The organism is Rhodococcus sp. NPDC076796 (genome assembly GCF_040702765.1).
Lineage (GTDB): Bacteria > Actinomycetota > Actinomycetes > Mycobacteriales > Mycobacteriaceae > Rhodococcoides.
In genome coordinates, this window is sequence record NZ_JBFBMS010000012.1 from 57,672 (window position 1) to 115,167 (window position 57,496).

The 57,496-nt window shown below is 63.9% G+C and carries 52 protein-coding genes and 1 pseudogene (1 of these 53 running past the window's edge); 22 read left to right on the plus strand and 31 right to left on the minus strand.

Translation table 11 applies throughout. The features are described from left to right. The 3 genes from AB0366_RS24120 to AB0366_RS24130 form a co-directional block, all read left to right on the plus strand. Positions 1–473, plus strand: the 3' portion of a protein-coding gene (locus tag AB0366_RS24120) for an ABC transporter permease (protein WP_366246236.1). It extends 625 nt beyond the left edge of the window; only the last 473 of its 1,098 coding nucleotides appear in the window; the start codon falls outside the window, past its left edge; the stop codon is at positions 471–473. A gap of 52 nt (positions 474–525) precedes the next feature. Continuing rightward, a complete protein-coding gene (locus tag AB0366_RS24125; RefSeq protein ID WP_366246237.1) occupies positions 526–1,497 on the plus strand; it encodes an ABC transporter substrate-binding protein in 972 nt (323 codons plus the stop codon). 104 nt (positions 1,498–1,601) lie between these two features. After that, positions 1,602–3,083: a mannitol dehydrogenase family protein gene (locus AB0366_RS24130; RefSeq protein ID WP_366246239.1), complete on the plus strand. Its 1,482-nt coding sequence runs from the start codon at positions 1,602–1,604 to the stop codon at positions 3,081–3,083. Here the strand turns inward: AB0366_RS24130 and AB0366_RS24135 are convergent. Both AB0366_RS24135 and AB0366_RS24140 read right to left on the minus strand, forming a co-directional pair. Beyond that, positions 3,071–3,862 (minus strand): thioesterase family protein, encoded by a 792-nt coding sequence (locus AB0366_RS24135; protein WP_366246240.1) that lies wholly within the window; start codon positions 3,860–3,862, stop codon positions 3,071–3,073. The two genes, AB0366_RS24130 and AB0366_RS24135, sit on opposite strands and share 13 nt — an antisense overlap. 81 nt (positions 3,863–3,943) lie before the next feature. After that, on the minus strand, positions 3,944–4,993 hold the full coding sequence (locus AB0366_RS24140; protein WP_366246241.1) for an SDR family oxidoreductase: 1,050 nt from the start codon (positions 4,991–4,993) through the stop codon (positions 3,944–3,946). A gap of 88 nt (positions 4,994–5,081) precedes the next feature. Between AB0366_RS24140 and AB0366_RS24145 the strand changes: the two genes are divergently transcribed. Then, entirely contained in the window at positions 5,082–5,399 is a 318-nt protein-coding gene (locus AB0366_RS24145) for a helix-turn-helix transcriptional regulator (RefSeq protein ID WP_121873034.1), read from the plus strand. On the opposite strand, the gene AB0366_RS24150 is transcribed toward AB0366_RS24145, so the two are convergent. Together AB0366_RS24150 and AB0366_RS24155 are read right to left on the minus strand one after the other, a co-directional pair. Beyond that, positions 5,383–5,784: a hypothetical protein gene (locus AB0366_RS24150; RefSeq protein ID WP_366246243.1), complete on the minus strand. Its 402-nt coding sequence runs from the start codon at positions 5,782–5,784 to the stop codon at positions 5,383–5,385. The genes AB0366_RS24145 and AB0366_RS24150 overlap by 17 nt on opposite strands. Further along, positions 5,781–7,283: an SAM-dependent methyltransferase gene (locus tag AB0366_RS24155; protein ID WP_366246244.1), complete on the minus strand. Its 1,503-nt coding sequence runs from the start codon at positions 7,281–7,283 to the stop codon at positions 5,781–5,783. The genes AB0366_RS24150 and AB0366_RS24155 overlap by 4 nt, the downstream gene beginning before the upstream one ends. Positions 7,284–7,312: 29 nt before the next feature. Between AB0366_RS24155 and AB0366_RS24160 the strand changes: the two genes are divergently transcribed. Continuing rightward, positions 7,313–7,816, plus strand: coding sequence for a DUF1648 domain-containing protein (locus AB0366_RS24160; protein WP_366246246.1), 504 nt, complete (start codon positions 7,313–7,315; stop codon positions 7,814–7,816). Between the two features lie 61 nt (positions 7,817–7,877). Here AB0366_RS24160 and AB0366_RS24165 read toward each other — a convergent pair whose 3' ends face one another. After that, complete coding sequence (locus AB0366_RS24165; RefSeq protein ID WP_366246248.1) at positions 7,878–9,125, minus strand: TetR family transcriptional regulator C-terminal domain-containing protein; 1,248 nt, start codon at positions 9,123–9,125, stop codon at positions 7,878–7,880. A 173-nt stretch (positions 9,126–9,298) separates the two neighbouring features. Here AB0366_RS24165 and AB0366_RS24170 point away from each other — a divergent pair, with 173 nt between their 5' ends. After that, positions 9,299–9,559, plus strand: a complete 261-nt coding sequence (locus AB0366_RS24170) for a LuxR C-terminal-related transcriptional regulator (protein WP_366246250.1) — start codon at positions 9,299–9,301, stop codon at positions 9,557–9,559. A gap of 48 nt (positions 9,560–9,607) precedes the next feature. On the opposite strand, the pseudogene AB0366_RS24175 reads toward AB0366_RS24170, so the two are convergent. Then, positions 9,608–9,739: pseudogene (locus AB0366_RS24175) on the minus strand (DedA family protein); the annotation flags it as partial. Positions 9,740–9,768: 29 nt separating this feature from the next. Here AB0366_RS24175 and AB0366_RS24180 point away from each other — a divergent pair. Beyond that, complete coding sequence (locus AB0366_RS24180) at positions 9,769–10,791, plus strand: superoxide dismutase (protein WP_366246251.1); 1,023 nt, start codon at positions 9,769–9,771, stop codon at positions 10,789–10,791. On the opposite strand, the gene AB0366_RS24185 is transcribed toward AB0366_RS24180, so the two are convergent. Both AB0366_RS24185 and AB0366_RS24190 read right to left on the minus strand, forming a co-directional pair. Beyond that, positions 10,772–11,338, minus strand: a complete 567-nt coding sequence (locus AB0366_RS24185; protein ID WP_366246252.1) for an SRPBCC domain-containing protein — start codon at positions 11,336–11,338, stop codon at positions 10,772–10,774. The genes AB0366_RS24180 and AB0366_RS24185 overlap by 20 nt on opposite strands. Beyond that, a complete protein-coding gene (locus AB0366_RS24190; protein ID WP_237668955.1) occupies positions 11,338–11,670 on the minus strand; it encodes a metalloregulator ArsR/SmtB family transcription factor in 333 nt (110 codons plus the stop codon). The genes AB0366_RS24185 and AB0366_RS24190 overlap by 1 nt, the downstream gene beginning before the upstream one ends. Before the next feature lie 122 nt (positions 11,671–11,792). Between AB0366_RS24190 and AB0366_RS24195 the strand changes: the two genes are divergently transcribed. The 3 genes from AB0366_RS24195 to AB0366_RS24205 all read left to right on the plus strand — a co-directional run bounded on the left by AB0366_RS24195 (position 11,793) and on the right by AB0366_RS24205 (position 13,525). Further along, complete coding sequence (locus tag AB0366_RS24195; protein ID WP_366246254.1) at positions 11,793–12,482, plus strand: DUF998 domain-containing protein; 690 nt, start codon at positions 11,793–11,795, stop codon at positions 12,480–12,482. Positions 12,483–12,546: 64 nt separating this feature from the next. Beyond that, positions 12,547–13,116: a DUF3558 domain-containing protein gene (locus tag AB0366_RS24200; RefSeq protein ID WP_366246255.1), complete on the plus strand. Its 570-nt coding sequence runs from the start codon at positions 12,547–12,549 to the stop codon at positions 13,114–13,116. A 64-nt stretch (positions 13,117–13,180) separates the two neighbouring features. Next, positions 13,181–13,525: a hypothetical protein gene (locus tag AB0366_RS24205; RefSeq protein ID WP_366246256.1), complete on the plus strand. Its 345-nt coding sequence runs from the start codon at positions 13,181–13,183 to the stop codon at positions 13,523–13,525. A gap of 60 nt (positions 13,526–13,585) precedes the next feature. Here AB0366_RS24205 and AB0366_RS24210 read toward each other — a convergent pair whose 3' ends face one another. Then, entirely contained in the window at positions 13,586–14,959 is a 1,374-nt protein-coding gene (locus AB0366_RS24210) for a dicarboxylate/amino acid:cation symporter (protein WP_366246257.1), read from the minus strand. A gap of 316 nt (positions 14,960–15,275) precedes the next feature. Between AB0366_RS24210 and AB0366_RS24215 the strand changes: the two genes are divergently transcribed. Together AB0366_RS24215 and AB0366_RS24220 are read left to right on the plus strand one after the other, a co-directional pair. Then, positions 15,276–15,953 carry an ElyC/SanA/YdcF family protein gene (locus AB0366_RS24215; RefSeq protein ID WP_366246258.1) on the plus strand — a complete coding sequence of 226 codons (678 nt, stop codon included), beginning with the start codon at positions 15,276–15,278 and terminating at the stop codon, positions 15,951–15,953. Beyond that, positions 15,950–16,651, plus strand: a complete 702-nt coding sequence (locus AB0366_RS24220) for an aminoglycoside 3'-phosphotransferase (RefSeq protein ID WP_366246259.1) — start codon at positions 15,950–15,952, stop codon at positions 16,649–16,651. The genes AB0366_RS24215 and AB0366_RS24220 overlap by 4 nt, the downstream gene beginning before the upstream one ends. Before the next feature lie 14 nt (positions 16,652–16,665). On the opposite strand, the gene ehuA is transcribed toward AB0366_RS24220, so the two are convergent. The 4 genes from ehuA to ehuB are packed head-to-tail and all read right to left on the minus strand — an operon-like array spanning position 16,666 to position 19,733. Beyond that, complete coding sequence (gene ehuA / locus AB0366_RS24225; protein WP_366246297.1) at positions 16,666–17,427, minus strand: ectoine/hydroxyectoine ABC transporter ATP-binding protein EhuA; 762 nt, start codon at positions 17,425–17,427, stop codon at positions 16,666–16,668. A 19-nt stretch (positions 17,428–17,446) separates the two neighbouring features. Next, on the minus strand, positions 17,447–18,091 hold the full coding sequence (ehuD, locus tag AB0366_RS24230; protein WP_366246261.1) for an ectoine/hydroxyectoine ABC transporter permease subunit EhuD: 645 nt from the start codon (positions 18,089–18,091) through the stop codon (positions 17,447–17,449). Further along, a complete protein-coding gene (gene ehuC, locus AB0366_RS24235; protein ID WP_314144293.1) occupies positions 18,088–18,819 on the minus strand; it encodes an ectoine/hydroxyectoine ABC transporter permease subunit EhuC in 732 nt (243 codons plus the stop codon). The genes ehuD and ehuC overlap by 4 nt, the downstream gene beginning before the upstream one ends. Before the next feature lie 23 nt (positions 18,820–18,842). Further along, complete coding sequence (gene ehuB / locus AB0366_RS24240; protein ID WP_366246264.1) at positions 18,843–19,733, minus strand: ectoine/hydroxyectoine ABC transporter substrate-binding protein EhuB; 891 nt, start codon at positions 19,731–19,733, stop codon at positions 18,843–18,845. Between the two features lie 363 nt (positions 19,734–20,096). Here ehuB and AB0366_RS24245 point away from each other — a divergent pair, with 363 nt between their 5' ends. Further along, positions 20,097–21,692 carry an ABC-F family ATP-binding cassette domain-containing protein gene (locus AB0366_RS24245; protein ID WP_366246265.1) on the plus strand — a complete coding sequence of 532 codons (1,596 nt, stop codon included), beginning with the start codon at positions 20,097–20,099 and terminating at the stop codon, positions 21,690–21,692. Between the two features lie 9 nt (positions 21,693–21,701). Here the strand turns inward: AB0366_RS24245 and AB0366_RS24250 are convergent, their stop codons facing one another. The 8 genes from AB0366_RS24250 to AB0366_RS24285 form a co-directional block, all read right to left on the minus strand. After that, positions 21,702–23,318, minus strand: coding sequence for an AMP-binding protein (locus AB0366_RS24250; RefSeq protein WP_366246266.1), 1,617 nt, complete (start codon positions 23,316–23,318; stop codon positions 21,702–21,704). Between the two features lie 21 nt (positions 23,319–23,339). Further along, positions 23,340–24,641, minus strand: a complete 1,302-nt coding sequence (locus AB0366_RS24255) for a DUF2786 domain-containing protein (RefSeq protein ID WP_366246267.1) — start codon at positions 24,639–24,641, stop codon at positions 23,340–23,342. Between the two features lie 89 nt (positions 24,642–24,730). Further along, complete coding sequence (locus tag AB0366_RS24260; protein ID WP_366246268.1) at positions 24,731–25,540, minus strand: hypothetical protein; 810 nt, start codon at positions 25,538–25,540, stop codon at positions 24,731–24,733. Between the two features lie 188 nt (positions 25,541–25,728). After that, positions 25,729–27,327, minus strand: coding sequence for an FAD-dependent oxidoreductase (locus tag AB0366_RS24265; protein WP_366246269.1), 1,599 nt, complete (start codon positions 27,325–27,327; stop codon positions 25,729–25,731). 45 nt (positions 27,328–27,372) lie between these two features. After that, positions 27,373–28,392 (minus strand): diiron oxygenase, encoded by a 1,020-nt coding sequence (locus AB0366_RS24270; RefSeq protein ID WP_121872998.1) that lies wholly within the window; start codon positions 28,390–28,392, stop codon positions 27,373–27,375. A 92-nt stretch (positions 28,393–28,484) separates the two neighbouring features. Beyond that, a complete protein-coding gene (locus AB0366_RS24275; RefSeq protein ID WP_366246272.1) occupies positions 28,485–29,789 on the minus strand; it encodes a hypothetical protein in 1,305 nt (434 codons plus the stop codon). A 91-nt stretch (positions 29,790–29,880) separates the two neighbouring features. After that, the gene (locus AB0366_RS24280) at positions 29,881–31,047 is read right to left on the minus strand and encodes a hypothetical protein (RefSeq protein WP_366246274.1); all 1,167 of its coding nucleotides are present in this window, start codon (positions 31,045–31,047) and stop codon (positions 29,881–29,883) included. 207 nt (positions 31,048–31,254) lie between these two features. After that, positions 31,255–31,941 (minus strand): excalibur calcium-binding domain-containing protein, encoded by a 687-nt coding sequence (locus tag AB0366_RS24285; RefSeq protein WP_366246275.1) that lies wholly within the window; start codon positions 31,939–31,941, stop codon positions 31,255–31,257. Positions 31,942–32,202: 261 nt separating this feature from the next. Between AB0366_RS24285 and recC the strand changes: the two genes are divergently transcribed. Genes recC through recD form a run of 3 tightly spaced genes read left to right on the plus strand, consistent with a single transcriptional unit; the run spans position 32,203 to position 40,675 of the window. Continuing rightward, complete coding sequence (gene recC, locus AB0366_RS24290) at positions 32,203–35,478, plus strand: exodeoxyribonuclease V subunit gamma (protein ID WP_366246277.1); 3,276 nt, start codon at positions 32,203–32,205, stop codon at positions 35,476–35,478. Next, a complete protein-coding gene (locus tag AB0366_RS24295) occupies positions 35,475–38,816 on the plus strand; it encodes a UvrD-helicase domain-containing protein (protein WP_366246279.1) in 3,342 nt (1,113 codons plus the stop codon). Before recC ends, AB0366_RS24295 begins: the two co-directional genes overlap by 4 nt. Continuing rightward, the gene (gene recD / locus AB0366_RS24300; protein WP_366246281.1) at positions 38,813–40,675 is read left to right on the plus strand and encodes an exodeoxyribonuclease V subunit alpha; all 1,863 of its coding nucleotides are present in this window, start codon (positions 38,813–38,815) and stop codon (positions 40,673–40,675) included. Before AB0366_RS24295 ends, recD begins: the two co-directional genes overlap by 4 nt. An 18-nt stretch (positions 40,676–40,693) precedes the next feature. Here recD and AB0366_RS24305 read toward each other — a convergent pair whose 3' ends face one another. The 4 genes from AB0366_RS24305 to AB0366_RS24320 form a co-directional block, all read right to left on the minus strand. Next, positions 40,694–41,512 (minus strand): hypothetical protein, encoded by an 819-nt coding sequence (locus AB0366_RS24305; RefSeq protein ID WP_147458369.1) that lies wholly within the window; start codon positions 41,510–41,512, stop codon positions 40,694–40,696. A 77-nt stretch (positions 41,513–41,589) separates the two neighbouring features. Further along, the gene (locus tag AB0366_RS24310; RefSeq protein WP_366246282.1) at positions 41,590–42,840 is read right to left on the minus strand and encodes a sulfite reductase subunit alpha; all 1,251 of its coding nucleotides are present in this window, start codon (positions 42,838–42,840) and stop codon (positions 41,590–41,592) included. Further along, positions 42,841–44,310: a DUF2079 domain-containing protein gene (locus AB0366_RS24315; protein WP_366246283.1), complete on the minus strand. Its 1,470-nt coding sequence runs from the start codon at positions 44,308–44,310 to the stop codon at positions 42,841–42,843. Between the two features lie 50 nt (positions 44,311–44,360). Continuing rightward, on the minus strand, positions 44,361–45,341 hold the full coding sequence (locus AB0366_RS24320; protein ID WP_094613371.1) for a GTP pyrophosphokinase family protein: 981 nt from the start codon (positions 45,339–45,341) through the stop codon (positions 44,361–44,363). A 91-nt stretch (positions 45,342–45,432) separates the two neighbouring features. Here AB0366_RS24320 and AB0366_RS24325 point away from each other — a divergent pair, with 91 nt between their 5' ends. Continuing rightward, positions 45,433–46,407 carry a sigma-70 family RNA polymerase sigma factor gene (locus tag AB0366_RS24325; protein ID WP_366246284.1) on the plus strand — a complete coding sequence of 325 codons (975 nt, stop codon included), beginning with the start codon at positions 45,433–45,435 and terminating at the stop codon, positions 46,405–46,407. 12 nt (positions 46,408–46,419) lie between these two features. On the opposite strand, the gene AB0366_RS24330 is transcribed toward AB0366_RS24325, so the two are convergent. Together AB0366_RS24330 and AB0366_RS24335 are read right to left on the minus strand one after the other, a co-directional pair. Continuing rightward, entirely contained in the window at positions 46,420–46,827 is a 408-nt protein-coding gene (locus AB0366_RS24330) for a VOC family protein (RefSeq protein ID WP_121872986.1), read from the minus strand. 176 nt (positions 46,828–47,003) lie between these two features. Next, positions 47,004–47,273 carry a hypothetical protein gene (locus AB0366_RS24335; protein ID WP_121872985.1) on the minus strand — a complete coding sequence of 90 codons (270 nt, stop codon included), beginning with the start codon at positions 47,271–47,273 and terminating at the stop codon, positions 47,004–47,006. Positions 47,274–47,542: 269 nt separating this feature from the next. On the opposite strand from AB0366_RS24335, the gene AB0366_RS24340 reads away from it, so the two are divergent. Both AB0366_RS24340 and AB0366_RS24345 read left to right on the plus strand, forming a co-directional pair. Beyond that, entirely contained in the window at positions 47,543–48,724 is a 1,182-nt protein-coding gene (locus AB0366_RS24340; RefSeq protein ID WP_366246286.1) for an FAD/NAD(P)-binding oxidoreductase, read from the plus strand. Positions 48,725–48,794: 70 nt separating this feature from the next. Further along, positions 48,795–49,904, plus strand: coding sequence for a hypothetical protein (locus tag AB0366_RS24345; protein WP_366246287.1), 1,110 nt, complete (start codon positions 48,795–48,797; stop codon positions 49,902–49,904). Between the two features lie 34 nt (positions 49,905–49,938). Here the strand turns inward: AB0366_RS24345 and AB0366_RS24350 are convergent, their stop codons facing one another. Genes AB0366_RS24350 through AB0366_RS24365 form a run of 4 tightly spaced genes read right to left on the minus strand, consistent with a single transcriptional unit; the run spans position 49,939 to position 54,924 of the window. Then, positions 49,939–51,381 carry a gluconate:H+ symporter gene (locus tag AB0366_RS24350; RefSeq protein ID WP_366246289.1) on the minus strand — a complete coding sequence of 481 codons (1,443 nt, stop codon included), beginning with the start codon at positions 51,379–51,381 and terminating at the stop codon, positions 49,939–49,941. Continuing rightward, the gene (locus AB0366_RS24355; protein ID WP_121872981.1) at positions 51,378–52,016 is read right to left on the minus strand and encodes a bifunctional 4-hydroxy-2-oxoglutarate aldolase/2-dehydro-3-deoxy-phosphogluconate aldolase; all 639 of its coding nucleotides are present in this window, start codon (positions 52,014–52,016) and stop codon (positions 51,378–51,380) included. Before AB0366_RS24355 ends, AB0366_RS24350 begins: the two co-directional genes overlap by 4 nt. After that, on the minus strand, positions 52,013–53,626 hold the full coding sequence (locus AB0366_RS24360) for a D-aminoacylase (protein WP_121872980.1): 1,614 nt from the start codon (positions 53,624–53,626) through the stop codon (positions 52,013–52,015). The genes AB0366_RS24355 and AB0366_RS24360 overlap by 4 nt, the downstream gene beginning before the upstream one ends. 14 nt (positions 53,627–53,640) lie before the next feature. Further along, positions 53,641–54,924 (minus strand): alanine racemase, encoded by a 1,284-nt coding sequence (locus AB0366_RS24365; RefSeq protein ID WP_121872979.1) that lies wholly within the window; start codon positions 54,922–54,924, stop codon positions 53,641–53,643. 128 nt (positions 54,925–55,052) lie between these two features. On the opposite strand from AB0366_RS24365, the gene AB0366_RS24370 reads away from it, so the two are divergent. From AB0366_RS24370 to AB0366_RS24380, 3 genes are read left to right on the plus strand one after another with little or no spacing between them, the layout of a single operon-like run. After that, positions 55,053–56,075, plus strand: coding sequence for a sugar kinase (locus AB0366_RS24370; RefSeq protein WP_366246290.1), 1,023 nt, complete (start codon positions 55,053–55,055; stop codon positions 56,073–56,075). Then, on the plus strand, positions 56,072–56,869 hold the full coding sequence (locus AB0366_RS24375) for an IclR family transcriptional regulator (RefSeq protein ID WP_366246292.1): 798 nt from the start codon (positions 56,072–56,074) through the stop codon (positions 56,867–56,869). Before AB0366_RS24370 ends, AB0366_RS24375 begins: the two co-directional genes overlap by 4 nt. After that, the gene (locus AB0366_RS24380; protein ID WP_366246294.1) at positions 56,866–57,267 is read left to right on the plus strand and encodes a RidA family protein; all 402 of its coding nucleotides are present in this window, start codon (positions 56,866–56,868) and stop codon (positions 57,265–57,267) included. The genes AB0366_RS24375 and AB0366_RS24380 overlap by 4 nt, the downstream gene beginning before the upstream one ends. Positions 57,268–57,496 lie beyond the last annotated feature (229 nt).

Here is a 57,496-nt window from a genome sequence, read left to right on the forward strand (position 1 = left end):
TCTTCGGAATCGTGCTCCATCGCACCAAGTTCGGTCTCTACACGTTCGCCGTCGGCTCGAAGGAGCAGTCCGCCCGCCGGGTCGGAATCAAGGTGGACATGCACCTGGTCAAGATCTATGCGCTCTCGGGCACCCTCGCCGGGCTGGCGGGCATCCTGTCGCTGTCTCAGTACGGAACCACCGCCATCGCAGGACAGTCCCAGACCAACCTCAATGTCATTGCTGCAGTGGTCATCGGCGGAACGAGCCTCTTCGGCGGAATCGGCACCATGTTCGGCACCGTCGTCGGCCTGTTCATTCCGGCGGTGCTGCAGAACGGCTTCGTCATCGTCGGAGTGCAGCCCTTCTGGCAGCAGGTTGCCGTCGGCGCGGTGCTGATCGCCGCGGTCTACTTCGATCAGCGTCGACGCGACGCAGCGAGCCGAGGTCAGTCGCCCAACTCGCTCAAGAAACTCTGGTCCCGAGGGACCTGACCCACTTCGTTTCGATCTCACTCTCTTTCAACCACTTACAAGAAAGTCGACCATGATCACATCACGCACCGCCGTCGTTGCACTGAGTGTCGCTTCGGTCTCCGCCCTGTTCCTGGCGGGTTGCTCGTCCGACTCCGGAAGCGGTGACGGCAGCGGCAAGATCGCCTTCATCCAGGGGGTCAGCGGCGACGAGTTCTACATCAGCATGCAGTGCGGAATCGAAGCGGCAGCCGAAGCGGCCGGCGTCACCGTCGACACGCAGGGCCCGGTTAAGTTCGATCCCACTCTGCAGAAGCCGATCGTCGATTCCGTTGTCGCATCGCGTCCCTCGGCCATTCTGATCGCGCCCACCGACGTTGCGGCGATGCAGGCCCCGCTTGCTGCTGCAGCCAACGCAGGCATCAAGGTCGTACTGGTCGACACCACCATCGAGGACCCGTCCATCGCAGTCTCGGCGATCTCATCGGACAACAAGGGCGGCGGTGCCGAAGCGTTCAACGCCATCGAGCAGCTCAATCCGTCCGGAGGCAAGGTGCTGGTGATCTCCACCGATCCCGGTGTCTCCACCGCCGATGCCCGAGTCGAGGGCTTCGAGGAGGCCGTCGGAGCCAACTCGGCATTCGACTACCTCGGAGTGCAGTACAGCCACAACGACCCGGCCGAAGCTGCTCGTCTGGTCTCGGCTGCACTGGCCAAGGACCCCGATATCGTCGGAATCTTCGCCGCGAACACCTTCGCAGCCGAGGGCACCGCGACAGGCGTCCGGCAGGCGGGCAAGCAGGATCAGGTCAAGATCGTCGGATTCGATGCCGGCCCGGCCCAGGTCAAGCAACTCCGTGAGGGAACCGTGCAGGCGCTGATCGCGCAGCAGCCCGACACCATCGGCACCGACGGCGTCGAGCAGGCCATGGCTGCGATCGACGACAAGCCGGTCACCGCAGACATCTCCACCGGATTCCACGTCATCACCGCCGAGAACATCGACGGTGACGGTGCGCAGTACGTCTACAAGTCGTCCTGCTGACCGGTAGACCCTCGAACTGCGGTGGTGCTCCTGGTGGCAGCACATGCCCGGGAGCGCCACCGCTCACCAATCCCATCCGATCCACCCGACCCGAGGAACCTGTCATGATCGAGCTTCGCCGCGCGACGTTGGAAGACCTGCCCGCGACCGTCGCGAAGCCCGACTACGACTTGGGCGAACTGCACTGCGGCGTCGTGCATTTCGGCGTCGGCGCATTTCATCGCGCACATCAGGCGGTGTACTTCGATCGGCTGCTCGCGGCCGGACATCTCGACTGGGCGCTGTGCGGAGTGGGAGTGTTGCCGGGAGACAGGAAGATCGGTGACGTCCTCGACTCGCAGGATCACCTCTACACCCTGGTCACGGTGGATCCGGACGGTCGACGCGACGCCCGGGTGATCGGTTCGGTCGCGGATTTCGTTTTCGCGCCCGAGGATCCGCAGGGCGTACTCGACGTGCTCAGCTCACCCGCGACGATGATCGTGTCCTTGACGATCACCGAAGCGGGTTACGGCGTCGACGACGTCACCGGTGCGTTCGAGCCCAGCGATCCTGCGGTACTCGACGACCTCCGGGACCTCTCGGTACCGTCGAGTGTCTTCGGCTTCTTGACCGTTGCTCTCGCCACCCGCCGCTACCACGGAATTCCGCCGTTCACGGTGATGTCGTGCGACAACATCGTCCACAACGGGTCGGTGACCCGAACGGCATTGACCTCCTTCGCCCGTCGGCACGACGCCGACCTGGCGGATTGGATCGACGCAACGGTCGCGTTTCCCAACTCGATGGTCGACCGCATCACCCCCGCTACGACGACCGCCGTGATCGACGACGTGCGCAGCGACTTCGGAATCGACGACGGCTGGCCGGTGCGGTCGGAATCTTTCTCGCAGTGGGTGGTCGAAGACACCTTCTCGTTCGGGCGACCGCCCTTCGGCGAGGTCGGAGTGCAACTCGTCGCCGATGTCGGGCCGTACGAACACATGAAACTGCGGCTGCTCAACGGATCTCACCAAGCGATGAGCTACCTCGGTATCCTCGCCGGGTACACCCACGTGCACGAAGTGATGGCCAGCCCCGACCTGTACGAGTTCGTCGCGTCGTACATGCGAGCCGAGGCTGCACCGACACTCGCCCCCGTCGACGGAATCGACATCGACACCTACATCGAGCAACTGCTGCAACGCTTTTCGAGCCTCGCCGTGCGAGACACGCTCGAACGTCAGATCGTCGACGCGTCCGCTCGCATCCCGAAGTTCGTGCTGCCGGTGATCCGCGACCGGCTCGCGCAGGACCGATCGGTCGACCACGGAGCGTTGGTGCTCGCCGCGTGGTGCGGTGTCCACGAGCGCGGGGACATTCCGATGGTCGACGCGCATGCCGAACACCTGCAGCGATTGTCGTGGGAGGACCACGACAACCCCGGCGCCTTCCTGGCGAATCCTGCTGTGTTCGGCGATCTGTCGACAAGTCCGCGGCTACGCGGGGCGTACCAACGCGCCAAGCGCTCGCTTCAGGACAGCGGTGCGCGCGGAGCAGTGCGACGGGTGCTGGAACAGTCGGTCGGAGTGGGTCAGCCCTTGTAGTAGACCACCTGGTGACTCGTGGCCAGCAACGTCCCACCTTCGGTCCACAGTTCGGCGGTCTGATCGAAATAGCCCTGATGGAACCGGCGTGCACGGGCGGTGCCGAGGACGTACCCATCGGAGTGCTTCTCGAGATCCTCCGGTGTCGCGAAGAAGTGGGTCGTCAGCGAGATGGTGCCCGCCGGCACGTACCGACCGAGGCGCTGAAAGATTCTGGGGTAGAACACATCGCTGAGCGACGTCAGCGCCGCGAAGTCCAGCGGACGAGGCGGAGTGTCGCGGATCCAGAGGGTCTCGGTCGAGTCCGGTGATTCCTGATCGTTCAGAGCGCCTGCAACGAAACGCATCTCGTAGTTCTGCGCCCAGGCGATCGCGTCGGGAAAGGTGCCTCGGGGCGTGTCGGCGGGGGAGGGGACGGCCGGTGCCACAGCCTCGGTGTTGTCCCACGTCTCGCGTCTCGTTCCGAACACCGCTGTGGCCGTGGTGGCGACGGCACCGTCCTGGATCAGCTCGAGGTACCAGTGCTGATTGCTTCGGTTGGTTCGTACGGCTCGCGCCGAGATCTCGAATTCGCCCTCGGCGACCGGACCGGCGAAGTTGACAGTCAGCGAGACCGGCGATCCGAGGCATTCCGGATGACGCTCGACTGCTCGAATGAACGTCGCGGCAGTGATGCCACCGAACGGGCCGACCATGTTGTTGTACGGCGCGGATGTGTGCCCGGCGAAGGTGCCGGCGCCGACGGTCTCGAGGGCAACTGCTGTGTCGAACGGATGCATTGTTCTCCCGTAGGTCTCGATCGGCGTTCGTGCCGATTCAAACTATCCGGCCGACTCCGGCGTCACACCGGGCGGCTCCCCTCAGGGGATGATTCGCTGGCGACGTAGCTCGGCGAAGATCCCGGCGAACATTGACTCGGTGTCGACGAATCGGTGAAATCCCATTCGACGGGCCTTGGAGCCGTCCGCTATGACGTCGTAGTCCCACGCGAACACGAAATCTCCGAACGCCCAGGATGATACGTCGGAATACGGAATCTTCTGCAACCCGTTCTCGGCGACGATCGAATCCCACAGCGTTTCCTTGTCTGCCATGACATCGGCCAACGACATCGGAAGCGGAGTTGCGGTGTCGAGGTCGAAGAGACCAGCAATGCGCGGCCACATCTCGCTCCAGCGAAACAGATCGCCGTTCGTGATGTTGAACGCCTGGTTGGCGCAGCTCGGCGTGGTGGCCGCCCATACCGTCGCCTCGGCGAGCAACGACGCATCCGTCATCTCGAGCAGCGCGCCGAAGGCACCGGGCTTGCCCGGAAACCGCATGGGGACGCCCAATTTCGCGCACATCGTGGCGTACACGGCGATGACGGTGGCCAGGTTCATCGGGTTCCCCAGCGCTACACCGCACACCACCGATGGCCGGATGGCCGACCACGTCCAGCGCTTACCGAGTTGCCGCGCCTCGAGAAACTGCTGCTGATCGACGTTGAACTCGGGCGGCATGTGGGGCGGATCGGATTCTCGCGCGGGGGTTTTGAAGGGTCCAAGGTGTGCGCCGTACACCTTGTATCCCTGCATCAGGCTCACGTGCTCGAGGTCCGGTGAACTGTCCTCGATGGCCGTGACCACGTTGACGAGCATCGCGAGATTGGGGGCGACGAGTTCGGCCCAGCTCGGTCTCTCCTGGTAGGCGGCGTAGAAGATGTGTGTGACGTCGGTCAGCTCCGCCAGTCGGCGGTGAGTCTCGTCTGCGTCGAGCAGATCCACCGCGATGTGCCGGACGCGTCCGTCGTCGGTACCGCCGCGGCGTGAGAGCCCGACGATGTCCCAATCACCTGTTCGCTGCAGGTGATCGACCAAGTTGCCGCCGATCACTCCGTTGGCTCCCACTACTACTGCTAAGCGTGACATGACCTACTCCTATCTGGATATCGCGATATTGCGATGCCGTCAGTAGACCACATATCGCGATATTGCGATATGGGAGTAGGCTTCGAGGGTGGCTGACGAACTGGACCCTGCAGAGCTCGCAGCGGTGTTCGGTGCGCTGAGCAATCCCGCGCGATTGGCGATCATGCGGTGGCTCAAGGATCCCAGCGATTTTCCGCCCCAGCTCGAGCCCGCCGAGGACGTGGGAGTGTGCCTCAAGCACATTCAGTCGAGGGCGGGCGTCTCCCAATCCACCGCCTCGCAGTACATGGCCGTGCTGCAACGAGCGCAGCTGGTGACGAGCACCAAGATCGGCCCCTGGGTGCACTACAAACGCAACGACGAGTACCTCGATCGACTGGCCGAGACGATCAAGTCCGATCTGTGAAGTCTGCAGGCGGTGGGTTCGACCGGGGCTTTCGTCTCCGGCTCGACACCAGGTTGATGAACCCGGACAGCGCGAGACTGCCGCCAGGGTAGAGAAGAAGACCGAGTGAAAAGATGACGGGTTCCGATGCGTCCTTCACCATGTGCACCGCGCCGACGCCGGTGAGAACCACTCCCGCAACGGTGGCAAGCGCGATGGTTCGCCGGCTCTGACGGGACAGCCGCGTCGAGATCAAGGCTGCGAAGCCCGCGAATACGCAGAGGAAGATCGACGCGATGAACAACGCGTCCCACTTGACGACAGTGGCCACAAAGAACATGGATCCGCCGATGAGGAGAAGGGCCAGCTCCGGAACGGGTTGTCGCTGTGAGGGGTCGACAGTCATAGTGGTAATTCCCTCGCGAGATCCACCGCGCGAATGAGCGATGCTGTCTCGAACGGTAGACCGTGCGCGGCCGCAGCATCGGCAGCACGCTCCCGTAGAGCTCCGGGGTCTGTCGCGCAGGCGATCGCGTGTAGGTCGATGCGTTGCAGCAGCTTCTTGGTCACCGGTCGTTTGCTGTCCCAGAATGCCAGCGCGGCAATGAGATCGGTGGCCTCCTGGCCGCTCAACAGCGCATGGGCGACGGCGCATGCCGCTGGGTCCTCGAACGGCAGGAGATAGGTGGCGTCGTCGAACACCGCAGGTCTTCCGTCGTAGGGGCCGACCATCCTGAACTGCGGAACCTTGTGGAATCCGGAGATCGCGATCTTGTACGGAGCGAACGTGTACGGCCCGACACCGAAGATGCAGAACCGGGCGCGACTTCGGTAGATCGACGACTTCCGGCCGTCGAGAGCTGTCGCGTTGTCGGTCAGGTACTTCCACAGCTTGGGCGCGCTGTCCGCCAACTGCGCGGTGTCGTCACCGGTGTGCGATTGCGGCACGATCATCCACCGCGACACCTCGCTGAGTTTGTCGCGGTAGACGTCGGTGCATTTGAACAGGGGAAACAGGAAGTCCTTCTCGACGTCCACCGAAGCTCCGAGTTTGGTTCGCGGGCCGTCGTTCTCGGCCAGTTCCATGACGGCAGACGCGTCGTGTTTGATACCCTGACGCCACATCAGTGGACTGATGCCATCGAACTGCTTGCTTCGTTCGTAGGCGTCGACATCCGCGACGAGTTGTCCGTCGACCACTCCGATTCTGTTGCTGGGGTGCGGTGCATCCATGCTCGGATACATCTGTGCAGTGTGGTCGGTTGAACCGGTTCCGAGTTCGACCACGAACCAACAGGCATCCACTCCGGCGTCGAACCACTTCTTGGCGTCGATGGGTCGCAGACTCGAACCGGTGATCGGAAGGCCGTGCCGAGCGCAGTGCAACAGAACGTTTCGGGCTACCTGGGTCTTGCAGATCATCGCAACGGTGGCCGGGCGATCTGCGAACTCGGCGAGTAATTTGATCCAAATGAACTCCGCGATATCGAAATTGGAGCTTCCGGTGATCGCATCTATTCCGCGCGTGTTCCTGGTGTTCGTACGAGCCGGCCTGTTGCTGGAACCCAGAACCGAGAGCTGAGAGTTGGTCACCCACGGTGGGTTGCCGACGACGAGGGTCGGGCCCGGATCCGACGTCCATGCGATGTCGCGTGCCAAGTCGAAATCGAAAATCGAGGCGGTGATCACCCTGCCGAATGCCGATGCGGCCGCGGCGTACTCGGGCTGCACTTCGATTCCGACGCGTTCTGCCTCGGGGTGGCTCTCGCCGACAACCGACATGAAGTTCCCTACGCCGCATGTGGGTTCGAGAACGCGAGTCCACTGTCGTCGTGGCAGGGTGTTCACCAACGCACGTGCCAACTCGATCGGGGTCTGGAAGTCCCCGAACTCGTTGTTGGGCATGGATGCCTCCGGCGCTAAAGTGGACGTCGATGAAGCTTTCGCGTGCGGCCCTACTGCTGTCAACTCTGGTGTTCATATGCGCTCTGATCTGGGTCGCCGTCACTGCGGGGGATCAAGTGCCCGCGCACTTCGACGGGTCCGGTCAGGTCGATCGCATGGACTCGAAGCTGTCCTTCCTGCTCACGATGGGAGGCATCGGATTCGCGGTGATCGCGTTGTTCGCGAGCATCGGTTGGTGGTTCCCCAAGGTTCCGGCATCCATGGTGAATCTGCCGAGTCGGACGATGCACGAGTACTGGACTGCCGCCGAGAACCGCCCCGAGCTGAACCGAAAGATGGCCGAGGACCTCGAGTGGATGGGCGCGGCAACGGCACTGCTGTTCGCCTGGATCGCCGGCGTTGCGGGTGCGACGACGGGCGACTCCGTCAGCGTCTGGGTGCTCGCGGTACCGACGGCGCTGTACCTGCTGGCCATCCTTGGATACGTGGTGTTCGTCGTCAAAGGTGGCCGGTACCGGGTGCCGAAGCACTGACTCAGGGGAGTGGTTGCAGCATCGCCAGTTTCGGGTTCGATGACACGCAGCCGGTCGATGCTCAGTGCGTACTGAGTCCGTCGAGGAGAAGTTCAGCGACGAACGTCGCGTTGTCCTGCGGGCTGTTCTGTCGTCGGGTGAAGCACCGCATCAGTAGAGTGTTGGTGATGCCTGCAGCGAGATCGACTGGGCTCGAGCCCTTTCGGAAGATACCGGTGTCCTGCCCTCGTGCGATGACCGGTGCGATGATCGACGGCAGGTTCAGTTTCTCCTTGATCGAGATCAGTCCCTCCGGCTCGCCGTAGGTGTCGTGTGCGACTGCGACGAGGAGCGCGTCCATGAATTCGAGTTCGTCGGCCGCGAGTTGCGCGCACCGCAGCATGTGGTTTTGCAGAATCGTGAGATCGTAGAGGCCCAGCAACTGGTCGTCGGCCACCGACTCGCGAAGACGATCGACTCGGCTCTGCAGTGCTGCAACGATGACGGACGGCTTGGTCGGAAACAGTATCTTGCATGCCGCCCTCGGCACTCCTGCGATATCGGCGACGTCGTCCATACGTGTCATGAAGTAGCCACGCTTTCCGAACTCGTCGCGCGCCGCGGTGACGATCGCAGCACGCGGATCGCGGGGCAGCGGCCGTTCCTCGACCGGCACACCGACATCTCCCACGACGTCATCGAGGTGCTGATGATGTCCCGACGTGTCGACGACGGCCCCGAGGAAGGCGAGCACCGCGTCGGACATCACATCGGCCGACACGGACGCGGCGTCCACCTGACTGCGGATGCGAAAGCCGTCGACGACGGCATTGACCGTCACTGCGAACGATCGGGCCGTGAAGGGGCGGCGAAAAGCTCCACCTTCGGGAGCGAACAGCGCCTCGAATGCGTCCAGTACGGCGTCGTCTCGAACGCGGTAGCTACCGGCGAGTGCCGCGGAAGCAGGTCCGCGGAAAACGTGGTCGAGAAGAGTTGCGGTGGTGCTCTTCTGGTCGACGATTGCCGGAAAGTAATGCGCCACGAGCGTCGACACCCCTGCGCGAATCGATCCGCCACTGTTCGCCATCTGTGTGCGAACTGTTCCGTGAACGTCGGTGGGTAGTGGTGTTCGGGACAGATGCTCGACGACCGTGGTGAGGAAGTCGGATTTGGTATTGAACTTGCGGAAGAACGTCGCTGTCGACGAGTCGGCCTCGTGGACGACGTCCTCGATTCGTAGTCCGCGTTCGAGAATCCTCTGCGGATGCGCGATCAACAATGTGACACCCGCCTCGACGAAGTGGGCGGCGGTCGCGTCGAGCTCGGTCATAGAGGCGGACTTTACCGAGGTGGGCTCGAGCACGTCGGCGCAGGTGACAGCGTTCACTCTCAGGTGAGAGCGACCTGGGTCATTCCTCGGAGTGACCCAGCGGAGTGAGTGCGGTGTCATTGGCCGTGTTCGCGCCACCGGGACAGCGGTGGTGCCAGAAATCGAGGATCTCCATGACTGTGCTCGACATCCGCGTCGGCGACGCACCCGACCCACGGCTCAGCGCTCGTGAAATCGAAGTACTCACCGCCTGGCTCATCTCTGATTCCAAAGCGGAGGTATCGCGCTCGCTCTATCTCTCGATGGGAACCGTCAACACACATCTGACGCGCATCAGAGCCAAATACACGGCAGTGGGGCGAACGGCACCGACCAAAGCGACGTTGCTGGTGCGCGCACTGCAGGATGGGTTCATCGACATCGACGAGCTGTGAGCAGTCAGCGCGACGACGATGCCGACCGGCCCTGGCGAGTGAATCAGCGACACCGATCCAGTACAGGACTAGTGCGCCGATCACCGACCCTGCCGTCGTCCAGAACAACGCACTCAGCAGCGTCATGCCGCCCTGCGATGCGGTGAACCCGGCGAGGGGCAGGATGATTTCGCTGGGAAGAGAATTGGACATATGGAACACTCGAACGTGTGAACCGAGTCTCCCGGATAGTTCCAGCTGTTGCCGCCACCACACTCCTGCTCAGCGCCTGCGGGTCCTCGGAACCGACACAGACGCCTACGGACGACACCACTGCGGCATCCACATCTGCGTCGTCCACGGCCTCGAACTCGAGCGCCGCGACCGTATACAACTTGCCGGGTAGCGGCGTGTTCCCCGAGGGCATCACTGCCGCCGACGACACGTTCTACGTGACCTCGACGTCCGACGGCGCAGTGTTCCGCGGGACTGTCGGATCCCCGGATGTGTCGGTGTTTCTCCCCGGCGGCGCGGACGGACGCACCGGTGCCGCCGGAATCGACGTGACCGACGAGGACGATAGCGCCGACTACTTGGTGATCGCCGGTGGAGCGACGGGCAAGGTGTGGGTGTACGACGCCGACTCCGGCGACCTGGTTGCCACATTCGGCAACGGCCTCGGCACTGATGCCACGTTCCTCAACGACGTTGCCATCGCCGACAACGGCGATGCCTACGTCACCGACTCACGGAACCCGGCGCTGTACCGGATCCCGTTCGAGCAGATGACGGCGGGCGCGCGGGACGGACAACTGGAGACGTTCGTGAACTTCGACGGCACCCCCTTCGTCTACGGGGAGGGATTCAACGCCAACGGAATCGTCGAGAACGACGACGAATCGGCGTTGATCGTCGTGCAATCGAGCACCGGCAACCTGTACCGCATCGACAAGAGCTCGAAAGAGGTCACACAGGTCGACCTCGGCGGTGCCACGGTCACCAACGGTGACGGGCTCGAAATGGACGACGACACACTGTATGTCGTACGTAACCGCGACGGTCTCATCGCGACAATCGACCTCGACGACGACGGCAGAACTGGCGCGGTCACCGGAGAGATCACCGACCCATCGTTCGCCTACCCGACAACCGTTGCAGCCATGGACGATCGGCTGTTCGTAGTGAACAGTCAGTTCGACAAGCGTGGGGGAGAGCCCGTCGAGCCTTTCACTGTCAGCTCGGTTCCGGAGTAGAGCGGCTTAGCCGCACGTGCACGAAAGCTCGTAGTGGAGGTCGAGTTTCCGCGCACCACGACCAGTCGGCGAGGATGGCGTCGATCTGACCGATTGCCTCCGTCATGCCCTCGACCATGCCCATTGAATCGAGCAGCTCGAGCTGCTCGATCGAATCGAACCGGCTTCGAATTGTCATGCGTGTCAACGCATCCGCTCGTTCGAGAGTCACGGCCGTGTGAATGATGGGCATCTCCGAGGATGGATTGCCGCTCTCGTCGGTGAATCCGTCGTCGAAGCTCAGCGACGACGGTACAGAGATGTCGGTGAAGAGCCAGTAGTAAGTGATTTTTTCACCATCAGGTCCGGTCATGTAGTAGGTGGCGCGCCCTCCCGGAACGAAGTTGTGGCTCTCGAAGGTCGCGGGCCATGTCGGCGGGCCCCACCAACGCTCGAGTTGTCGAGGGTCCTCCCAGATCTGCCAGACCTGCTCGACCGACGCGGCGAATTCAGCGACGAGGGTGAGGGCGAGTTGCTCGGTGTCCTGGTGAGAGCTGACGAATGGCATCAGGTGGTACCTTTCCGGTCGTTGGTGAAGAGATCGTCGATCCGTTCGACGCGTTGTCGCCAGATCTCCTCGTAGGTATCTAGCAAGGCGCGAGCGTGTGCGATGGTGTCCAACCGCACTCGCACGATCTGCTCCCTGCCACGCTTGTGTTTGGTGATCACGTCAGCGCGTTCGAGAACCGCGACGTGCTTCTGCACAGCGGCAAAACTCATGGCGTAGTGAGCCGCCAACTCCGATACCGACTGTTCGCCGACAGTGACCTTCGCGACGATGTCGCGCCGCGTCTTGTCGGCGAAGGCCTGGAACAGGCGATCGACCTCAGCGTCACTCATCTCATCTACAACCATTTGGTTGTAGGTTATGCCTGGCTGTCCTTCAGGTCAAGGGGTGCACCGGACCTTCAGGCAACATGGAGTGTGGGCGGCGATCGACGCCATCCGAGAGGGGAGACGTTGTGCCGATTCGACCGGCCATGATCGGCGCACTGACGATCGTGCTGGGCGCACTCGTGGTGCTGGTTCTCGATCTGCACACCGCATGGCAGACGCCCTCCCATCTGCGCCGAACGATCAGCGAATACGGACTTGGCGCGCAGCAGTGGGTGTTCTCGATCGGCGTCGTTCTGCTCGCTTTCGGTTCGGCTCTCACGCTCGCTGTCGCACTCCGGCACCGACTCACCCGGCCCGCATCCGCCGCGTCGATCGGCCTCGTGTTGTGGACCATGGGACTCGTCGCCGTCGTCGCTGTGCCGAAGCAGGATTGGTCGAACGACGCCGCGCTCAGCATCGGCGGCACGATCCACCGACTGGGAGCAGCGGTGGCGTTCGTCAGCATCCCCGTTGCGGTGTTCGCGTTCTCTCGCCCGTGGCTTCGTGACACCGTCTGGGCGGTGCGCGCCCGCGTGACCATGGGACTCGGCGCGCTGTCCGTTGTGACGTTGATGCCGATCGTGTACGCGCTGGCCGTCGGAGCTACCGGATCACGCCCTTGGTATCGCGTCGTCACACTCGGCTACGTGGAGCGGGTGCTCGTCGTCGCCGAGGTGATCGCGCTCATCTCACTGGCCATGTGGGTGTGGGCGGCGGAGCGCCGGAGCCTCGCTTCCGAGGACGTGCAGGAGATCAGAACCTCACAGACTGTCTAGGGAACCGATTGCGCTCGCGGCGCGTCCAATCGTTCAGTGACGTCTGTGTCGAGAGGTTGAACGAATGCGGCTAGTGGGTGGGCGCCGATTTGCGGTGGTCTGGGCTTCGGCACTGCTGCTGACCGGTTGTGCGGGCTCGACGCAGGGAACACCCGCCGCCAGTGGAGACTCCTCGACGACGACGACGACGGTGGCGGCCGGCCCGGAGCCATTCGATCCGTGCACCATTCCCAAATCTGCAGTGACGGCCAGCGGGTTGGACGTGAGTACGGAGAGACCGGACTTCGCAGGAATCACGACGTATCCCGGTTGGAAGAACTGTGCGTGGGATGGGCCGTCCGACAACCCGTGGTACTTCCTCCTCGTCCAGTCATCGATAAATTCGCTCGATCAGTACCTGAGCAGTCCGCAGAACGTTGGGCAGGTTCCAGTCCAAGTAGGCCTCCGCGCGGCCGTGCAGCACAACGTCTCTGGGGACGGTATGCCACTGGAGGGTTGCAGTATCGCGCTCGACGCAAGCGGCAATCTGATCATCTTCATCCTCCACAAAATTGGTTCGAAGGACTTGCTTGGCGACCCCTGCACCGAAGTCGCCAAGCATGCCGAGGACCTTCAGTCGTACTTGCCGGAATGAAGGACACCCCACAGTGACTGATACGACATCGGGTCTGGCCGACAACCTCGTGTATTGGCGATCGTTGCGCGACCAGGCCAATGCCGGCGCACTTCACGTCGAAGCAGATGTGGCGGTGGCCTGCGATAAGGCGTGTTCGGACTATCTCGAGGAACTGGACAAGATGTTCGAGATGACTGTCGGGCTGTCGTCTCCCGAATCATTCGGCGACTTGCCGTCAGCTCAGATGCTCGGGGCGAAGTTTCATCGTCTTGCTGTTGGCGAAGAAGGCTCCGCGCGCTTTGCGATCAAGCAGCAGATCGAGATCATCAAGACGATGCGGGAGTTCTTTCAGCATTATTTCGCCAGTGTCGAGGCGGCGGACACCGACACTGCGGCCACTGTGGAAGCACTGTCGCCACCGCGATAGACGACGATTCCCGACGACCCAATTGCTCGGTCGTCGGGAATCGCAGATCGAATTGCTCTGTCAGCGAGCGAGTTCCACTTCGGCTTCCTCGTCGACGAAGGGGTCACCGTTTCGCGGAGCGTTGTAGCGCTCGAGGTCGAGGATTCCTTCGCGCTTGGCGACGATGGTCGGCACCAATGCCTGACCGGTCACGTTGACTGCGGTGCGGCCCATGTCGACGATCGGCTCCACCGCGAGCAGCAGACCGACACCGGCGAGTGGCAATCCGAGTGTCGACAGCGTGAGTGTGAGCATCACCGTCGCACCTGTTGTTCCAGCCGTTGCCGCGGAACCGATCACGGACACCACGATGATCAGCAGGTAATCGGTGATGGTCAGATCGATGCCGTAGAACTGAGCGACGAAGAGCGCCGCGATCGCGGGATAGATTGCCGCGCAACCGTCCATCTTGGTCGTCGCCCCGAGAGGTACCGCGAACGACGCGTACTCGCGCGGAACTCCGAGGTTGCGTTCGGTGACGCGCTCGGTGAGTGGCAGGGTTCCGATCGACGAGCGAGATACGAAGCCCAGCTGGGTGGCAGGCCACACTCCCGAGTAGAAGTTGCGCACCGAAAGCCCATGGGCGCGAACGATCACCGGGTACACCACGAAGAACACCACGGCCAGACCGACGTAGATCGATACGGTGAACACGCCGAGCGAACCGATCGCGTCCCAGCCGTAGGTCGCCACCGCGTTGCCGATGAGTGCGGCGGTGCCGATCGGTGCCAGCCGAATGATCCACCACAGCACCTTCTGTACGATGGCCAACAACGACGCGTTGAACGCGAGGAACGGCTCGGCCTTCTTACCCACCTTGAGTGCAGCGATACCGATGGCAGCGGCAATGACCAGCAACTGCAAGATGTTGAAGCTCAGCGATGTGGTTGCCGTGCCGCTCTCGGCGACCGTGGTTTTCGCGCCGAGTGCGAGGAAGTTGTTCGGTACAAGTCCGGTGAGGAACGACCACCACGACCCGACACTCGACGGATCGCCGGCCGAGTCCGCTCCCGCGCTGGTACGCGAGCCGGGCTGCGCGACCAACCCGATCACGATGCCGATGATGACGGCGATGAATGCCGTGATGGCGAACCACCACAGCGTCTGGATCGCCAGACGGGCAGCATTGGTGACCTCGCGCAGGTTGGCGATGGAACTGACGATCGCCGTGAACACCAGCGGGATCACCGCGACGGTGAGCAGTTTGACGTAGCTCGAACCGATGGTCGACAGGGTGCCGACCAACCAGTTGTCGTTCCCGTCGGCGGCGTCGGGCATCGAGCGGGCGATGAGTCCGAGGACGACACCGAGGACGAGTCCGGCAACGATCTGTGGACCGAATGCGGTTGCCCAGGTAGGGACACGGCGCGTTCGGGTAGCGCTGGGCGCAGACATGGATATGCCTTTCGAAAAGGAGAGGTGTCGACAGGGATGGACGACAGAAGTGCTCGTCGGCCGATGGGCCGATCGGAGGGGACGCGGTCTAGAGGACCGTCAACAGGTAGCGCTGGCTTGCAGACGCAAGTCGACATACCGTCGAGAGGTCAGCAGCGGATTCACTGATCGAACGGTACTCCGCCTCCGAACTGTGCAACCGAGCAGGGCGGCTCTGAGGGTTCACTGTGGAATCGGTATGGGTGCGCCTCGGCGATGCTCGGACGCCGTATTCGTGGGTTAGCTTGAGGTTTCTTCCCGCCGACGAAACGAGATCATGAGTACCGAATCGAAGCCCCGAGGACTGGCCGGACGACTCGTTCGTGCCTTCTGTGCGTTGGTCGCCGCCCTGGTTGCCGTCGTTCTGGCATCGGCCGGTTGGGTGGCGTACGCGACGGCGGGGAAGGTCTACGACGTCGACGATGCGCCGGACGCCCCAGTGGCCATCGTTCTCGGTGCACAGGTGCGCGACGGCAAGCCGATGCGGTTTCTCTCCGGACGTCTCGACACTGCGATTGCCTTGATGGCGGCGGGAAAGATCAAGGCAATTCTGGTCTCCGGTGACGCAGACGGCAACTCCGGCAACGAAATTCAAGCTATGACCGACTATCTGGTCGAGCATGGAATCGACCCCAGCGTGATCATCGGCGACGATCACGGCATCGACACCTACGACACCTGCGCACGGGCGAAGGAGACCTTCGGGGTCGAACGCGGACTGATCATCAGCCAACCCCTCCATGTGTCGCGTGCCGTGGCGTTGTGTGAGGACATGGATTTGGACGTCGACGGAGTCACGGCGGAGTGCATCGACTGCAATACCCTTGCGGTGGTGCGTAACTACGCGCGAGAGTTGCTGGCGCGCCCCAAGGCGGTACTGGATCTGTGGTCGGGTCGCGATCCCGTGGTGGTGTCGCCACCCGTCGATTCTCTCGCGAATGTCACGAACCGATGAGTGTGCCCGACGGCGACGTCCCGATCCCGCCCGTGGTGCGGGAGTTGGCGGGGTCGGAAAAAATCGAGCCGGTGTGGTCGAATGAGCTGGGCGGGTTGACGTTTCGTCTCGGACGGGAGCGGTACATCAAATGGACGCCGGCCGAAACCTCGATAGATCTGAAGGAGGAGGCACGACGCCTGAAGTGGGTGATTCGGTACAGCCCGGTGCCGAAGGTTCTCGAGAGCGGTTCTGACCGTTCGGGTTCCTGGATGATCACCGAGGCCTTGCCGTGGGAGAGCGCGGTAGCAGATCGCTGGTTCGCAGATCCGGCACGCGCGGTCCGTGCGGCGGCGACCGGTCTTCGGGCCTTTCACGATGCAGTCCCCGTCGAGCAATGCCCGTTCGACTGGTCGGTGCGTACCCGAGTCGGCGATCGCGACCTGCCGGTCGATCCTCCGTCGATCGACAGGCTCGTGGTCTGCCACGGCGACGCCTGCATGCCCAACACTCTGATCGCCGACGACGGATCCTGGGCAGCGCACGTCGACATGGGCACGATGGGCGTCGCCGACCGCTGGGCGGACTTGGCACCGGCCATCTGGAGTATCGAGTACAACTTCGGGCGCAACTACCGTGAGGCATTCTTGGACGCGTACGGCGTCGAACTCGACCGCGAGCGACTCGACTACTACCTGTGGTTGTGGGAATCGACCTGATTCGGCGATGACTCCTACTGTGAAAGAACAGCTTTCAGGAACCGCTGCGTCCGCTCCTGCTGTGGGTTGCTGAAGATGTCCTCCGGCGGGCCCTCTTCGAGGATCTTGCCCTCGTCGAAGACGAGAACACGGTCGGCCACGTCGCGAGCGAATCCCATTTCGTGGGTCACGATGAGCATCGTGATGTCGGTGGTCTCGGCGATGGTGCGCAGCACGTCCAGTACGTCGGCGACGAGCTCGGGATCGAGCGCCGATGTCACCTCGTCGAGGAGCAGGATGTCCGGATCCATGGCCAACGCCCGGGCGATCGCCACGCGCTGCTGCTGTCCGCCGGACAGCTTGGTCGGATGCGCATTCTCCTTGTCCGCCAACCCCACCGTCTGCAGCAGCTCGCGCGCACGCTCGGTGGCCTCGGCCTTGCTCTGGCCGAGTACGTGAACCGGGGCCTCGGTGATGTTCTGCAACACCGTCATGTTGGGAAACAGATTGAATTGCTGGAACACCATGCCGATGCGCGTCCGCACCTTGCGCAGGTGCTTCTCCGACGCGACGACGAGCTTGTCGCCCTTGCGCTGATGCGTCAGCGGCTCGTCCTCGATCCAGATGACGCCGTCGTTGACCTTCTCGATGGTCATCAGCAGACGCAGAATCGTCGTCTTTCCCGACCCGCTGGGCCCGATCAGCGCGACGCGCTCGCCGCGTCGAACCTGGAAATCGAGATGGTCGAGCACGACGTGATCGCCGAACTGCTTGACCACCTTGTCGAACTTGATCATCGGCAGGGTGCCCGAATCGTCAGTAGGCAAGGGACTTCTCCAGTCTTCTGATGAGGATCGATGTCGGGTAGCTCGCCAACAGGAAGATGACGCCGGCCAACGTGATCGGCTCGAGGTATTGGAACGTGCTCGCCCCGTATTGCTGCGCCGCTGTGACCATCTCGACGACGGTGATCGCGAACAGGAACGGCGTGTCCTTGAACATCGAAATCGCGTAGTTGCCCAGCGCAGGCGTCGTGCTGCGCACGGCTTGCGGCAGGACCACCGCACGCCACGTTCGGCTGCTCGGGAGCGACAGCGCGCGAGCTGCTTCCCACTGTCCCGGCGGGACGGCGTCGATTCCGGCTCGGTACACCTCGGCCATGTACGTCGAGTAGTGAATGCCGAGGACGGTGATACCGATCTGCAACGCAGAGAACTGTGGCAGCAGGTAGTACGCGAACAGCAACTGCACGATCAGCGGTGTCAGACGGATGAACTCGGTGACCATACGCAGTGGAACGGTGACGAACTTCGGCCCCGAATGACGCACGACGGCGATCACCAGACCGAGGGCCGCAGCGAGGACGAATCCGAGCACGGTGGCCAGCAGAGTGATTTTGAAGCCTTCGAGCAGGAATGGCAGGGCGTCCCAGGCGCGTTCCCAACTCCAGTCGACGCTCATCGACCCACCCCCACGTTCTGATCGACGCGTTCGGGCTTGAGACGCAGCACTTCACGCATCGACGGCCCGGATCCCAAGCGCCCCTTGGCCCGCACCTCGAGCAGGTTCATCAGCAGCGTGAGGATGTACGCGATGACGAAGTAGATGACCAGTCCGACACCGAAGGCGAACAGCGTGTCGCCGGTCGTGCGTCGCAGCTGGGTGATCTGGTATGTGAGGTCCTGCAGCAGAACGAAACTGGCGAGTGCACTGCCTTTGAGTAGCTGAATCAGCAGGTTCGTCAGCGGCGGAATCATCTGTACCCACGCCTGCGGGAACACGACGCGGTGCAGTCGTTGCCAGGGGGTGAAGTTCAGTGCCAACGCGGCTTCCCACTGCGGCTTCGCGACAGCGGCAATGGATCCGCGCACGACCTCGGCACCGTAGGCGCCGTAGTTGAGACCGAGCGCGAGGATTCCACAGAACATGGCTTCGAGTTGAAAACCCAACAGCGGCAACACATAGAACAGCCAGAACAGCTGAACCAGCAACGATGTGCCACGGAAGAATTCGACGACGAAGCGAGCGGGTGCGCGCACGTACATGTGCCGGTTTCCCGCTGCCAGGCCCAGAAGTAGTGCCAGAGCGAAGGCGAGAGCGGCTCCGCCGAGGGTCAGATAGACGGTCGTGAGGATGCCTTCCTGGATTCGCGGCCACGAATCCAGGAAGGTCTCGATGTTCTCGTTCACGGGCGATCAGCCTGCAGCAGCGATCAGCCCTCGCAGAGCATGGCGGTGGTCAAGCTCGGATCCGGTAGCTCTTCGGCGGTGAAGCCGAAGTCCCCGACGATGTCGAGGTACGCGTCGGTGTTCGAGGTGATCTTCGCGAGCTCCTCGTTGTACGCGTCCAGCAGCTCCTGATCGTCGGTGCGGAACACGGTGGCACCGGCCCCCACCTGCGGCTCACCGTCGATCTCGGCGACGAAGGACTCGGTGACGTCCACCGGTGCGTCGGGATTGTTGGTCTTCATCCAGTTCAGCGAGATGGCCGTCAGGGCGAAGACGTCGGCACGGCCGGAGGTGACGGCGTCCATGCCGTCCTGCGGTGCGGCGACCTGCTGGCTCGAAATGCCCAGTGCCTCGGCGTAATCGGACTCGATAGCGCCGGTCATCGTGGCCAACTGCAGGCCACTGTCTGCCACGGACTGCATGTCGGTCAAACCTGCCGGGTTACCTGTCGGAACCATCAGTGCGGTGGTGTAGTTGAACTCGGGGTCGCCGAAGGCGGCCTGCTCGCAACGCTGCGGAAGGATCGACATTCCGGCGCTGACGACGTCGAATCGATTGGCCTGCAGGCCAGGGATCAGTGCGCCGAAGTCGGCATTGACACCCTCGACGGTGTCGATGCCGAGATTGCCGAAGATCTCGCGGTGCAAAGCGATTGTTGCGCCGGTCAATTCGCCGTTCTCCTCGAAGCTGTACGGCGCTTCACCGGCAACTCCGACGGTGATGGTGCCGGCGTCGCGCAGTGACTGCAGGCGATCGGCACCGTCGTCGGTGTTGGTGGAGGTACATCCTGCGAGGCTGCCTGCAACGAGTGCGGCACCGGCGAGGGTGGTGATGATCTTCTTCGTCGAGCCTGTGTTCAGCACAGTGTGTGCCATGCGTGGGGCCTTCCGGTTCTTGACTGCTCGAAAACCGGACCTGCGCCGATGTGCCGGGAGCGATACGCGCAACACTTCGGCCGGACCGGTTGCAGTCTTGTGTACTGCGTGGGGATTGCTTTGTCCGAACTTGAACGTAGCACGGTGATTTGCCGAATTCGGTGTGAATGACCAGCACACAGCGTTGTCGGATTTGGCGGATCGACGTGTATCGCCACCACAGAGTGCGATTTCGCAGCGATGAGAACGAAACTGTAACGATGCGTCGTTCGATCGAAATCAGGTTGGAAACACGCCGACGCTAGAGTGAGCGCGCCCGGTTCGACGACTCAGCGGACCCGTGTTTTCAGGAGATGTGAACGCTTGAGCTGGATTCGCTTGAACGACGTTGCCAAGGGATACGACCAGAAGGTGATGTTGCGTGAGGTGTTCTTCCGCCTCGCCGACGGCGACCGTATCGGTCTGATCGGGCGCAACGGCACGGGCAAGACCACCCTGCTGCAGCTTCTTCTCGGGCGTGAGACTCCCGATACGGGAACGGTCGATGTCACCGAGGGCGCCCGGATCGGGTACTTCTCGCAGTTCTCGGAACTCGACGGCGATCGCAGCATCCAGGCGGAACTCGAATCGCTTTTCGTCGCAGTGCACGCGATCGAGGTCGAGTTGGCCGAGGTCGAGGCCGCGCTCGGGGGCGACCTCGACGAGAAGCAGATGTACAAGCTCGTCGATCGCCAAGCCGAACTGCTCGACGCCATGGAGAACAGCGGCGGCTGGACCTATCACCAACAGATCGACACGGTGCTCTCCATGCTCGGCTTCAACACGGAGCGGCGTGAACTGCCCGTCGATCGACTGTCCGGGGGCTGGCGCAACCGCGCGGCTCTGGCCAAAATTCTGATCGAAGCGCCGGATGTGCTGCTCCTCGACGAGCCGACCAACTTCCTCGACGTGGCCGGTATCGCGTGGCTCGAGCGCTGGCTACGTGACTTTCGAGGAGCGCTTCTGGTCGTCTCGCACGACCGCGCCTTCCTCGAGCAGGTCGTCACCAGCATCGTCGAGATCGAGAACCATCACCTGCAGACCTACGACGGTAGCTACTCGGAATACGTTCAGCAGAAACAGTTTCGACTCAAGAACCTCGAGCGTGAGTTCAGCAACGAGCAACAGCTGCTGGCGTACGAACAGGAAGCGATCAGCGATCGCAAGGAAGCGGTGAAGAACCCCAGCGGGGTGCTCAAGCGTCGACTCGCGAACATCAAGAAGAGCAAAAGCCCGCGCCCGGTCGACACTGTGGTCACTGCGATCTACGGCGGACTGCACGTCCACGACAACCTGGCGGAGATCACGGGTATCTCCAAAAGCTATGGTGAGCAACGACTCTTCGAGAACATCTCGTTCACCGTGCATCGCGGTGACCGCATCGCCATCACCGGACCCAACGGATGCGGCAAGACGACCCTCGTAGACATCCTCGTCGGTGCCGAGCATCCGGACAGCGGGAAGATCAAGTGGAAGACCAAGGCGCCGTCCTTCATCTACTACAACCAGGTGCTGGCCGATCTCGATCTCGACGACACCGTGTCGCATTCGGTCAATGCGATGCCGGGCAGCCTCGCACTGACCGCGACCAAGAAGGAAGTCCATCGCTTTCTGACCCTGCTGCAGTTCTCGGAGTTGGATCTCAAATCGAAGATCGGTGTTCTGTCCGGTGGCCAGAAGGCCCGAGTTGCTCTGGCGCAGTGTCTGTTGTTCGGCGCAGGCGTGATCGTGCTCGACGAGCCCACCAACCACCTCGACCTGCAGAGCACCCAGGTTCTCGAACGTGCCCTGATGGCGTTCCCCGGTGCGGTGATCTTGGTGAGCCACGACAGGTTCTTCGTCGAGAAGGTGGCCTTTCGCCAGTTGTCGTTCGACGGCAAGGGTGGGGTCACACAAATCGCCGGCGTCCAGATGGCGTAACGCCGCGGGCTACCCGTTGATCTTCGACGTGGACGTGCCCCACTCGGCGTCGCGCAGCTCCTTCTTCCTGATCTTGCCGGTCGATGTTTTCGGCAGCTCGACGATGAATTCGACTGCACGCGGGGCTTTGTACGAGGCGATAGCAGCTTTCACGTGCGCTACGAGGTCTGCCTCCGACGCTTCCGCGCCGGGTGCCAACACCACGAATGCCTTGGGCCGTTCACCCCACTTGTCGTCCGGTACCCCGATCACCGCGACGTCGGCGACGGCGGGGTGGCTGGCAAGTGCCTGTTCCACCTCGATCGTCGAGATGTTCTCGCCCCCGGAAATGACGACGTCCTTGGCGCGGTCGAGCAGCTGAACGTAGCCGTCGGGATGCATCACGCCGAGATCTCCGGAATGGAACCATCCGCCCGCGAAGGCCTGCGTCGTGCCTGCGGAGTCGTTGTAGTAGCCCTTCATGACGTTGTTGCCGCGCATGACGATCTCGCCCATTTCCACGCCGTCGGGTTCGACGTCGATCAGCGCTCCACCCGGACCGGACTTCTCGCGTACCACGCGCAAGCGGTCGGCGGTGAGCATGCCGACTCCCTGTCGGGCCAAGCGTCGTGCCTGCTCGTCACCGTCGAGCTCTAGCCATTCCTGCTTCGCCTCGCACACCGAGTACGGACCGTAGGTCTCGGTGAGGCCGTAGACATGTACGAGCGTCGCACCCAATGCTCGAATCTTGCCGATGATCGTCGGGCTCGGAGGAGCGCCCGCAGTGACGATGGTCAGGGGTCGGTCGAGTGAATGTGCCTGCGCAGCAGTGGCAAGAGTGGTCAGCACGGTCGGCGCACCGGCAAGGTGATCGACGCCGTTGTCGATGGCCGACCAGATCGCATCGCCGCGGACTCCGCGAAGGCAGACGTGCGTGCCCGACGCGGCCGTGACCGCCCACGTCGTGCACCACCCGTTGCAATGGAACATCGGCAGCGTCCACAGATAACGAGTGTCGATCCCGAATCCCTGGTGGTGCAGTTCTCCGAGCGAATTGAGGTAGGCACCGCGGTGGGTGTACATCACGCCCTTGGGTCGACCGGTGGTGCCCGAGGTGTAGTTGATCGTGATGGTCGAGGTCTCGTCGTCGACCTCCCACTCCATCGGATCGTCCGAGCCACGTTCGAGGAAGGCGTCGTATCGAGTGGTGTGCGGCAGCTCGGCGTACGTGCCGTCGACGGCGGGTGTCTCGACGATCTCACGGACCGAATCAGCGATCGGATCTGTTCCGAGTCCGGTCAGCAGGTCTGAATCACCCACCAGCAGAACCGAACCGGAATGATCGCAGATGTAGCGAACTTCGGCGGGCGACAGTCTGGTGTTGATCGCGACCAGAACGGCGCCGGCCAGTGGAACCGCGTAGTGCGCGAACAACAGCTCTGCAGAGTTGGACGCGATGTAGGCCACTCGATCTCCGTGGCCGACGCCCGACGCGCGCAGTGCGTGCGCGAGCCGGGTGACGTCGGCGGCGAACTGCTCGTAGGTGAATGCCCTCGGCCCGTCCACCACCGCGGTCTTGTGGGGGTGGACCTCCGCTGCGCGTTCGAGAAAGCGAAGGGGCGTCAGGGGAGTATCGAGACCGGTCATGGCAGTCAATGTAGCGCGCACTCACGAGGCCAGATCGGATTTGTCGAGACGTTCGCGCCCACCGGTAAGGTCCGCGCGTTCGGCGGCGGCGCGGCCGGCAAGCCAACCCTGTGCATTGTCGCTGCCGAACGTGATCGTTCTCGTCGATGGGTACCGGGCAGCGTACACACGGTCCACGGCATCGGAACGTTTCGCCAGGATGGGCACCAGAGCCGAACCGTGCTGCTGTGTTGCCGCCGCAGTAGCTCGCTTACGTGCGTCCTGCAGTCGTTCGCCGACTCGATGGGCGTATGCGATCAGGAATGCGTTGCGGAAGCTGCGTGTCCGCGCAGTCGGGGATTCGCCGACCTCGTCGAGTGCGCGTGCCGATTGGACCAGTAGCGAGGTGTACAGAAGTTCACACAGATCGAGATCGACGGGCATGCCGATGACGGTAGCCAGCAAGTACTTCTTTTTCCACAGTGTCCTGGCACCGTTTGCACGACATACGCTGTGCAGCAGAAGAAGTTTGGCTTTGGAGTACGGATTGCTCACCATGATGCGTCGAGTGACGACATCGTCGATCGGGCTCCGAGGGTTCCCCGTATCGAGAAGCGCGCTGTCGATCGCGTAGCGCGTCATCAAATCCTGGGCCTTGGCCGATAATGCCTCGGCCTCGGCGGGGAATTGTGTCGACTCGGCCTTGGCCAGCAGCCCTCGGATTCTGCCGAGCATCTTCGAGTCCGTGGCTCGTCCGGGGCCGGTCGCTGCCGACTGTGCGGTCCATTGGGCCGGAGGGGGCAGGAGCTTCTCGAGGGGCAACAGCCACGTCGAGCAACCGAGTACGAGCAACAGGGTGTACCAGGACTGCGCCGAGGATCGTCGGTTGTACGAACGCCACCGCTGAAGGCGCTCGGCCGTCGCGCCCCCTGCGTAGTCGATGTGCAGCTCGGACAATTGATCACGCCAGGAATCCGGGGCGAGGCGCTCGGCCGAACTTCGCGCCGCGTGTGCGCCGATAGCCTCGACCATGACCACTGTGCCGTCGCCGCCGGCGCACTGGCGGGTTACGTGCACCAGTTCGGCAGGCTGCCAACCGTTCTCGAATGCAGTGTCGAGAGCGTCGTCGAGTATTTTCGCCGCCCGACCGTGCACCGAACACGCCGGGTCGGTTGCGTCCGCAGCGGACAAGCGTTCCGCAATCAGCCGAACCATGTCCTTCGAGGACGGCATCACCTGAGCGAAACCGATTCCGCTGTCCAGTAATTCGCTCGGGTCGGCATCCTGCCGCACGTTCGTCGAGCGCGAGTACTTGAAAATACTGTCCAAATCGATACGACTCATCGTCGTCCCCTCCACGTCCCCCGGTGTGGTCCCCGAACTTTTCGGTAGATCGCAGAGTAGGGGAGGGGTCCGACAGATTTTCGAACGTATCAGCGAGGAGCGAGCATCTGCAGCAATTCTTCGACCGATGGCAGGCCGGGAATCACGGGAAGGTTCGGAACCGGAGCGGCGGCGGGCGGTGCCGTCAACTCGATGCCGCCGAGGCCCGCCATGACGTCGTCGGTGTTGGATCGGGGCGGTCCGTATGTATTGGATGCAATGACGAAGTCATCGCCGATCGACGCGGACGCGACCACACTCGATCGGTCGTCGGCCCATCCCCACTTGGTCCCGGTCACGCCGGGCAACTGCGTGGTGCCCCAGTCCTGAACCATTCCATCGCGTGCCACCGGAGCCGCGGTGTTCATCCACGCGAGAACGGGGCTGGCGGGATCGGTGCGCTTCTTCGCCGCCAGGAATCGCACGGTGTCAGCGGTGCTCGTGGACGAGCTTCCCCAGAAACCGCCCCGCGAGGTAGAGGTGAGTCCGTACTCCGCGGCGGTTGCCGAAATCGCCTGGGGGTATTTGTTGTCGAGCGTCGAAGCGGCACCGTCGTCGCTGACCTGGACCATCCTGGCGGCCAGGTCGAGGTCTCTGGGCGAACCGTCGCCGAAGCGAACGACGTAGTCGGCCATGTAGAGCTTGACCGTCGACAGTCCCGGGCGCGCCGAGTTGTCCTCCGCGCTGCCCACATAGGTCCCCGTCGGGATGTGTTCGTATGAGATCGAGGTTCGGGCCGGGACATCGGCGAGGTCGCCGGGCGTCGGCAGAGCCTGGGCCGGTGCCGCGCACACCAACGCCACAGCGATACCGACAATTGGGGCAGCAGTCCTGGTGAAGATGCGTCGCAGGGCCGGCATCTCGTGCTCCTCGAGGTGTTGGCCCGCCGCGAATCGGTGGCCGATGACTGTAGCTACCCCGATGGTAGACGCTTCAACCTCACGCCGCTTTCCCTGGTTCTGCGGCCTTCGTCACCTGGATGAATGTGGCTTTCTTGCAGTTGGAGTGACTGAAAGGCGCATTGATCCCAACCGGGGGGGCTGAGCGATCAGGAGCGGCGCAGGGCCAGCAACTTGTCCTTCGAGCGTCGCAGCGTGCCTCGGTTCGCCCCGGTCGGCCAGGTGCTGGGCAGCTCGATCGGATCCGTCAGGCGGCCGGAGTTGAAGTCGTCGACCAGATGGCCGACGGTTTCCTGGGCGCAGGATTTGTTGGTGCCGATGAATCCCGAGGGACCGCGCTTGATCCAACCGGTGACATAGCTGCCGACCGAAGTCTGTCCACCGGATTCCTGCAACACACGGCCACCGGTGTTGGGAATGATGCCGGCTCGGTCGTCGAACGGAACTCCGGGGAGCGCGACACCGCGGTAGCCGATGGAGGTGAGGACGAGTCCGGCCTCGATGCTGTCCACGTCACCGGTCGGAGTGCTGCGGACCACGTCGTCGCCGTCCGCGGACAGGCCCATTCGGTCGAACTCGATACCCGTCACGCGATCGGTGCCCAGGATCCTGGTGGGGGAGAGAAGGTAGCGCAGAGTGATTCGCTTGCGGCCGTCGCTGTGTTCGGGGGATTCGTCGACGTGGCGAAGCAATTGCAGTTTCTGCGCCACGGCGTGGGGGAGGTTTTCGGCCGCGGCGAGTCGGACGGTGATCGGATCGAGTGCGAGTTCGCTGCGGTCGATGGCCAGGTCGATATCGGGGACGGTCAGCAATCCGGCGAACTCGGGCACGGTGAAAGCGGACTGTGCCACACCGCGTCGGCCTACGACGACCACTTCACGAACTGCGCTGTGGCGCAGGGCGTCCAAGGCGTACGGTGCGATGTCGGTCTGGGCGAGGGCATCCGGATTCATCGTCAGAATGCGGGCCACGTCGAGTGCGACGTTGCCGTTGCCGACGACGACGGCGCGCTCGTGCGAGAGGTCGAACGTGCGGTGCGCGTGATCGGGGTGGCCGTTGTACCAGGCGACGAAGTCGGTTGCCGAACTGCGCCCGGGCAATTCGGCCCCCGGAATGCGGAGTTCGCGATCCGATGATGCTCCGACTGCGTAGATCACGGCGTGGTGGGTGTCCATCAACTCGTCGTGGGTGACGTCCTTGCCGACCTCCACGCCGAGGTGGTACTCGAATCCTTCTTGCGCGGAGATAGTTTCGAACAATCGCGACACCTGACGCGTCTTCTGGTGATCGGGTGCGACGCCGAGTCGAGCGAGACCGTGAGGTTGCGGAAGCCGATCGTAGACATCGACGCGCACGCCAGGTTGGGTGAGCAGCTCATCTGCCGCATACATGGCCGACGGGCCCGATCCGACGATCGCGACTCGAAGTGGTTGACGATCCCTCGATACCGATGCTGCCGGGGTGACCGGGGCCAGGATCGGCCGCGGTGGGCGCTCCTGCTTGTAGAAATCCGCATTGATCGTCAGGAACGGCAGTTGCGCCTCGGTCAGTTTTGCCTGCGGCACAATGGCATCGACGGGACAGGCCGACACGCACGCGCCACAGTCGACACACGATTGCGGGTCGATGTGCAACATTTCCGCCGTCAGGAAGTCCGGCTCGTCGGGAGTGGGATGAATGCAGTTGACGGGGCACGCGTAGACGCACGATGCGTCGCTGCAACATGACTGGGTGACGACGTGGGGCATGAGGTTTCCTGACGGCAGAGGCAAGAAGGCTGAGCGGCGAGAGGGCTATGCGGCGAACTGGCTGGAACTGCGGTCGGGTTCGCTGCGGAAACGTGACGCTTTGCCGTCGATTCCGCACAGCTTCCACATCAGCCGGGCGGCGCGATTCATCATTCCGGTGTCGGTGGCCAGCATGCGCACGTCTCCGAAGTAGTCCTGCAGCGCGTGCTGGGATTCCTCGGTGCCCCAGAACAGGTCTTTCTTGACCTGCTTCGGGATATCGAACTTCGTCCAGAATTTCTTCGGCGGAATGACGATGACGTCGCACAGGATGCGCATCGTGATCGGAAAGGCCAGCGAGAGCAGGAACCGCCCGACCTTGGACATCTTGGGAACGCGACGACGCAGCAACTGGTGCGCGAACGAGATGTGCCGCGCTTCTTCTGCGACGTGAATTGCCATGACGCTCTGCATGATCGGGTGTATTTCTTCACCGGACCGCAGGACCGACTTCTGAATGTGGTCGATGGGCTCCTCGCCTGCGAGAACGCCGACGAAGAACAGTTCGGGCAGCAGCGTGGCGAACAGCGGGACGAACGGCGAGATCATCTTCATGGGCCGACTCATGCCGGGGGCGTCGGAATCGACGCGGTTGACCATCTCCTGGAACATCAGGGTGTGGTTGCACTCTTCGATGGATTCGTGGGTGCAGTAGCGTGCCTCGGCCGAGCCGTTGGGCAGCGAGAACACGTACTGCATCATGCCGCGGATCAGGATGTTCTCGAACTGAAGACCGACCTTCGCGACGTTGGCCTGACGCCACATGCCGATCTCGATCTGCTTGTCGAGCGGCAGTGCGCGGTACCAGGCGTGGCCACCGATCGGGTCCGTCTTGGCGGGGAGTACCCAGCGGGGATCGTTCGCGGGTACCGCGAACTTCTCGGACTCCCAGTCGATGTCGACGTACGGATCGAAGTGCTTGTGCACAGAACCCTCGGACAGCAGGGTGAGTGTCTCGTTGTACTGCTGTTCGTCCGTGGCGTCGGTGTCGACCGAAACGGACGTCGTGCCTGTCGTCAGTGTCATGGCTTCTCCAAACGAGGTGCGAACATAGAGTTAATGTAACCCCAGTTAACACGAAAGGGAAGCGTGCGGGAAAATTCCTGTTCGGCTGCCGTCTACTGCTCGTCCGAACGCTCGTCGGAGATCTCTGCCACCTCGTCGGTCTCGAACAGCTGCAACTGGATCGCCGACGGATCGACCACCGGCGTGACCTGCTCGGGGGTGGTGCGCAGTACTTCGCGCAGAGCAGCAACGGCGCGGCCCCATTTGCCGGCTTCTCGGTCTGCCTCGTCGACGTCGCAGTGCTCGTCGCCGAGATCTGCGGCGACGGCCATACCGCGCCACGACGCCTCCTGCTCGGCGCTGATCCGCAGGTAGGAGACGACGACCTCGCGATCGGAGGAGCAGCATCCGAGGACGGTGTCGAGGTCGAGGTCGAGGGACTCTTCGGACCGGGCAAGGAGCTCGACCAGTTCGAGCAGGCCGTCCGGGAAGTCGTCCGCGTCGATCGGCGGCGTCGGTTCCCCGAGTGCGCCGCCGAAATCCTCGGCGAACTTCTCGTCGACCTGCTCCCACACATGACTGAGCATCCGCACTGCCCACAGCAGATGATCGGCAACGAAGGGTGACCCGCTCACCCGCACCTGCGCGACGATGCAGTCCTGAACCAGGTGCAGCATCACGTCGGGGAGCTGCAGATTGAGATCGACCAGCAACTCGGCTGCGCGGGTTCGTCCCGACACAGCGTGGACCAGCGTCGAATTGATCTCGACCACAGGTTCGGTGGGCTTGACCGACACGTAGGCGGTGCCGCCCGCGAACCGAAGGGGAATGTCGCCGTCGGGGTCGTGATCCGGAGGAAAACCGAACCACGGCTCGAGGGCGCGATCGACGAGTTGCTGTAGGTGTTCCTTGCCCTTCGGTTGCACACACAATGGGACGACGGTCGTGTCGGACTCGGCGGTGGTGGCGTCGAAGTTCGGGACGTCGTAGCGACCGGTGGCGCGTGAGCCCAGAAAGGACGGGTGGGGCAGGCCCCAGATATCGCGAAACACCGCGACGGTCTTCTTCGCCAGATCATCGGACCACGAGCGATTGCGGTCGACGTGCGGTGCCGTGGGCTCGGAATCGACCGACGTGCGAAATCCCAGTTGGCTCAGCGCTTCTCGCTGCTCAGCGGTGATGGCACGGCCACTGTGCAGGTGCTCGTTCGACGGAATCTCGCAGCGGACCATATCGAGATCCCAGGCGTAGAACTGCACGCAGGCGGCGGTATCGGGCACGCCGTCGGTGGTGTCGTAACGCGACTCGATCACCAGCGCATCGCCATCGCGCATCGCGCTGACGTAATCGCCGAGCTTGCGCTGGAACTGCATCCAGGCAGCATCGACATCGAAGTCGAACTCGAGTGAATCGCTCATGTCGGCTCCTTACCCAGATCGCGTTGCCGTAACGCACAGTCGGTGACGCTAGCGGCGACCACCGACACGATCTCGGCGCTCGCGGGGGCCGTCACGACGACGCCGAATCCTCGACCGAGCTGTAGAGCGGGTCGTCCTGCGACTCCTCGTCGATCACACCGAACGGCTGCGCCTCGGCCACACCGTCCAGCACCGCCGGACGCAACGCGTGCGGAACGGCGAGAACCTCCTCGATTCTGACGAGGATGCCCTGCTCGATGAGGGATCGAACCCGGTGGTCGATCAGCTGCGCCGTACGCAGATCTTCACCTTCGAGCTCGGCGTAGTCCTCGCCCTCGTTGTTGATCGGCAGCTCGTCGGTCATCGCGGCCAGAAGCGTCTGCACCGCGAACGTGTTGGCCAACGACCGTGACACGTCGGGATCGTCGCCATCTCCCGACAGCTGCACGCGGACGTGTTCGGCAACCAACTCGTGCACGGTCTCGGCTCCACGGCCGGCCAGCGAATGCGCATTGTCTCCCGGCCTGGCGGTGTCTCCGTCGATGCGAATCAGTTCGGTGGCGATGGCCGTCGACCAGTAATCGACCGCTGCACCTACATCCAGCTGGGCGGGATCGAGCGGAGCTGAGCCGACGGCGCGCTGCAGGTCGGCGTTGTCGCCCACCGCCAATCCGTCGGCCACACGCGCGACGATGTCGTCGAGGGCGGGCAGGAGAGGCAGCGCCGAGATCGCGGCAAGTTCCTGGGCGAGGGAAACGTCGGGCAGGTCGATGTCGTCGGCGTCGAGCATGTCGGGCTCGTCGCCCTCGAGGAAGTCCGAGAGGTCTTCCATGCAGTGCGCGTAGTCCTCGGGGCTGCCGTCCCAGAGATCGGTCTCGTCGAGGAACGTCAGGTACTGCAGGGAGGTGAGAACGAGATTGACCGCGGTGTCCTCCGCAGTGTCGGACTCCTCCTGCAGGATGCGTTCGGCCGCATCGACCAGCAGGTGCGCATCGGCGGGAAGCCAAGCGCTGGGGGAGAAGCCCTGACGAGCACCGGCAAGTTGGGTCAGTGTCGACGACACGAGCCGAGAGATCGCCTCCGATTGTTCCGACATCTCGCTCTCGTCGAGCCATTCGACGAAACCGTCGATCAGATCGGCGATGCGTTCGGTGACGGCACCGGTCGGGGCCGGTCGGGATTGCTGGTGACGCCGTTGCCGGGCCTTGGTCTTTTCTGCACGTTTCTGTCCGCGGTTGGCAGGCCGCTTCGATCCCATGGCTGTCAGCTTATCTGTTGGCATGTCCGGTTTCGTCGATCCGTGCCCTCAGCGCAGAAGGAACGACCCCGCAGACGCAGGAAGAGCCGGATTCGATGCACGGCGATGCAGCTCTGCGGGGCGGCCGCCGCCCGCGGCCGAGGTTGCGCCCGTCCCGTGTAGCGAGCCGATGAGGTGGCGTCGCGGCGGTTGGTGGGTTGACCGAGGTCAGTTCTCGCAGCCGACGCCATCTTCGTCGCGGTCCAGCTTGGTGCTGTACCCCGGCTCACCGGCGTAGATCGGCGCTGCATTCGCCGCACGGACCGCATCGCAATTTTCGTACGTCACCACGGGAGGCACTGCGGCCAAGGGCGCGGGGGCGGTGTAGACGGGCTCCGGCGTGTACACCGGCTCGGGGATGAACACGGGTTCGGGCTCGGGCAGCGGGATGTATTCCGTGGTCGTCGGTATCTCGACGACGGCGGCGACCGGCTCGGTGGTCGGAGCCGCGGTCGTCGTGGTCGGGGCCGGTGTGGTGGTCGACGGCGGCACAGTGGTCGTCGTGACGGTCGGCAACGCGGGCACGGCCGCGACCGGCGCGATGGCGGTCGGGGTCTCGGGTTCGGTGGTGGTGGTCAGCCCCATCACGAACAATGCGGGGAGGACGGCGATGGCAGGTACCGCCCAGACCTTGCGACCCCGCGCGGGCGACGAGCGCAGGTACATGACTCCGGCCCCGACCAGCAACGCGCCGACGAGCACCGCACCGAACTCGAACGAGGCGATTGCCCCGATCAGAAAAAGTGCACCGAAAACAATTGCGACCCAAGCGAATATCTTCCCGAACAGGGGGCGGCGAGGCGTCTGTGGCTCGGATGCCGGGCGCTGAAAGGGTGGCGGGTAGGCGCTGGTCATGTCGAGAGTCCGTTCGGTTCACGAGAGGTGTCGATGTCGCGACCGAGATGTCACCCGCGAGACCGGAAGCAACCGTCTCGTTCTATTCGAACCGGTCGGTCGCATTTCCATTCACCATGTCGCACCGACCGGGTTCGTCGTTACATCCCATAGCAGAATGCCAACGGCCCTGTTCATCCCGCAGAATCTGTCGGAGGCTCGAGTAGGGTCGTCACGAGCCCGAAATCGGGCATCGATACGAGCAGGCAGGGGATCGCAACGGTGTTGACGCTCCACCGCGCCGAACGCGCCGGAACACTCGCGGCTGCACTCGCCGACATCCTGTCCGTACCGTTGGACGATCCGTTCGTACCCGAGATCGTGTCGGTCCCGGCGAAGGGCGTCGAGCGGTGGCTCACGCAGCGACTGTCGAGCACTCTGGGCGGTTCGGACGGCGACGGCATCGCCGCGAACATCGAATTCCCGAGCCCGACACGGTTGGTATCGCGCGCCATTGCAGCGGTCGACGACATCGACCCCGACGACGACCCCTGGGCTCCGGGCCGGGTTCTCTGGACCGCGCTGGATGTGATCGACGAGTGCCGCACCGAGACCTGGGCGGCCGTGCTGTTCAAGCACCTCGGTGCAGGTTCCGAGGATCACCGGGCGGGACGCCGCTGGTCGACGGCATCGCACGTGGCAGAACTGTTTCGCACCTACGGATCTCAACGTCCCCAGATGCTGCGCGACTGGTTCGACGGTCGTTTCACCGACGGACTCGGCGGCGATCTCGACGAGGACCTGCTGTGGCAACCGCGAGTGTGGGCCGCGATGCGCGAGCGGATCGGCAGCCCGAGCCCAGCCGAACGACTACCGCAGACCTGCGCACGGCTTCGGGACGCACCGGAGTCGGTGGACCTACCGAGCCGCTTGTCGGTATTCGGTCCGACCCGGCTGGCAACCGATCAGCTCGAGATATTGAGTGCGCTCTCGCAGGCGCGCGACGTGCACATCTGGGTTCCGCATCCCAGCCCGTCGATGTGGCGCACCCTTGCCGAGATTCCTGCGGTGACGCGCCGCCGAGACGACACGACGGCTCTGGCCGTCGAGCACCCCCTGCTGGCCGGCCTCTCGCGAGACGTGCGAGAACTCCAGGCCACGACCGCGTCGGTGGCGACGCACACCGTGCATCACGAGGGCCCGGAAACAGCGAAGACCCTGCTCGGTCGAATTCAAGCGGACATCACCGCCGATTCGCCTCCATCTCCCGAGTTCGACGACGGCACAACGTTGGTGGACGGATCTGTGCAGATTCACGCCTGTCACGGTCCGGCTCGGCAAGTCGAAGTGTTGCGTGAGTCGTTGTTGCATCTGTTCACCGACGACCCGACGCTCGAACCACGGGACGTGCTGGTGATGTGCCCGGATGTCGAGACCTATGCGCCGCTCATCCGCGCGAACTTCGGGCAGGCGGCGCTGGTGCATCCTGGACACCGGTTGCGTGTGCGCCTGGCCGATCGGGGCCTGCGCCGCACAAACCCAGTCCTCGACGTCATCGCCACGGTGCTCGACTTCTCGGAGGGCCGGGTGACGGCGAGCGAGCTGTTGGACTTCGCCGCGAGCGGTCCGGTGCGGGAGAAGTTCTCGTTCACCGACGACGATCTCGAGCGCCTGCGCGAGTGGGTGACGAGCTCGGGTGCTCGCTGGGGATTGACAGTTCGTCAACGAGAAGCGTATGGCTTGAACGGTTTTCGGCAGAACACCTTCAAATCGGCACTCGATCGCATCCTGCTGGGAGTGGCCGCGGACGAGACGCGAAACGAATACCTCGACCTCGCACTACCTCTCGACGATGTGGACAGCAACGACATCACCCTCGCCGGCCGCTTCGCCGAACTCGTGGACCGGCTCGCCTCGGTGCTCCGAGCACTGGCCGGTCCGGCATCGGTGGCCGAGTGGACCCGGCAGTTGGGCCGTGCCCTCGATCTCCTCGCCGACGTGCCCACCGCCGACGAATGGCAACTGGCACAGGCACATCGCGAGATCTCCGACGCCACCGAACACGGCGGCACCGCCGAGCTGCGGCTCGCGGACGTGCGCGCCATGCTGGCCGGCCGACTGGCCGGCAGGCCCACCCGAGCGAACTTCCGCACCGGCGAGCTGACCGTGTGCACCATGGTGCCGATGCGCTCGGTTCCGCACCGAGTGGTGGTGCTGCTCGGGCTCGACGACGAGGTGTTCCCCCGAGTGGGAAGTACCGACGGAGACGACATCCTCGCCCGTGATCCGGCCGTCGGCGAACGAGACATTCGCAGTGAGGACCGACAACTGCTCCTCGACGCGGTGATGTCGGCCGAGGAGAAGCTGCTCTTGTTCTACACCGGAGCCGACCCTGTCGACGGGTCCGCCAAGCCGCCCGCGATCCCGCTGCGCGAGTTGATGGACGTGCTCGAGGTGACGGCGGGCGGAAGCGTCGAACATCGGCATCCGTTGCAACCGTTCGATCCGCACAACTTCGAAGCCGAACACCCCTTCAGCTTCGACACGGTTGCCCTGGCCGGGGCGGTCTCCCAGCAACGGACCCCCGATCCAGTGGCACCGTTTCTGCCCCACGCGCTCCCTCCGGCCGATCGCGGGGACGTCGAACTCGCCGAACTCATCGCCTTCGTCGAGAATCCGGTGCAGGCCTTTCTGCGGCAACGGCTCGGATTTCGCGTTCCGGAGCTCGAGGACGACCTGGCAGACAGCCTGGACATCGAGCTGGATCCGTTGTCCCGGTGGAACATCGGTGATCGTATGCTCGCGGCAGTACTCGCCGGTGGCGACATCGGAGAATTCGCCGACGCCGAGTGGCGGCGCGGCACCCTCCCGCCGTTCCATCAGGGCCGCCGGGAGATGTCCGACATCAGGCAGATCGTCGGAATCATCGCCGACGCGGCCGCTGCATTCCACGAGGGTCCTGCCGAGACGATCGACGTCGCGGTCGATCTCGGCGACGGACGCCGCCTGGCCGGCACCGTCACCGGAATTCACGGCCGCACGCTGGCCCGTTCGTCGTACTCGCGCCTGGCCGCCAAGCATCGACTGGCCGCGTGGGTGCGGTTGCTGGGGGTGGCCGCATCCCAGCCAGGGGAGTGGAGCGCCGTCACCATCGGCCGCGCGAGCGGGATGCGTCCGCCTCGTCGCTCTCGGTTGAGCGCCCCGCGGGACCCCGTCGCCGTCCTGAGGGAGTTGGTGGACTTGCGTGATCGTGGAATGACCTCGCCGCTGCCGATATCGACCGGTACCGCGTCGGCGTACGCGGAGAAGCGGTTCGGTGGCGGATCCATCGAGGACGGCTACGACTCGGCCACGTGGGCCTGGCGAGGCGACTTCGGCGACGGGACCGATCGATCGTTGCGGTACGTCCATGGGTCGACGCTGTCGTTCCAGACACTGCTCGCCGCGGCCCCGCTCGTCGACGAGACCGAGCCGTCGAACGAGAAGAGCCGCTTCGGGATTCTCGCTCGAAAGCTGTGGGACCCGTTGCTGACCGCCGAGAACATGGGGAATGCATGACGGCCGCCCGCGGATTCGACCTGCTCGGCCCGATGCCGACCGGAACGACCGTCCTCGAAGCCAGCGCCGGGACCGGCAAGACGTACGCGATCGTGGGGTTGGCCGCGCGCTACATCGCAGAGGGGATCGCCGAGATCTCGGACCTGCTCCTGGTGACGTTCAGCCGGGCCGCGACTCAGGAACTCCGTGATCGCACCCGTAGCAGGTTCGCGTCGATCGCCCGGGACCTGGCAGAGCCGGACACCGCTCGTGCATCTCGGGATCCACTCGTGGCGTTTCTGGCAGCAGTCGACGACGCCGAAGTGGACCGGCGGCGTCGACGGTTGCGAAGGGCGTTGTCGGACTTCGACGCCGGAACCATCGTCACCACCCACAGTTTCTGTCAGCGCATGCTCGACGGGCTCGGCATCGCAGGCGAGCGCGAACCGGAATCGGCCTTCGTCGAATCGGTCTCGGACCTGCTCGAACAGGTCGTGGACGACCTGTATCTGCAGATGTTCAGCGGTGCCGACGAGGCACCGGCATTCAGCAGGCGGGATGCTCAGCAGTTGGCGTTGGCGGCCGTGGGCGACCAGCAGTCGATTCTGTATCCCGACACCGAGGACCTGGACGACGACAACCGCGAGCCCGCGCTACGTGTGCGGTTCGCCCGGGAAGCACGCCGGGAGATCGAACGTCGCAAACGCATGCTCGGGGTGCGTGACTACAACGACCTTCTGGGACTTCTGTATTCGGTGTTGTCCGACCCCGTCCACGGCGAGGCCGCCTGCGCACGGGTGCGAGACCGATTCCGCGTCGTGCTCATCGACGAGTTCCAGGACACCGACCCCATGCAATGGGACATTCTGCGGCGGGCGTTTCACGGGTTCACGACGCTCATCCTCGTCGGCGATCCGAAGCAGGCCATCTACGCGTTCCGTGGAGCCGAGGTACTGAGCTACCTCGACGCGGTGCAGACCGCAGACCACCTCTACGAGCTCACTGCCAACTGGCGTAGTGATTCGGGGCTGCTCGATGCCCTGCATCATCTGTACGGCGGTGCAGCCCTCGGCCACGACGACATCGTGGTACACCGAGTCGAGGCGCGAAACCCGCTCTCGCGCATGGTCGGGCACCCTCCCTTGCGGTTGCGCTATCTCCCCCGAACCGGCGCTGGTCCACTGCGGCAGGGTTTTCCGGCAGTCGACCGACTCCGATCCCGCGTTGCGGCAGACGTCGCTGCGGACATCGTGGAGCTGCTGTCCGGATCTGCCGTGATCGAGCGACCCGACGGCCCTCGGGTGATCGAACCGCGGGACATTGCCGTGTTGACCCGAACGACCAAGCAGGTGGCGTTGATTCGGGATGCACTCGACGCGGTCGGGGTCCCGTCCGTCGTGTCGAGCAGCACCAGCGTGTTCGGCACCGAGAGTGCCCGGCACTGGCTGTGGTTGCTGCAGGCGATCGAGCAGCCTCATCGCACCGATCGCGTACGTCTGGCCGCCTTGACTCCGCTGCTCGGGTGGACCGCCGCGCAGCTCGACTCCGGTGCCGAGGACGCACTGTCCCAGGTCAGCAGCCGGCTGCGCGAGTATTCGGTGCTGTTCGACGAGGCCGGGTTCGCGGCAGTCTTCGAGCGGGTGTCGGCCCAGTCCGGACTCGATGCCCGGTTGCTCGCGGTCGAAGCCGGTGAGCGCACGATGACCGATCTGCGGCACATCGCCCAATTGCTCAATCGCGCAGCGGTATCCGAATCCTACGGAATCACCGCCCTCACTCGCTGGCTGACCGACCGCATCAAGGAACCGGCAGCGGGCGGGTCGACCGACCGCAGTCGTCGACTCGACAGTGATTCCGCAGCAGTGCAGATCATGACGACACACGGCAGCAAAGGGCTCGAATTCCCGGTCGTCTATCTGCCCTACGCCTGGGACACGTTGTACTTCAGCAAGCCGTCGACGCTGTTGCTGCACGAGAACGGCAAGCGAATCCGAGACGTCGGCGGACCGTCCGGTTCGGGCTACGCGGCCAGAAAAATTCGCAACGACCAGGAGGAGGCAGGCGAGGAACTGCGACTGCTCTACGTCGGTCTCACCCGCGCCGAGTGCCGGATCGTGCTCTGGTGGGCACCGGGCCGAAACACCGCGACGTCCTCGCTGCACCGCATGCTGTTCGGACGCATCCCCGCAATTGCGCTGCCGGAGCCGTCGTACAAGGTTCTCGACGACGCGACGACCGCGAACCGGCTCCAATCCTGGGTCGGGTCGGCAGCCGGGCTCATCTCGGTCGAACCGGTGGGGCCCGGTGAGCCGTCCACCGCACACTGGATTCGTCCCGAGCAACCGCACCTCGACGTCGCTGCCGCACGATTCGATCGAACCCTCGACCTGCTGTGGCGTCGGACGTCGTACTCCGCGTTGACGGCTCACGCTCACGACGCCTCGCCCGGGCGGTCCGAGGTGGGAGTGACCAGCGAGGCCGAGCATCCGGAGAAGACGGACGAGCCCGCCGAAACGTCGGTGGGCGGCGACTACCCGGGAAGCGAGTACACCGACGAACAGCTGGACGGAATCGCGTCACCGATGAACGGCATGCCTGCCGGTGCGGCGTTCGGAACGCTCGTCCACGAGGCCCTCGAACACGTCGACACGTCCGCTCCTGATCTGCTCGAGGAACTCGAACGTCGCTGCGCTGCGGCGGTCGCGTCGCGGATGGCGGAGGTCGATCCGGTGGCGTTGGCCCAGGCCCTGCTCCCGGTGATGCAGACACCGTTGGGATTTGGGACGCTGGCCGACGTAGCGCCGTCCGACCATCTGGCCGAGCTCGACTTCGAGCTGCCCCTGGCCGGCGGAGACGATCCGGTAGCGGACACGGTCACGTTGAAGTCCGTGGCGCGCCTGTTGCGTCATCATCTGGATCCGGCGGACGTGCTCGCGTCCTACGCAGATCTGCTCGACGATCTCGAGGCGAGACCGCTTCGCGGCTTCCTCACCGGGAGTATCGACTCGGTTCTGCGCGTGTCCGGACCGCGGTACGTCGTGGTGGACTACAAGACGAATCGAATCGTCGGAGGCGATCTGACCACCGGAAACTTCACGCGCGAGAAGATGGCCCAGGAAATGATCCGCTCGCATTATCCGCTGCAGGCCATCCTGTATGCCGTTGCGCTGCATCGATATCTGCGATGGCGTCAATCGAATTACGACCCGCAACTACACCTCGGCGGCATCCGATACCTGTTCGTGCGGGGCATGGTCGGAACGCAGACCCCCGCCGGGTGCGGGGTGTTCGACTGGAATCCGCCCGCCGCCCTTGTGGTCGAGCTGTCGGACCTGCTCGCCGGGAAGGTGGCCCAATGACCGGCGTCTCGATTGCGCTGCGCGGCAGTGGAATTCTGCGCACGTTCAACGATGTGGGTGTGCTTTCGGCATCCGACGTGCACGTGGCGTTGCGCCTCGGTGCCCTGGCAGGGGAGTCGTCGGAGCACGTACTGCTCGTCACTGCTCTGACGGTGCGCTCGGTGCGATCCGGCTCGGTGTGCCTGGATCTGCGACGACTGCGAGACGTCACCGTCGACGAGGATTCGGACGTCGATCCGAGCACACTCCCGTGGCCCGAGCTCGACGACGTGCTGCGAGCGCTGAGGGTGAGTCCACTGGTGGTCGGCAGTTCGAGTGGGCCGTTGAAGCCCCTGAAACTGGTCGACACCGATCAGGGTGAGCTGCTGTATCTGGACCGATACCATCTGCAGGAGAGCACCGTTCGGGATCTGCTCGACGTGCGTTCGCAATCCCACCCGCCCGCCGATGCCGTCGAGATCAGCGACGCCCTGGCCGAGCTGTTCGTGGACGAATCGGGTGCACCCACGGCCGCTCCCGACCGACAGCGAATAGCGGCAGCTCTGGCGGCGACGCAGTGGACCACGGTCATCGCCGGCGGACCCGGAACCGGAAAGACCCACACCGTAGCGAGGATTCTGGCGCTCCTCGTACGCGAACACGGGAGCGATCTGCGGATCGGGCTGGCCGCACCCACCGGCAAGGCCGCAGCCCGCCTGCAGGAGTCCGTGTCCGAACAAGCCGGGCTCCTCGGACTTCCAGCGGACCTGAAAGCGATGACACTGCACCGACTTCTGGGATGGAAACCCGGCAGCAAGACGCGATTTCGGCACCACGCCGAGAACCGGCTGCCGTACGACGTCATCGTCGTCGACGAAACCTCGATGGTGTCTCTGACGATGATGTGTCGGCTGCTCGAAGCCGTGCGTCCCGAGTCCCGGTTGATTCTCGTCGGGGACCCGGATCAGCTGACGTCGGTGGACGCAGGCGCGGTGCTGGCAGATTTGGTGGCCAGGCCGGTCACCGGGACCGAGAACCCGGTTCTGGCGCAGCTCGTCGACGCGGACTTCGCCGCCGCCGAGGATCCCGCAGAAGCCGCTCTGAGCGCATTCGAGCGAGACCGACTGCGTGGTGGCGTCGTTCGGCTCAGTCGTGGTCGACGGTTCGGTGGAGCTATCGCTCGCTTGGCCGTGGCCGTGAGGGATGGCCGGGGCGACGATGTGATGGCGTTGCTCGAGTCCGGCGCGGATGAGATTTCGTTCCAGGGCCCCGACGACGTCGACGCGCTGCGTTCGGACGTGATCGACACCGCAGCCGAGGTCACCGCCGCCGCTGTACGCGGAGATGCCACCGCAGCACTGCTCGGGCTCGAGAAACATCGCCTGCTGTGCGCGCACCGCGAGGGTCGATGGGGAGTCTCGCGGTGGGACCGGCAGGCGATGGAGTGGGTAGGAGAAGGAAGCGGAACGTTTCTCGATCCCTCGCTCTGGTACCCCGGTCAGCCACTACTGGTGACGGCCAACGACCACGAGGCGAGGATCTACAACGGGGACACCGGCGTCGTGGTGTTGGGAGACAACGGAACTCCGATGGCGGCGTTTGCCCGAGGTCGTGGCCACGTGTTGATTCACCCGAACGTGCTCTCCTCGGTACATACCGTGTACGCAATGACTATTCACCGCAGTCAGGGCAGTCAGTACGACACGGTCTCGGTTCTGCTGCCCGCCGAGGCATCGACACTGCTGACCCGAGAACTGCTGTACACCGCCATCACCCGCGCACGATCGCACGTACGGGTGATCGGTACCGAGGAGGCCATCCGCGCGGGCGTCGAACGTCAGGTGCTGCGGGCGAGCGGCCTGCGCCGACAGATCCTGTAGTTCGTCAGATCCCGTTCATCACCGGCACGCGTGCCGGTCTGCCCTCGTCACGGCGTCCATGCTGTGTGCGACCAGGAGCCAGGTGCGGGCAAGGCTCTTCCATACCGCGACCGAGGTATCCCGACTCGCGTCGTCGGCAGGGCGAGCCCGAACAGCGGCCGATCTGTGCAGCGAGAGTGCTCGCGCTTTCAACGCGTCGATATCGCCGTCGGCGCATACCGATCGAACGGTGTGCGCATCGACGCGCCGACCGACCAACTGGCACAACGCTTGCAGTGACTTCAGCTCGGCAGGAACGGCGTCGGATGTTTCCGACGGAGTTTCGGTCGTTGCGTCGGTAGTGCGATCGACGAACCCGCGTTGCAGGTCGACCGGTCCCGACGACGCACCGTCGGCCGCGACGCTCCACACACTCAGGAACGACGGATGCGGGACGTTCCAGATCTCTCGGAACGCGCGCGTGATCATCTCCGCGACGAGCGCCGCATCTGCTCGGGTGTCGGTTCGCGTGAGGTCGATGATCGATCCGTCTGCGACCGGCTTGCCTCGATCCAACCAACCGCAGTCGAGGAGCTGCACATCCATGGCCGTTGCGTCCTGGGCATCCGGGTACAGCAGTGACGGCAGCGCTGCCACCGACACCAGCACGTTGCCGTCCGTCGCGGCCACATCGATGTACGGTCGCAATCCACGCTCTCCGGGGCTCGCCTGAGCGGCGGTGACCGTGATGTAGTCCCGCCTCGGCAAAGTCCGAAGACGGGCATGCAGGTTTTCGGTGAACGTGGCCCACGCGAGGGCGGTGGTGGAGTCGAAATGGCCGTTCTGCAGTGCGGTCACGATGCAAACCCTCTTCTCGGACGAGAACTGATGCCTGTATCCGAGACCGTAGCGAGAGGGTCCGACAAGAACCCGAGTCAGTACACGTCGCGCAGGTAGCGCTTGGATTGCTTGAGGTCGTTGACGTAGTCCTCGGCGGCATCGGGGGAGAGGCCACCATGTTCGGCGACGATCTCGTGCAATGCCTCGTCGACGCCCTTGGCCATGCGAGCCGCATCGCCGCACACATAGAGCTGCGCACCCGCTTCGAGCCACCCGTACAGCTCCTTGCCTGCCTCCCGCATGCGGTGCTGGACGTAGATCTTCTGCGTTTGGTCGCGAGAGAAGGCCAGATCGAGTCGAGTCAACAGACCGTCGCGCTCGAAATCGACGACTTCGTCCTCGTACAGGAAGTCGCTGGCTCGATGCTGATCGCCGAAGAACAGCCAGTTCTCGCCTGTCGCGCCCCGGGCACGACGCTCGTGCAGAAAAGCTCGGAACGGTGCCACTCCGGTTCCAGGACCGATCATGATGATCGGGGTGTCGTCGGACGGGAGGCGGAACGATTTGTTGGCCGACAGGAACACCCCGGCCTGGTGTTCCTCCCCGACGCGATCGGCCAGATACGTCGAGCAGACACCACCGCGATCTCGCTCGGCCGACCGATATCGAACTGTGGACACGGTCAGATGCACGGTGCCCTCGTGCGCGATCGGCGACGACGAAATCGAGTAGACCCGGTGTTGCAGAGGACGCAGCAAGCCGAGGAATTCGGCCGGATCGAACGCCCCCGACCGATCCAGATCGAGAACGTCGACGACGTCCCGACCCCACGTCCAGGCGTCGAACGACGCGCGGTCGCCGTTCTGCAGAACGTGATCGAGCTCGGCGTCACCGGCGCGTTCGGCCACGGCCTCGATCAGATCCATGGACGGGATGCCGATCTCGTAGTCCGTGGTCAAAGCATGGGCCAAGGTGATCTCGCCGGATTTGGTGTGGACCGCGGTGTCGGCGGGCACGCCGAGGCGCTCGATCACAGCCGAGACCAGCGCCGCGTCGTTGACGGGTTTGACGCCGAATCCGTCGCCGGCCTCGTAGGCGATGCCGCTCTCGCCGAGCGCGATCGAGAAGTGCCGAACTTCTTTGGCCGACGTGGGGCCGGAGAGACGGCGGTTGCTCAGAATCTGCGCGCGATAGGGATTCTTCCGATTCCACGGTGAGCGCTTCGATGCGGTCTTGGGGGCGCCGAGATCGCCGGTTCGAGCGTCGATGTCCTGTACCTGCCTTGCGGTAGTCGTCTCTGTGAGTCGACTGGGAGGTCGACTCGTTCGAACACTAATCTGGACCACTCAGTCGCGGTGCAGGACCTCGATTCCGTCGACGGAGAAGACGACGTCGTATCCGCTCGCCAGCGCCCGGCTGACCGCCTGACGATCGCCGGTCTCGTCCGTCGGCCAACCCGCAGGCCGCTGCTGGTTGACGACGATCCACTCGGGGACCGTCGAATCGGTCGTGCGCTGCGGAAAGACCGACACGGCGTGGTCGGCGACGAGTTGGGCCACGAGATTGTTCGACGCCGCAACCCGATCACCGGCCGGAATCCACTCGGAGATCTCTCGGGCAGTCGTTGCCTGCGGATCCATCGTCCATTCCTGCGCGTGCACCACACGTGACATGGGCAGGAACGGCAAGGCGACAACTGCGAACGCGGCCACGAACGCGACGATCAGCTTCCGGCCGCGTTCGGTGAGCTGACCGTGCCGGTGGCTACGCGCCAATGCGTCGAGCAAGGCGACGAACACGATGACCATGAGGATCGCGTTGTAGTGGTATATCGGCTTCCAGAAGTTGGTGTTGTCACTGAGAAAGCGCCACGCGACCGTCGGGACGGCGACCAGGAGCAGTGGCGATCGCAGGGCGAAGAACCCGGTGACCGCGAGCAGCAGAAAGGCGGTGGCTGCCCGTGAATCGCCGGCAACCAGACCGTGCGCGGTGTCGGCGATGCCTTCGCCGAGCGGAGGCAGCTTCGAGCCCTGGTCGTACGAGTTGTCCGAGCTGAGGGCCGGGATGATCACCTTGACCGCGAGAACTACCCAGGTCAGTCCCCAGACAGCAGTCAACGCCCCCAGGATGCGAGTGCGGCCGCTCGTCCAGAGCGCGACCAACGCCCCGACGACGATCACCGTCAGGCCCATGTCCTCTTTGACGAACACCAACGGTAGAGCCCAGGCCAGGGCCGGCAGCCAGCGCTGTCGAACCAGCGCGACCATCGACACGGCCAGTAGGGGCATCGCGAACGCCACCTCGTGGAAATCGAAGTTCAGCGCGGCCTGCACGCCCCACGACAGCCCGAACGCCGCGGCCGTCACGATGCCGACGACCGTGCCGAATTTCTGTACCGCCAGTCTGCTGATCGGAATCACGGCAAGCGCGAACAGCACGGCCTGGGCGATCAGCAGCGTCTCGGCGTGTGGGAACACCCGGTAGAGAGGTCCCAGCAACGCGGTGATGGGCGAGAAGTGATCGCCGAGCGTGTTGTAGCCGGTGCCGAGTAGGTCGGACGTCGGCGCGCGAAACTGCGAGTACGACGCGATCTGCTGAACGAATATCCCCAGGTCGAATCCGGATGTTCGGAGCTGGCGATGGCCGAGGACGGACATCACCGAGTACAGGGTCGCCAGCACGGCGAAAGAGACGGCCGGCACCAGAGTCTCGGCGGAGCGGATTGTCGAGCGCCGGTCTGTGGTCGCGGTTTCGTCGGTCGCTGTGTCGACACTGTCGGCATCGGTGACGACCGTGGATTTCTCGGTAGTGGTCACGAGGAGGCATGTCTACCGGACCGACGTGAGATGTTCCTGAGAACCGCCGGTCAGCGCTTGCGCTTCTTCGCGGGCTTGCGTCGTGGCGGCTGCGAAGTGAGGTGATAGTAGAGCGCATCCTCGGAGTCCTCGACCACCACATCGATGAAGTCGCCCACTTCGAGGTAGTCGTTGACGGCGATCCGGTCGGTCGAGCCGATGACCGCTTTCACCGATCGTGCGGGAACCAGGCCTCTGCGGCCGTCCGGTCCGACGGCGAGTGCATACCGTGGACCGGTGCGGGTGACCCTGGCGCTGATGAAGTCCGGATCCTTCGGAATCGGGTCGGCCGCGAGAACGCCCCCGTCCTTCGACGCGGCCGTCAACGAGTCGAGCTGCGCGGCCAGATCGTCGGCCATCGCATCCACCTGATCGAGCAGGTGGGCCATGTGCGCGGCGTAGTCGGTGTGCTTCTTGGTCGGCTTGAGTGCCTCACCGGGCTTGTACATGTCCTCGTGGGTCAGCTCGCCCCAGGCGTCCTGCAGGCGCGTCTTGACCTGAACTTCCACCTTCACATCGAGATCACCCTGATGTGTTGCCACTCGAACGACCAGCACGGCGTGGTACGCGCGGTAGCCACTCGGCTTGGGAAAAGCCACGTAGTCGGTGGGTGGTTGCGCGAACCGTACAGAGCATTCCGGGTCGTTGCACGCGCGCTCGAGCGCAGCGACGAACGTCAGTTGATCGCGCGGGGTCTTGCACAGCACCTTGACGCCGACGAGATCGGGCAACGCCTCGGCGACGGCATCGGCGTCGGTCGGCTCGGTGATGCGGCCCTCGGAGAGATAGCGGCGCAGTTTGTCGGCCGATCGTCCCGGGTCCTTGATTCGTGCCGTCTGCGCATTCAAGCGGTCTCGATCGACGTCCTCGAGAATCTCGTCGGCGATGGTCTCGAGGAAATTCTGCGCGGTGACGAGAGCGGCTTCCCACGCTCGACGGCGCTGCAGGTACAGCTCTTCGACCAAGTCGTCGATACTCGTTGCCGATGTCACGATGCCGAGGTTAACGCAGAAGTGTCGGCAATCCTTTCGGCGGCGCGCGTTCGAGCTGTGGCGCGCCTGTGTCCGGTTTACGCTCTACCGCATGACCGTGGCCTCGGAACAGAAGGACGACTTCGTCGAGCAGTTCGATCCCTTTCGTCGTGAGTTGCTCGCGCACTGCTATCGCATGACCGGGTCGATCCACGATGCCGAGGACCTGTTGCAGGAGACGTACATTCGCGCGTGGCGTGGGTACGCCAAATATGAGGGCCGTTCGTCGCTACGAACATGGCTGTACCGAATCGCAACCAATACCTGTCTCACCGCTCTGGACGGCCGGGCGAAGCGTCCCTTGCCGACAGGCTTGGGTGCACCGAGTTCGGGCCCCACCGACGAACTGGTGCAGAACAACGAGATTCCGTGGCTCGAGCCGATCGCCGATTCCGATCTGGCGGATGCGAGTGATCCCGCCTCGATCGTGGTGGCCAAGGAATCCGTGCGACTCGCCTTCGTCGCCTCACTGCAACATCTGTCGTCGCGGCAACGCGCGGTGCTGCTGATGCGCGAAGTGTTGCAGTGGAAAGCGTCGGAGGTTGCCGAGGTTCTCGCCACGACGACGACCGCAGTCAACAGCCTCCTGCAGCGAGCACGGGAGCGCCTCGACGAGATCGCGCCCGAGCTCGACGATGTCGAGCCCATCGAATCCGCGGAATTGCAGAAACTCCTCACCCAGTACGTGGAGTGTTTCGAGAGCTACGACATCGACCGACTGGTCACACTCTTCACCTCGGACGCGGTGTGGGAAATGCCGCCGTTCGTCGGGTGGTACCAGGGTGGCGAGACCATCGGATCTCTTATTCGGAACAACTGCCCCGCGAACGGAGCAGGCGATATGCGGATGGTGTCCACCTCTGCCAACGGTCAGCCCGCTTACGGGCTGTACATGCTGGCCGAGGACGGTGTGCACCGGCCGTTCCAGCTGCATGTTCTCGATATCGATGCCAGAGGGGTCGGGCACGTGGCCTGTTTCTTCGATCTGACGCTGTTCGATCGATTCGGTTTACCCGACCGCCTCTAGACGAATGGCCGGTCAGCTCTCCGAGACGGCCGACGGGTCCATCCACATCACTTCCCACACGTGATTGTCGAGATCTCGGAACGCTCGGCCGTACATGAACCCGTGATCCTGGGGCTCCATCCACTTCGATCCACCGGCGGCGATCGCCGCGTCGGTGAGCGAATCGACTTCCTCGCGGCTGTCGGCAGAGACGCACATCAGCACCTCCCGGGCCGAGCTCGTGTCGCAGATCGAGTCGGAGATGAAGTCCTCGAATCGCGAGGTGGCCAGGAACATCACGGTCGCCTGCTCGCTGACGACCATCGAGGCGCAGTTTTCGTCGCTGAAGACATCGTTGAACTCGAATCCGAGACCCTCGAAGAATGCGCGGGTGGCGACGACGTCGCGGACGGGCATGTTGGCGAACAGCAAACGTGACATGGATACACACCTTTTCTGGAAGAACCTGCTGCGTCGAACCGTCGAACAACGGTCTTGCTCGTACTGACAGCTGTCGATCCGAAAAGTCATCGGGTGCAGATGTGCCGACACGACGCGACCCCGCCGAGCGGGTGCTCGACGGGGTCGCGGACTGCGAAGCTGAAGGGGGCGTGTGGCTATCGCGCGATCTGCGCGAGGCGCGACAGCATGCGTGAGAAGACGTGGCCGTCGTTGCCGAGGTCTGCGTAGGGGTCGGCTGCCTGGTCCGACTCGGTGGCGCCGGGCGTTGCCGCAGCAAGCGTGCGCGCCAGGCGGGTGCGACGCTCGATGGCGTCGAGGATGGTGGCGTCCAGCGTTGAAACTTCGTCGAAGAGCTGGTCGACGTCAGCTGTCGCGATATCGGCACTGTCGGTGCCAATTGCGAGCGAATCGATCTGAACAGTCACATCGTCTCCTTTTGTTCGCGTCCTGAGGTGTGAGTCGTTCGGCCGGCCGGAACCGTTACAGCTCGACCCGAGTAAAAACGATGTTTCGTCGCCCAGACCAAGATGCCCACTCGACGGGCCTGGGCCAACCTCTTCGGGGTGTGATGCTGCATACAGTCCGGTCGGTTCCGCTACCTGCGGGTTCTCTGGACGGAACGGCTCGAAGGATTCTTCTCGTGTTGTTTCGGGTAGCCACGAAGCGAATGACGTCGACTTTCGAGGAGTGAACGATGCGTTACGACTACCTGATCATCGGCGGGGGAATGGTTGCGGACAGCGCAGCTCGCGGAATCCGCGAGCAGGACGCGACGGGGTCCATCGGCATCCTCGGAGCGGACCCCGATGCGCCGTACACGCGCCCGGCGCTGTCGAAGAAACTGTGGACCGACCCGGAGTTCGGCCGCGATCAGGTCTCACTCGACACTGCCTCCGACACCGGTGCAGAGGTGCACACCGGAACTCGAGTCGGATCGGTCGACCGCTCGAACTCATCGGTCACCACCGAATCCGGAGATCGCCACGAGTACGGAAAGCTTCTCCTGGCAACGGGTGCGACGCCGACGCGAATCGAACTCGCTCCCAGCCCCCGCGTGGTGTATTTCCGCACTTTTGCCGACTACCGAGCGCTGCGCGAGCTGACGAAGACCGCCGATCACATCGCCGTGGTCGGCGGCGGATACATCGGCACCGAAATCGCAGCTGCTCTGTCTCTCCAGGGTGTGAAGGTCACACTGGTGACGACGGACGCCGTACTCGGGGGACACATGTTTCCGTCGAGCCTGGCTGCCGGCTTCGACAAGGGTTTCGCCGGCCACGGTGTGACCGTGCGCCGAGGGACGAGGGTCGTTTCCGGAGCCGAGGCGTCGGCGCGCGTACAACTGCAACTCGACGACGGTTCGACCGTGGAGGCGGACGGCGTCGTGTTCGGACTCGGCGTGCGACCCGACACGGAACTGGCCGAATCTGCAGGGCTTGCGGTCGACGACGGCGTGGTCGTAGACGAGTTCCTCCGGACCGAGGACGAACACGTCTATGCCGCCGGTGACGTGGCGAACTATCCCGACGCCATCCTCGGACGCCGACGGATCGAGCATGTCGACAACGCGACCGAGATGGGCAAGGCCGCAGGACGCAACATGGCCGGTGCCGCAGATCCCTACACGTACACCCCGTACTTCTACTCCGACGTCTACGACGACGGCTATCAGGCGATCGGCACGGTGTCCACGACGCTCGATGTCGTCGAGGACTGGAAGTCGGTCGGCAAGGAAGGCGTCGTCTACTACCTCGACGACGATGCCGTCGTTCGGGGCGTACTGATGTGGAACGTCTGGGAGGGCCTCGACGTGGCGCGTACCCTGCTGGCCGAGAAGAAGCCGCAGACCGAGGAATCGCTGCGCGGACTGATCTGAACTTCTGGAACACTCGATGGCGAGCGATCCGTCGACGACACCGGCGATGCGGCGTGACCTAGGAGAGACGATGTCCGAGTTCGATGGCAGTGAGTCGGCCGAACAGCGTGCCCGATTCGACGACGAGGTCCACCGCCGCTGCGCCGACTGCCGGCTGCCCGGTCACTCCGAGCCACTGTCCGACGCGGCCGCCGTCGCCATCGCGGCCGGCCGAGTGGACGAGGCCACCCGAGCCGTCCTCGTCGCCCGATGGCGTGCCGGACGCTCGCTGCCGTCGATCGGTGGATTCGGCGCATTGCGCAATTTGGTGGACGAGCGCGATCGCTGGCTCGCCAAGGACACGACGAGCAAGCCCGGGTCGGCTCTCGTGTACAGACTCCGAGCTGCCGAGTTGACCAAACGCGTCAATCACCACCGCACCACGGTGGTGATGTCCAATCGTCACTACGCCAGCGGAGTGCGTGCGGCGCGCAAAGAGCGCCGGGAAGGTGTGCATCTCGACCTGGACCAGCGGGACGCGGTCTTCGATGCGTTGACGAGAACGCCCGCGCCACAGAAGTTCGGCCCGATCGCCGAGCGTGGCCTGTCGCTGGTGGATGCGGCCACGGATCGGGTGAGCACGCTGGCGCGCAAAACCCCGGTGGGCGACAGAGTCGACTGGGCGACAGGAATGGTCGATCAATTCGTGGACCGAAAGGACGACCGCTTCGTCGATCGCTACGACACCCTGCTGTTCCTCGCCGGCATGTCGTTCGATCGGGTGCGTCGTTCGCCTGCATGGCAGTCGACGTACTTCGAGATCCAACGCAACCAGCTGGACCTGTTCGTCGAACTCACCGAGATCTCGGTCGATGCCACGTCGCTGCGTACGGTAGCGACCGAGCTGAATCGGATCGGTGAAACGATGGTCGACGAGGAGACCGCAGCGCAGGTCGAATCCCGCCGTGGTGCACTGGAAGTGGTGTGGAAGCAGTTGACCGGACGGGTGGCCGCGCTGGTTCGGCTCGCGAATGTGGTCGAGTCCTCGGAGACCGAGGCACGCACATCCGACGCGATGGCCCGCGCGCACAGCTTGGACGATCGGATCGATTACCTCGTCGGGCGGTCGGGGAGCCGGGAGATGTCTGCCGAGAACACGCACTTCGTCGGTGATCAAGTGCGAACCCAGTGGCGCGAGTGAGTGCCGCCCAGGGCACTGAATCGCGCCACTGGCTCTAGGCGATGATCGCGAACAGAATTCCCGCGACGGCGAAGCTGACCACGGACAGAATCGTCTCGAGGACCGTCCACGTTTGCAGTGTCTGCTTGACGGTGAGGTTGAAGAACTTCGCGATGATCCAGAATCCGCCGTCGTTGACGTGGCTGGCGATGATCGAACCCGCCGCGATGGACATGGCGATGAGGGCGACGGCCGGAGCCGAGTAGTCCTGAGCTGCAACCAGGGGTCCGACGATTCCGCCGGTCGTCACGATGGCCACTGTGGCCGAGCCCTGCGCCACTCGCAGTGCGCAGCTGATGATGTAGGCCAAGACGATGATCGGTAAGCCCGCGGCCGCCATGGTGTCGGCCAACGCGGTGCCGATACCCGTCGCCGAGATGACCTTTCCGAAGAACGCGCCTGCACCGACGACGAGCAGCAACATGCCCACCGGACGCAGAGATTCTCCGGTCAGTGTGCTCAATTCCTGGACAGTGGATCCGCGGCGGATTCCCAACACGTAGAACGCGATCAGTACTGCGATGAGTAGTGCGACGGCCGGTGTGCCGAAGAACGTGAGCACTTCGAGGAGGTTGCCGGGAGCGAGCAGAATGCTGCCGAACGTGGCACCGAGGATCAGGACCAGTGGAACGGCAATGATCGCTCCGATGGTGCCCACCGACGGAGGCGTCGTGACGACCGGTCGCTTGGTCGCGACCGTGCCTGTGCCTCCACCCTCGGTGGTGCTCGCGTCGTTTCCGTCGTTGATGAAGTCCTCGGGGACGTCGACGATGATGCGTTTGCCGATCCAGTTACCCCACACCAGGCCGGCGGCGATGAATCCGGGTATCCCGCAGATGAATCCGAACAGGATGAGCCAGCCCAGGTTCACTTCGAGCAACCCGCCGAGGGCCACCGGACCTGGATGTGGCGGCAAGAAAGCATGCGTCATGGACAACCCTGCCAGCATCGGCAGCGCGTAGAGCACCAACGACTTTCCGCCTTGACGCGCCGCCACGTACACCAGCGGTGCCAAGACGAAGATGCCGATGTCGAAGAACACCGGGATGCCGAAGATCAGCCCGAGCAGTCCCATTGCGATGGGCGCTCCGCGTTCTCCGAAGACCCCCAGCAGCTTGGCGGTCAGTGCCTGTGCGCCACCCGACTTTTCGAGAATCGCGCCCAGGACCGTTCCCAGTCCGATGATGACTGCGATATGCCCGAGTATGCCGCCGAACCCGGTTTCGAGAAGCGACTCGTTGCTCTTGATCGCGGTGCCGACTATCTCGTTGACGGGCAAACCGGCAGCCAGAGCCAAGCCGAGGCCGACGATGAGAAGCGCGATGAACGGTTCGAGCTTGACCTTGATGATGACGACGAGCAGCACGGCAATTGCAATGCCGCACAACACGAGTAGACCTGGCGTGGAGGTCCTGAGCCAATCGACGACAGAGTTCATGACGAGCCTTCCTTGATGTCTGCACTGATAGCCGCCACGAACGTCTGCGCTCGCACGGTGATGTCGTCCCACTGGGCGGCCGCGACCGACGCCGGCGGGACCACATCGGTGCCTGCAGTCACTGCGACGGCACCGGATGCCAGGAACTGAGCAGCGTTGCCCGCGTTGACTCCGCCGGACGGAACGAGTCGTGCGTCGGGGAAGGGGCCGAGCAGATCCTTGAAATACGCGGGCCCGACGGTCCGAGCCGGAAATATCTTCACTGCATCCGCTCCGAGATCGAGGGCGATCATCACTTCCGACGGGGTGAGCGCGCCCATCATCAGCGGGATCCCGGCCTCGGTGACGATTGCGGCAACGTCGGGACGCAGCCCGGGGGTCACGACGAAGTGCGCCCCGGCGTCGATCGCGGAGCGCGCGTGGTCGGCGGTCAGGACGGTGCCCGCCCCGACGACTGCACCTGAGTTCGATGCCGCGCGGATCAGTTCGAGGACGCCGGGTGTGGTGAAGGTCAGCTCGAGCGCGCGAATTCCTCCGCGCGCGAGCGCATCTGCCAACGCGGCAGGATCCGAGATGTGCGGGGCGCGGACCACCGACAGTGCGCGGTCCTCGAGAATCGTCGTCAGTGCGTTCACGATGTTTGCTTTCCGGTGGGATTCATCCGCAGGGCGTGGCCCGCCAGAGAATGAGTGGGGCGTCGATCGTCGATGGCGAACGCGCCGTTGACCATGACGTGGCTGATGCCCTCGGCCTGTTGCTTCGGGTTCTCGAACGTGGCGGTGTCGCGCACGGTGGCCGGGTCGAACAGGACGAGATCGGCTGCGTGCCCTTCGGCGATCGTGCCGCGGCCGCGAAGGCGGAGCCGCGCAGCGGGACGACCGGTGAGGTGATTGATGCAGTCCTCGAGGGAGAGCAGCTGCTCGTCCCGAACGTAGTGACCCAGGTAGCGGGGGAACGTCCCCCAGGCGCGTGGGTGTGGCTTCTCACCGACCAGGATCGCGTCGCTTCCGCCCATATGGCGTGGATGCGCCATGATCTCGCGCACGTTCTCCTCGTGTCCGACGTGCTGAAGGATGGTGGTGGCCAGCGCGTCTCGGCGAAGGAAGTCGAAGAACACGTCCACCGGGGACCGACCCGCCTCGGCCGCGATGTCGGACATCGTGCGCCCGACGTAGCGATCTAGTTCCGGATTCGCCACTCCGCTGAGCTGGATGGTCTCCCACTCGACGGTCACGCCATGGCAGCCGTCGGACCCGTCGACGTCGACATCCTGTGCGATGCGTCGACGCATGTCCGGATCGTCGAGGCGTTCGAGCGCGCGGTCCGGGCCACCGGACATCGCCCAACTCGGCAGCAGCGCTGAGAGAGTGGTGGCTCCGGGCAGATACGGATACGTGTCGAGGGTGACGTCGCATCCGTTCGCGATCGCAGAATCGACGCGGTCCAGGAACTCATGTGCCCGGCCCCGATTGACGCCGAAGTTCATCGTCGCGTGAGTCAGATGCAGCGCACATCCTGTCTCCCGGGAGAGATCGAGCATCTCCTGGTACGCGTCGAGCGCCCCCGCGCCGTACGACCGAGTGTGCGGCGCATAGAACCCACCGACGTCGGCGACGACCTCGCACAGTGCTCGTAATTCGCTTGTGTCCGCGTACATTCCGGGCGTGTACGTCAATCCGCTCGACATTCCGACGGCACCCTCCTGCAATCCCTGGGCCAGCAACTCCTGCATGTGGGAGATCTCGGACGGCGTCGCGGGTCGCTGATCAGGGCCCACCGCGAGGTATCGCAGTGTTCCCTGAGGAACGAGATAGGCAGCGTTCGGAGTGATCCCCTGGTCGAGGCGAGCGAGGTACTCCGAGACCGAACGCCACGAGAAGTCGAGGTCGACGGGATTGCCGTTCCATCCGGCGATCTGACGCCGCACCACATCGAGCGTCGCATCGTCGATCGGAGCGTAGGCGATGCCGTCCTGTCCGATGACCTCGGTGGTGACGCCCTGACTGATTTTCGGGAAGTGGTCGGGGTCGGTCAGCAGACGCAGATCGGAATGGCCATGCATGTCGATGAACCCGGGGGACAGGACCTGCCCCGGAGTCGCGTCGACGATTCTGTCGGCACCGCCAACTGTGCCGGGTTCGGCGATCGAGGCGATGATTCCGTCGCGTACGAGAACGTCACGACGCAGTCGCGGTGAACCGGTGCCGTCGATGACGTCGGCACCTCGAATGAGGATATCGGACATGGGTTTTCGGCTCTCTAGAAGAATGTGTGCACGAGATCGACGACGCGGGGATCGTCGCCATCGGCGTTGTCGACGACGGGAACCAGACGCCACTTGTCGAATGCGGTGCACGGGTGAGACAGGCCCAACCGCACCACCGATCCCACCGGCAGCGCCGCGGCGTCCTCGGCAGGTAGCCGAAGGAACGCGTGCTGATCGTTCAGCGCTGTGATGCCGGCATCGGGATCGAGGGTCTCGGTTCCCCGAACCAGCTGGGGGACAGGCAGACCTTCGTCGAACGGAAAGTCCCGCTTGCCTGCATCGAGCAGCGCGAGACCGGGCTCCGGCCGGGAGACCGTCCGAGCCCATCCGTGCATCGCCGACATCAGCGGCGCGTCGGTGCGGGCGGGAGTCAGTGGTGAGATCTGCGAGTAGAAGCCGTCGTCGTGCACCACATAGGCACCCGAGCGCAGCACTACGTCGGTACGTACCCCCTCCCCGGTGGTGAGGGACTGCAACCGCTCGACAACGAGGTCCTGGTAGGCGCTGCCGCCGGCGGTCACGATCGCATGGTCTCCGTACAACGCATCGGCATCGAGCGCGCGATGGAGGGCGGCGACATTCTCGAGATAGGCCCGAACCGCCGCGAGGCCGCTGTCGGTCCGATCGTGGCTGAGTGCGCCCTCGTAACCGCCGACCCCGGCCAGACTCAGCCGCGGCGACGACGCGATCGCACGAGCGACCGCGGTCGCTTCGTCTGTTGTCCGTGCGCCGGTTCGGCCGTGCGGGCCACCGAGTTCGACGATGACCGGGATGGGGCGTGTTCCCTGCGCCGTCAGTATGCGGTCCATCTCGTGCACCGTTGCAACGCTGTCCGCCCAGCAGTAGAACTCGAATGTCGGATGCGAATCCAGTTCGGCCGCAATCCATGTCAGCGCAACAGGGTCGATCTCGGCATTGGCGAGAACGATCCGCTCGACCCCGAACGCACGTGCTGCCTGAACCTGCCATCCGGTTGCGAGGGTGATGGCCCAGCTTCCCGCGTCGAGTTGCTGTTTCCACAGTTGAGGGGCCATCGACGTCTTGCCGTGGGGTGCGAGCAGCACTCCCGCGCGCGCCGTCCACTCGGCCATCACCGAGATGTTCGATGCGATGCGTGCACGGTCGAGAGTGAGTACGGGCGTCGTGAACTCGGAGAGCCGAGGCGACGTGGCGAGAAAGCTCTCGATGGTGTGCCCCCACGACCTGGGGGGCAGTGCCTTGTGCTCGGGTCCGAGCACTCGTCGGCTCAGTGCCTCGACGGCATCGGTGTCGATCACGTTCGTCTCCTCGGTCTTGGAAAAATCGCATAGCGTTGCGTAATTTGCAACAGTAGTTGCGCAATGTGTTTATGGTTTGTAGTCTGCAACGAAAGTCAGCGTTCCCGCAAGAGTTCGAGGAGATCGACGTGAAAGCACCACGAGCGGTGTGTGTAGGCGAAGGCCTCGTCGTTCTGGTTGCCGAGCCGGGCCCACTGGAGAAGTCGGACACGTTCCACCGCACGGCCGGGGGCGCAGAAGCCAACGTGGCCAGGGTGTTCGGTCAATTGGGCGTGGACGCATCGTGGATCTCACGAGTGGGCGACGACGGATTCGGCCGGTACCTCGTCGGACAATTGGCCGCGGCAGGTGTCGACACCGCCGGTGTAACCATCGACGACGAGCGACCCACGGGGATATACGTGAAGCAACGCGGCTCGGGTTCCGGCGACCGACACGACCTTGCATGCGGAGACAGTGCGATGACGTACTTTCGCGCCGGCTCGGCTGCGAGCGCCCTGTCGCCCGGAGACATCGACGGGCACGCGTCGAACCTGGTTGCCCGTGCCGACCTGATCCACTTCACCGGAATCACCGTGGCCATCTCCGATACCGCGGCCGACCTGACGAGGTCCTTGTTGGATCTACCCACCGTCGTCAGCTTCGATCTGAACTATCGGCCGGCGCTGTGGAAGTCTCGGCCGGACGCAGCCACAGATGTGCTCGGGGAACATGTTCGAGGAAGCGATGTGGTGTCGATGGGTGCCGACGAAGCTGCCCTGGTGTTCGGCACATCCGATCCCGCCGAGTTGCGCGAGATGTTTCCGCAACCACACCACCTGGTGATCAAGAACGATGCGCACACCGTGACGGCGTTCGAGGGAACCTCTCGGGTCGACGTACCGGCGCTGAAGCTCGACGTAGTCGAAAAGATCGGTGCCGGAGACGCGTTCGCGGGCGGATATCTGACCGGACTGCTGTTGGGCAGGAGTTCCGTCGAGCGCGTTCGGTTCGGGCATCTGTGTGCGGCGGGTGCCTTGACCGGGCACGGCGACATCGCCTCGGTGCTGCCTCTGGCGGTGCTGACCGAACTGGCCGAACTGGCCGACGTCGATTGGGCGAGGCTGGACTACGCAGCCACTACCGCGCGTCACTCGGGGGTATCGCAGTGAGTCAAAGTCTCGCGCGGGCGATGACACTTCTCGGCTTGCTCGGCGACGGACCGCGATCACTGGACGAGCTGGGTTCGGTCCTCGAGGTCCACAAGACGACCGTGCTGCGGCTGCTGCGCACGATGGAAGCCGACAGATTCGTCCAGCACGACGCAGATCACCGATATCAGCTCGGATCCAGGCTGTTCGAGCTCGCCAACCATGCGCTCGAACAGCGTGACGTTCGGAGCATTGCCAGGCCGCACCTGGCCGAACTGAACTCGATCACCGGTCAGACCGTCCACCTCGCCACCTACGAGGCGGGCGACGTCATCTACATCGACAAGTTCGACGCCCAACAGAGTGTGCGGATGTATTCGCGAATCGGAAAGCCGGCACCTCTGCACTGCACAGCTGTGGGGAAGATTCTGATCTCGGCCCGTCCCGAGGCAGAGCGAGCGCAGATTGCACGCGGCATCACCTACACGCCGTTCACCGAACGAACCATCACGACGGCCGAGGGCTATCTGCGCGAGCTGGACCTAGTGCTCGAGCAGGGGTTCGCCGAAGACCGCGAGGAGCACGAGTCCTTCGTCAACTGCATCGGCTGCGCAGTGCGCAACGGAACCGGTGATGTGGTGGCCGCGGTGTCGATGTCCGTGCCCGACATGCTGCTCGATCACCAGCAGGTGCTCGCCACACTCCCCGAAGTGCAGCGTGCTGCGGCCGCGATCTCCGAGGGGTTGGGCTGGCGACCGCAGGAAACCCAAGACCGCAAGACACAAACCGAGAGCTCGAAGGAAGGAACACGATGAGTGAAAAGGTCGAAATCCGCACCACAGGTGCGCCCGCACCGGCTCACACCTTTTCCCAAGGAGTCCGGAAGGGATCGTTCGTTCAGGTCTCGGGGCAGGGGCCGGTCGACCCGGCCACCAGCGAGTACCTGTATCCAGGCGATGTTGCCGCGCAGACGACCCGCACCCTCGAGAACGTCAAAGCCATCGTCGAGGCCAGCGGTGCGACATTCGACGACGTCGTCATGCTCAGGGTGTATCTGACCAAGCGCGAGGACTTCTCGACCATGAACGACGCCTACGGCCAGTTCGTGTCGGCGCATACCTCGGGGGATGTCCTGCCGAGCCGCACGACGGTGTTCACAGGACTGCCCAGAGAAGAGATGTTGGTCGAAATCGATGCCGTCGCGATCCTCTGACCGAGTCGTGCGGCAGATGTTCACACGAAAATTACATCTGACCAGGCGATTTGCGTAAGCGTTGGTCTTCGCGTAACTTTTGTCGAGTCAGAGCGACACGGACACCGACCCGGTATTCACAAACCGGGACAACGAGGTTGTACGGCGTATGCACTGAACAACCCAGGCAAGGCGAGATGGTATCAGCCATGCCTGGGGTTCGAGCGTGTGAGCCCCGAAGTTACCGTGC

What these genes read in the sequence shown, in the direction of transcription:
- AB0366_RS24125 (WP_366246237.1), top strand. Translation starts at nt 526, where the DNA reads ATGATCACATCACGCACCGCCGTCGTTGCACTGAGTGTCGCTTCGGTC.
- AB0366_RS24130 (WP_366246239.1), top strand. Translation starts at nt 1,602, where the DNA reads ATGATCGAGCTTCGCCGCGCGACGTTGGAAGACCTGCCCGCGACCGTC.
- AB0366_RS24135 (WP_366246240.1), bottom strand. Translation starts at nt 3,862, where the DNA reads ATGCATCCGTTCGACACAGCAGTTGCCCTCGAGACCGTCGGCGCCGGC.
- AB0366_RS24140 (WP_366246241.1), bottom strand. Translation starts at nt 4,993, where the DNA reads ATGTCACGCTTAGCAGTAGTAGTGGGAGCCAACGGAGTGATCGGCGGC.
- AB0366_RS24150 (WP_366246243.1), bottom strand. Translation starts at nt 5,784, where the DNA reads ATGACTGTCGACCCCTCACAGCGACAACCCGTTCCGGAGCTGGCCCTT.
- AB0366_RS24155 (WP_366246244.1), bottom strand. Translation starts at nt 7,283, where the DNA reads ATGCCCAACAACGAGTTCGGGGACTTCCAGACCCCGATCGAGTTGGCA.
- AB0366_RS24160 (WP_366246246.1), top strand. Translation starts at nt 7,313, where the DNA reads ATGAAGCTTTCGCGTGCGGCCCTACTGCTGTCAACTCTGGTGTTCATA.
- AB0366_RS24165 (WP_366246248.1), bottom strand. Translation starts at nt 9,125, where the DNA reads ATGACCGAGCTCGACGCGACCGCCGCCCACTTCGTCGAGGCGGGTGTC.
- AB0366_RS24170 (WP_366246250.1), top strand. Translation starts at nt 9,299, where the DNA reads ATGACTGTGCTCGACATCCGCGTCGGCGACGCACCCGACCCACGGCTC.
- AB0366_RS24185 (WP_366246252.1), bottom strand. Translation starts at nt 11,338, where the DNA reads ATGCCATTCGTCAGCTCTCACCAGGACACCGAGCAACTCGCCCTCACC.
- AB0366_RS24190 (WP_237668955.1), bottom strand. Translation starts at nt 11,670, where the DNA reads ATGAGTGACGCTGAGGTCGATCGCCTGTTCCAGGCCTTCGCCGACAAG.
- AB0366_RS24200 (WP_366246255.1), top strand. Translation starts at nt 12,547, where the DNA reads ATGCGGCTAGTGGGTGGGCGCCGATTTGCGGTGGTCTGGGCTTCGGCA.
- AB0366_RS24210 (WP_366246257.1), bottom strand. Translation starts at nt 14,959, where the DNA reads ATGTCTGCGCCCAGCGCTACCCGAACGCGCCGTGTCCCTACCTGGGCA.
- AB0366_RS24215 (WP_366246258.1), top strand. Translation starts at nt 15,276, where the DNA reads ATGAGTACCGAATCGAAGCCCCGAGGACTGGCCGGACGACTCGTTCGT.
- AB0366_RS24220 (WP_366246259.1), top strand. Translation starts at nt 15,950, where the DNA reads ATGAGTGTGCCCGACGGCGACGTCCCGATCCCGCCCGTGGTGCGGGAG.
- ehuA (WP_366246297.1), bottom strand. Translation starts at nt 17,427, where the DNA reads ATGATCAAGTTCGACAAGGTGGTCAAGCAGTTCGGCGATCACGTCGTG.
- ehuD (WP_366246261.1), bottom strand. Translation starts at nt 18,091, where the DNA reads ATGAGCGTCGACTGGAGTTGGGAACGCGCCTGGGACGCCCTGCCATTC.
- ehuB (WP_366246264.1), bottom strand. Translation starts at nt 19,733, where the DNA reads ATGGCACACACTGTGCTGAACACAGGCTCGACGAAGAAGATCATCACC.
- AB0366_RS24250 (WP_366246266.1), bottom strand. Translation starts at nt 23,318, where the DNA reads ATGACCGGTCTCGATACTCCCCTGACGCCCCTTCGCTTTCTCGAACGC.
- AB0366_RS24255 (WP_366246267.1), bottom strand. Translation starts at nt 24,641, where the DNA reads ATGAGTCGTATCGATTTGGACAGTATTTTCAAGTACTCGCGCTCGACG.
- AB0366_RS24260 (WP_366246268.1), bottom strand. Translation starts at nt 25,540, where the DNA reads ATGCCGGCCCTGCGACGCATCTTCACCAGGACTGCTGCCCCAATTGTC.
- AB0366_RS24265 (WP_366246269.1), bottom strand. Translation starts at nt 27,327, where the DNA reads ATGCCCCACGTCGTCACCCAGTCATGTTGCAGCGACGCATCGTGCGTC.
- AB0366_RS24270 (WP_121872998.1), bottom strand. Translation starts at nt 28,392, where the DNA reads ATGACACTGACGACAGGCACGACGTCCGTTTCGGTCGACACCGACGCC.
- AB0366_RS24275 (WP_366246272.1), bottom strand. Translation starts at nt 29,789, where the DNA reads ATGAGCGATTCACTCGAGTTCGACTTCGATGTCGATGCTGCCTGGATG.
- AB0366_RS24280 (WP_366246274.1), bottom strand. Translation starts at nt 31,047, where the DNA reads ATGGGATCGAAGCGGCCTGCCAACCGCGGACAGAAACGTGCAGAAAAG.
- AB0366_RS24285 (WP_366246275.1), bottom strand. Translation starts at nt 31,941, where the DNA reads ATGACCAGCGCCTACCCGCCACCCTTTCAGCGCCCGGCATCCGAGCCA.
- AB0366_RS24295 (WP_366246279.1), top strand. Translation starts at nt 35,475, where the DNA reads ATGACGGCCGCCCGCGGATTCGACCTGCTCGGCCCGATGCCGACCGGA.
- recD (WP_366246281.1), top strand. Translation starts at nt 38,813, where the DNA reads ATGACCGGCGTCTCGATTGCGCTGCGCGGCAGTGGAATTCTGCGCACG.
- AB0366_RS24325 (WP_366246284.1), top strand. Translation starts at nt 45,433, where the DNA reads ATGACCGTGGCCTCGGAACAGAAGGACGACTTCGTCGAGCAGTTCGAT.
- AB0366_RS24330 (WP_121872986.1), bottom strand. Translation starts at nt 46,827, where the DNA reads ATGTCACGTTTGCTGTTCGCCAACATGCCCGTCCGCGACGTCGTCGCC.
- AB0366_RS24340 (WP_366246286.1), top strand. Translation starts at nt 47,543, where the DNA reads ATGCGTTACGACTACCTGATCATCGGCGGGGGAATGGTTGCGGACAGC.
- AB0366_RS24345 (WP_366246287.1), top strand. Translation starts at nt 48,795, where the DNA reads ATGTCCGAGTTCGATGGCAGTGAGTCGGCCGAACAGCGTGCCCGATTC.
- AB0366_RS24350 (WP_366246289.1), bottom strand. Translation starts at nt 51,381, where the DNA reads ATGAACTCTGTCGTCGATTGGCTCAGGACCTCCACGCCAGGTCTACTC.
- AB0366_RS24360 (WP_121872980.1), bottom strand. Translation starts at nt 53,626, where the DNA reads ATGTCCGATATCCTCATTCGAGGTGCCGACGTCATCGACGGCACCGGT.
- AB0366_RS24380 (WP_366246294.1), top strand. Translation starts at nt 56,866, where the DNA reads ATGAGTGAAAAGGTCGAAATCCGCACCACAGGTGCGCCCGCACCGGCT.